This window comes from Polaromonas sp. (assembly GCF_043778355.1).
Taxonomy (GTDB): domain Bacteria; phylum Pseudomonadota; class Gammaproteobacteria; order Burkholderiales; family Burkholderiaceae_C; genus Polaromonas.
Genome location: NZ_JAYWHI010000097.1, coordinates 1 through 48,052 on the forward strand (window position 1 = coordinate 1; position 48,052 = coordinate 48,052).

Annotated in this window: 47 protein-coding genes; 32 read left to right on the forward strand and 15 right to left on the reverse strand. The window is 62.6% G+C overall.

The genetic code is table 11. The features are described from left to right. On the forward strand, positions 1 to 368 hold a 368-nt coding region (locus ACH2CW_RS13860; RefSeq protein WP_395059114.1), incomplete at its 5' end, for a hypothetical protein. Positions 369 to 467: 99 nt separating this feature from the next. On the opposite strand, the gene ACH2CW_RS13865 is transcribed toward ACH2CW_RS13860, so the two are convergent. Further along, positions 468 to 1,235 carry an exodeoxyribonuclease III gene (locus ACH2CW_RS13865; RefSeq protein WP_395059116.1) on the reverse strand — a complete coding sequence of 256 codons (768 nt, stop codon included), beginning with the start codon at positions 1,233 to 1,235 and terminating at the stop codon, positions 468 to 470. A gap of 9 nt (positions 1,236 to 1,244) precedes the next feature. Here ACH2CW_RS13865 and pyrE point away from each other — a divergent pair, with 9 nt between their 5' ends. Then, positions 1,245 to 2,024, forward strand: coding sequence for an orotate phosphoribosyltransferase (pyrE, locus tag ACH2CW_RS13870; RefSeq protein ID WP_395059118.1), 780 nt, complete (start codon positions 1,245 to 1,247; stop codon positions 2,022 to 2,024). A 12-nt stretch (positions 2,025 to 2,036) separates the two neighbouring features. After that, entirely contained in the window at positions 2,037 to 2,738 is a 702-nt protein-coding gene (locus tag ACH2CW_RS13875; protein ID WP_395059120.1) for a DUF4124 domain-containing protein, read from the forward strand. A gap of 79 nt (positions 2,739 to 2,817) precedes the next feature. On the opposite strand, the gene gatB is transcribed toward ACH2CW_RS13875, so the two are convergent. Genes gatB through gatC form a run of 3 tightly spaced genes read right to left on the reverse strand, consistent with a single transcriptional unit; the run spans position 2,818 to position 6,133 of the window. Further along, the gene (gatB, locus tag ACH2CW_RS13880; RefSeq protein ID WP_395059122.1) at positions 2,818 to 4,317 is read right to left on the reverse strand and encodes an Asp-tRNA(Asn)/Glu-tRNA(Gln) amidotransferase subunit GatB; all 1,500 of its coding nucleotides are present in this window, start codon (positions 4,315 to 4,317) and stop codon (positions 2,818 to 2,820) included. 10 nt (positions 4,318 to 4,327) lie between these two features. Continuing rightward, the gene (gene gatA / locus ACH2CW_RS13885) at positions 4,328 to 5,830 is read right to left on the reverse strand and encodes an Asp-tRNA(Asn)/Glu-tRNA(Gln) amidotransferase subunit GatA (RefSeq protein ID WP_395059124.1); all 1,503 of its coding nucleotides are present in this window, start codon (positions 5,828 to 5,830) and stop codon (positions 4,328 to 4,330) included. A gap of 3 nt (positions 5,831 to 5,833) precedes the next feature. Next, positions 5,834 to 6,133: an Asp-tRNA(Asn)/Glu-tRNA(Gln) amidotransferase subunit GatC gene (gatC, locus tag ACH2CW_RS13890; RefSeq protein WP_395059126.1), complete on the reverse strand. Its 300-nt coding sequence runs from the start codon at positions 6,131 to 6,133 to the stop codon at positions 5,834 to 5,836. 253 nt (positions 6,134 to 6,386) lie between these two features. Between gatC and ACH2CW_RS13895 the strand changes: the two genes are divergently transcribed. The 4 genes from ACH2CW_RS13895 (at position 6,387) to mrdA (ending at position 11,142) form a co-directional block, all read left to right on the forward strand. Then, on the forward strand, positions 6,387 to 7,430 hold the full coding sequence (locus ACH2CW_RS13895) for a rod shape-determining protein (protein ID WP_395059128.1): 1,044 nt from the start codon (positions 6,387 to 6,389) through the stop codon (positions 7,428 to 7,430). 52 nt (positions 7,431 to 7,482) lie between these two features. Then, positions 7,483 to 8,403, forward strand: a complete 921-nt coding sequence (mreC, locus tag ACH2CW_RS13900) for a rod shape-determining protein MreC (protein ID WP_395059130.1) — start codon at positions 7,483 to 7,485, stop codon at positions 8,401 to 8,403. Then, the gene (mreD, locus tag ACH2CW_RS13905; RefSeq protein ID WP_395059132.1) at positions 8,400 to 8,918 is read left to right on the forward strand and encodes a rod shape-determining protein MreD; all 519 of its coding nucleotides are present in this window, start codon (positions 8,400 to 8,402) and stop codon (positions 8,916 to 8,918) included. The genes mreC and mreD overlap by 4 nt, the downstream gene beginning before the upstream one ends. 157 nt (positions 8,919 to 9,075) lie before the next feature. Beyond that, complete coding sequence (mrdA, locus tag ACH2CW_RS13910) at positions 9,076 to 11,142, forward strand: penicillin-binding protein 2 (protein WP_395059134.1); 2,067 nt, start codon at positions 9,076 to 9,078, stop codon at positions 11,140 to 11,142. A 35-nt stretch (positions 11,143 to 11,177) separates the two neighbouring features. Here mrdA and ACH2CW_RS13915 read toward each other — a convergent pair whose 3' ends face one another. Both ACH2CW_RS13915 and ACH2CW_RS13920 read right to left on the reverse strand, forming a co-directional pair. Continuing rightward, a complete protein-coding gene (locus ACH2CW_RS13915; protein WP_395059136.1) occupies positions 11,178 to 11,936 on the reverse strand; it encodes a sulfite exporter TauE/SafE family protein in 759 nt (252 codons plus the stop codon). A gap of 336 nt (positions 11,937 to 12,272) precedes the next feature. Then, a complete protein-coding gene (locus tag ACH2CW_RS13920) occupies positions 12,273 to 14,549 on the reverse strand; it encodes a response regulator (protein WP_395059138.1) in 2,277 nt (758 codons plus the stop codon). A 130-nt stretch (positions 14,550 to 14,679) separates the two neighbouring features. Between ACH2CW_RS13920 and ACH2CW_RS13925 the strand changes: the two genes are divergently transcribed. Together ACH2CW_RS13925 and ACH2CW_RS13930 are read left to right on the forward strand one after the other, a co-directional pair. Next, on the forward strand, positions 14,680 to 15,198 hold the full coding sequence (locus tag ACH2CW_RS13925) for a TIGR02281 family clan AA aspartic protease (RefSeq protein ID WP_395059139.1): 519 nt from the start codon (positions 14,680 to 14,682) through the stop codon (positions 15,196 to 15,198). A 155-nt stretch (positions 15,199 to 15,353) separates the two neighbouring features. After that, on the forward strand, positions 15,354 to 16,145 hold the full coding sequence (locus tag ACH2CW_RS13930) for a hypothetical protein (protein ID WP_395059140.1): 792 nt from the start codon (positions 15,354 to 15,356) through the stop codon (positions 16,143 to 16,145). A gap of 118 nt (positions 16,146 to 16,263) precedes the next feature. Here ACH2CW_RS13930 and ACH2CW_RS13935 read toward each other — a convergent pair whose 3' ends face one another. Then, positions 16,264 to 18,012, reverse strand: coding sequence for a GMC family oxidoreductase (locus ACH2CW_RS13935; RefSeq protein ID WP_395059142.1), 1,749 nt, complete (start codon positions 18,010 to 18,012; stop codon positions 16,264 to 16,266). 151 nt (positions 18,013 to 18,163) lie between these two features. Beyond that, positions 18,164 to 19,696 carry a CoA-acylating methylmalonate-semialdehyde dehydrogenase gene (locus ACH2CW_RS13940; RefSeq protein WP_395059144.1) on the reverse strand — a complete coding sequence of 511 codons (1,533 nt, stop codon included), beginning with the start codon at positions 19,694 to 19,696 and terminating at the stop codon, positions 18,164 to 18,166. A gap of 371 nt (positions 19,697 to 20,067) precedes the next feature. On the opposite strand from ACH2CW_RS13940, the gene ACH2CW_RS13945 reads away from it, so the two are divergent. The 5 genes from ACH2CW_RS13945 (at position 20,068) to ACH2CW_RS13965 (ending at position 24,563) form a co-directional block, all read left to right on the forward strand. Further along, entirely contained in the window at positions 20,068 to 21,225 is a 1,158-nt protein-coding gene (locus ACH2CW_RS13945; protein ID WP_395059146.1) for an MlaE family ABC transporter permease, read from the forward strand. Between the two features lies 1 nt (position 21,226). Further along, positions 21,227 to 22,060 carry an ABC transporter ATP-binding protein gene (locus ACH2CW_RS13950; RefSeq protein ID WP_395059148.1) on the forward strand — a complete coding sequence of 278 codons (834 nt, stop codon included), beginning with the start codon at positions 21,227 to 21,229 and terminating at the stop codon, positions 22,058 to 22,060. Between the two features lie 177 nt (positions 22,061 to 22,237). Next, a complete protein-coding gene (locus tag ACH2CW_RS13955) occupies positions 22,238 to 23,191 on the forward strand; it encodes an MlaD family protein (protein ID WP_395059150.1) in 954 nt (317 codons plus the stop codon). Beyond that, positions 23,188 to 23,883 (forward strand): ABC-type transport auxiliary lipoprotein family protein, encoded by a 696-nt coding sequence (locus ACH2CW_RS13960; RefSeq protein ID WP_395059152.1) that lies wholly within the window; start codon positions 23,188 to 23,190, stop codon positions 23,881 to 23,883. Before ACH2CW_RS13955 ends, ACH2CW_RS13960 begins: the two co-directional genes overlap by 4 nt. Then, positions 23,862 to 24,563: a cyclic nucleotide-binding domain-containing protein gene (locus tag ACH2CW_RS13965; RefSeq protein WP_395059154.1), complete on the forward strand. Its 702-nt coding sequence runs from the start codon at positions 23,862 to 23,864 to the stop codon at positions 24,561 to 24,563. Before ACH2CW_RS13960 ends, ACH2CW_RS13965 begins: the two co-directional genes overlap by 22 nt. Positions 24,564 to 24,609: 46 nt before the next feature. Here the strand turns inward: ACH2CW_RS13965 and ACH2CW_RS13970 are convergent, their stop codons facing one another. Beyond that, positions 24,610 to 25,299, reverse strand: a complete 690-nt coding sequence (locus ACH2CW_RS13970) for a GntR family transcriptional regulator (protein WP_395059156.1) — start codon at positions 25,297 to 25,299, stop codon at positions 24,610 to 24,612. Between the two features lie 153 nt (positions 25,300 to 25,452). Then, complete coding sequence (locus ACH2CW_RS13975; RefSeq protein ID WP_395059158.1) at positions 25,453 to 26,178, reverse strand: aspartate/glutamate racemase family protein; 726 nt, start codon at positions 26,176 to 26,178, stop codon at positions 25,453 to 25,455. A 313-nt stretch (positions 26,179 to 26,491) separates the two neighbouring features. On the opposite strand from ACH2CW_RS13975, the gene hydA reads away from it, so the two are divergent. The 7 genes from hydA to ACH2CW_RS14010 all read left to right on the forward strand — a co-directional run bounded on the left by hydA (position 26,492) and on the right by ACH2CW_RS14010 (position 34,179). Then, entirely contained in the window at positions 26,492 to 27,925 is a 1,434-nt protein-coding gene (gene hydA / locus ACH2CW_RS13980) for a dihydropyrimidinase (protein ID WP_395059160.1), read from the forward strand. Continuing rightward, a complete protein-coding gene (locus tag ACH2CW_RS13985; RefSeq protein WP_395059162.1) occupies positions 27,922 to 28,668 on the forward strand; it encodes an aspartate/glutamate racemase family protein in 747 nt (248 codons plus the stop codon). Before hydA ends, ACH2CW_RS13985 begins: the two co-directional genes overlap by 4 nt. A gap of 85 nt (positions 28,669 to 28,753) precedes the next feature. Beyond that, complete coding sequence (locus ACH2CW_RS13990; protein WP_395059164.1) at positions 28,754 to 29,809, forward strand: TRAP transporter substrate-binding protein; 1,056 nt, start codon at positions 28,754 to 28,756, stop codon at positions 29,807 to 29,809. Continuing rightward, positions 29,806 to 30,456 carry a TRAP transporter small permease subunit gene (locus tag ACH2CW_RS13995; protein WP_395059166.1) on the forward strand — a complete coding sequence of 217 codons (651 nt, stop codon included), beginning with the start codon at positions 29,806 to 29,808 and terminating at the stop codon, positions 30,454 to 30,456. The genes ACH2CW_RS13990 and ACH2CW_RS13995 overlap by 4 nt, the downstream gene beginning before the upstream one ends. Then, positions 30,453 to 31,745, forward strand: a complete 1,293-nt coding sequence (locus ACH2CW_RS14000) for a TRAP transporter large permease (protein ID WP_395059168.1) — start codon at positions 30,453 to 30,455, stop codon at positions 31,743 to 31,745. The genes ACH2CW_RS13995 and ACH2CW_RS14000 overlap by 4 nt, the downstream gene beginning before the upstream one ends. Positions 31,746 to 31,755: 10 nt before the next feature. Further along, the gene (locus tag ACH2CW_RS14005) at positions 31,756 to 33,171 is read left to right on the forward strand and encodes an amidase (protein WP_395059170.1); all 1,416 of its coding nucleotides are present in this window, start codon (positions 31,756 to 31,758) and stop codon (positions 33,169 to 33,171) included. Between the two features lie 30 nt (positions 33,172 to 33,201). Next, complete coding sequence (locus ACH2CW_RS14010) at positions 33,202 to 34,179, forward strand: Bug family tripartite tricarboxylate transporter substrate binding protein (protein WP_395059172.1); 978 nt, start codon at positions 33,202 to 33,204, stop codon at positions 34,177 to 34,179. Positions 34,180 to 34,204: 25 nt separating this feature from the next. Here the strand turns inward: ACH2CW_RS14010 and ACH2CW_RS14015 are convergent, their stop codons facing one another. The 3 genes from ACH2CW_RS14015 to ACH2CW_RS14025 form a co-directional block, all read right to left on the reverse strand. After that, positions 34,205 to 34,981, reverse strand: a complete 777-nt coding sequence (locus tag ACH2CW_RS14015) for a fumarylacetoacetate hydrolase family protein (protein ID WP_395059174.1) — start codon at positions 34,979 to 34,981, stop codon at positions 34,205 to 34,207. 219 nt (positions 34,982 to 35,200) lie between these two features. Next, positions 35,201 to 35,836: a MarC family protein gene (locus ACH2CW_RS14020; protein WP_395059176.1), complete on the reverse strand. Its 636-nt coding sequence runs from the start codon at positions 35,834 to 35,836 to the stop codon at positions 35,201 to 35,203. 130 nt (positions 35,837 to 35,966) lie between these two features. Next, positions 35,967 to 36,713 carry an SDR family oxidoreductase gene (locus tag ACH2CW_RS14025; RefSeq protein ID WP_395059178.1) on the reverse strand — a complete coding sequence of 249 codons (747 nt, stop codon included), beginning with the start codon at positions 36,711 to 36,713 and terminating at the stop codon, positions 35,967 to 35,969. Positions 36,714 to 36,805: 92 nt separating this feature from the next. On the opposite strand from ACH2CW_RS14025, the gene ACH2CW_RS14030 reads away from it, so the two are divergent. Genes ACH2CW_RS14030 through ACH2CW_RS14045 form a run of 4 tightly spaced genes read left to right on the forward strand, consistent with a single transcriptional unit; the run spans position 36,806 to position 39,720 of the window. After that, positions 36,806 to 37,408, forward strand: a complete 603-nt coding sequence (locus tag ACH2CW_RS14030) for a 2-hydroxychromene-2-carboxylate isomerase (protein WP_395059180.1) — start codon at positions 36,806 to 36,808, stop codon at positions 37,406 to 37,408. 46 nt (positions 37,409 to 37,454) lie between these two features. Next, complete coding sequence (locus tag ACH2CW_RS14035) at positions 37,455 to 38,144, forward strand: dienelactone hydrolase family protein (protein ID WP_395059182.1); 690 nt, start codon at positions 37,455 to 37,457, stop codon at positions 38,142 to 38,144. 2 nt (positions 38,145 to 38,146) lie between these two features. Further along, entirely contained in the window at positions 38,147 to 39,073 is a 927-nt protein-coding gene (locus ACH2CW_RS14040) for an amidohydrolase (protein WP_395059184.1), read from the forward strand. Further along, positions 39,070 to 39,720 carry a glutathione S-transferase family protein gene (locus tag ACH2CW_RS14045; protein ID WP_395059186.1) on the forward strand — a complete coding sequence of 217 codons (651 nt, stop codon included), beginning with the start codon at positions 39,070 to 39,072 and terminating at the stop codon, positions 39,718 to 39,720. Before ACH2CW_RS14040 ends, ACH2CW_RS14045 begins: the two co-directional genes overlap by 4 nt. Here the strand turns inward: ACH2CW_RS14045 and ACH2CW_RS14050 are convergent. Beyond that, positions 39,717 to 40,871, reverse strand: a complete 1,155-nt coding sequence (locus tag ACH2CW_RS14050) for a magnesium transporter CorA family protein (protein WP_395059188.1) — start codon at positions 40,869 to 40,871, stop codon at positions 39,717 to 39,719. The genes ACH2CW_RS14045 and ACH2CW_RS14050 overlap by 4 nt on opposite strands. A 71-nt stretch (positions 40,872 to 40,942) precedes the next feature. Next, positions 40,943 to 41,950 carry a porphobilinogen synthase gene (gene hemB, locus ACH2CW_RS14055; protein ID WP_395059190.1) on the reverse strand — a complete coding sequence of 336 codons (1,008 nt, stop codon included), beginning with the start codon at positions 41,948 to 41,950 and terminating at the stop codon, positions 40,943 to 40,945. A gap of 343 nt (positions 41,951 to 42,293) precedes the next feature. On the opposite strand from hemB, the gene ACH2CW_RS14060 reads away from it, so the two are divergent. The 7 genes from ACH2CW_RS14060 to rpsL all read left to right on the forward strand — a co-directional run. Further along, positions 42,294 to 42,722: a CopD family protein gene (locus tag ACH2CW_RS14060; RefSeq protein ID WP_395059192.1), complete on the forward strand. Its 429-nt coding sequence runs from the start codon at positions 42,294 to 42,296 to the stop codon at positions 42,720 to 42,722. Positions 42,723 to 42,807: 85 nt separating this feature from the next. Continuing rightward, positions 42,808 to 43,989: a VanZ family protein gene (locus ACH2CW_RS14065; RefSeq protein WP_395059194.1), complete on the forward strand. Its 1,182-nt coding sequence runs from the start codon at positions 42,808 to 42,810 to the stop codon at positions 43,987 to 43,989. Continuing rightward, a complete protein-coding gene (locus ACH2CW_RS14070) occupies positions 43,986 to 44,357 on the forward strand; it encodes a (2Fe-2S) ferredoxin domain-containing protein (RefSeq protein WP_395059196.1) in 372 nt (123 codons plus the stop codon). Before ACH2CW_RS14065 ends, ACH2CW_RS14070 begins: the two co-directional genes overlap by 4 nt. Positions 44,358 to 44,462: 105 nt before the next feature. Continuing rightward, positions 44,463 to 45,083: an alpha/beta hydrolase gene (locus tag ACH2CW_RS14075; protein WP_395059198.1), complete on the forward strand. Its 621-nt coding sequence runs from the start codon at positions 44,463 to 44,465 to the stop codon at positions 45,081 to 45,083. A gap of 72 nt (positions 45,084 to 45,155) precedes the next feature. After that, positions 45,156 to 46,325 carry a D-alanyl-D-alanine carboxypeptidase family protein gene (locus tag ACH2CW_RS14080; RefSeq protein ID WP_395059204.1) on the forward strand — a complete coding sequence of 390 codons (1,170 nt, stop codon included), beginning with the start codon at positions 45,156 to 45,158 and terminating at the stop codon, positions 46,323 to 46,325. Positions 46,326 to 46,507: 182 nt separating this feature from the next. Beyond that, positions 46,508 to 47,527 (forward strand): Bug family tripartite tricarboxylate transporter substrate binding protein, encoded by a 1,020-nt coding sequence (locus ACH2CW_RS14085; RefSeq protein ID WP_395059200.1) that lies wholly within the window; start codon positions 46,508 to 46,510, stop codon positions 47,525 to 47,527. Positions 47,528 to 47,694: 167 nt separating this feature from the next. Beyond that, a partial coding sequence (gene rpsL, locus ACH2CW_RS14090) for a 30S ribosomal protein S12 (RefSeq protein WP_395059202.1) occupies positions 47,695 to 48,052 on the forward strand: 358 nt, incomplete at its 3' end.

Below are 48,052 nucleotides of genomic sequence, written 5' to 3' on the forward strand. Positions count from 1 at the left end.
GCATTCGAGAGTTATCGGCGATTACGACAGGCGTTGAGAAGGTGATTCACCTAACCGACCGTTTTGAGCGGAATGCGCCGGACTTGACCTGGATTGGGGACCTATCAACTGATGGGCCGTGGTACATCGTCTCAATCGACCGTTTCAAAAAACAGCATGGAGCTGAGCGAGAAGCCATCAAGCGGGCAGGCCACACAATCTTTATTCTTGACCCTCAATGGTCCAAACACGGCTTTTGGATGCAGTCAGAACGATTGGTACGGTGGTGGCCGCAGGTCGTTAATTACTCTTCACTTGTGAGCGGTGGTGCGTATCGCATTCCCTGGCAACATTCGCCATCGACAAAACTGCAGGCTGTAACTTTCTAGTGTCGCTCACTCATGATGGTGTTGAGTTCATGACTCAATGGCTAAAAATGAACTTATCAGCAATACAACCTACACTTTGTGGGTTTATTGTGCGATGAGCTAGTCCAGCCGCCAGCCGACGTTCTTCGCGTACGCCTGGCCGCGGTTGCTCCACCAGGTGTAGGCCGCGTCGGTGGCGGTGGGCTGCAGCTTGCGGTAGACATCGACCATGCCGCCGCCGCGCACTGCTTTCACCGCAGGCTGGCAGGTACCGTCGGTCAGATCTTCGAGTGCTTCCTCAGCCGCTTCAGCATCACGCAACAGGTCCGTCATCCAGGCGCGCTCTTCGGGCAGGAAGCCGCTGTTCTTTTTGTTGCCCTTGAAATTCTTAAGATCGATTTCCTGGTGTGCAATGTTGATGTCGCCACACAGCACGAAGTCGCGGGTTTCCTTCAGTTTGGCCAGGTAGGGGTAAAACTCGGCCAAAAAACGAAACTTGGCAGCCTGGCGTTCCTCGCCCGAAGATCCACTCGGGAAATAACAACTGATGATGGACAGTTTGGGCGCCTGCTTGCGGCCGGGCCTGTCAAAACGCAACTCGACGTAACGGCCTTCTGCGTCAAATTCTGTTGAGCCGTAACCGGTGATCACGTCGCTGGGTTCGTGGCGGCTGTACACCGCGACACCAGAGTAGCCCTTTTTCTCGGCAAAGTGAAAGTGCCCCTTGAGGCCGGCGATCTCCTCGAAGCGGCCGGCCACGTCGGCTGCCTGGGCCTTGAGTTCCTGCATGCAAATACAATCCGGCTGGGTCTGGGCCACCCATTCGGGCATGCCTTTGGTGGCGGCGGAACGGATGCCGTTGAGGTTCAGGCTGGTCAACTTAAACATGGGACTCCAATGAGCATAACAACGGGAACGGCAGGGCAGGCCGGCAGCAAGCACCCACAGGGCGCCCTTCCAAACGAGGAAGGCCGGGCGCTGGCGCAGGAGTTCGTGCAGTTTGCCATCGCGTCCGGCGTGCTCCGCTTTGGCGAGTTCAAAACCAAGGCCGGGCGCATGAGCCCCTATTTTTTCAATGCAGGCCTGTTTGACGATGGCGCCAAGCTGGGACGGCTGGCGCAATTTTATGCGCGCGGCCTGCTGCTGGAAGAGCAAACCAGCGGCCTGCAGTTCGACATGATTTTTGGCCCGGCCTACAAGGGTATCCCGCTGGTCGCGGCGGTGGCAGTGGAACTGGCGCGTCTCGGCCGCAACCTGCCGTTTGCCTACAACCGCAAGGAGGCCAAAGACCACGGCGAAGGTGGCACCCTGGTTGGCGCGCCGGTCAAGGGCCGGGTGTTGATCATTGACGACGTGATTTCAGCCGGCACCGCCACGCGCGAGTCGATCGCCATCATCCGCGCCGCAGGCGCCACGCCACATGCGGTGGCCATCGCGCTGGACCGGCAGGAAAAGGCCATTGAAAACGGCCAGGACGTGGCTTACAGCGCCGTACAGTTTGTCACCCGCGAGCTGGGTCTTCACGTTTTTGCGATTGCCCGCCTGACCGACTTGCTGCAGTATCTGGCTGAAGCGGGTAGCGCGCCGGCTGTTGATTCGGAACCAAATAGCGGCGACTCGCTTCAGACCCATTACCAGCGCGTGCTGGACTACCGGCAGCGTTACGGCGTTGATTGAGGAAACATGTACATGCCCTTGCAGTTGCACACCGTGACCCAGGCGGGTTTGGCCCTGCTGGCCGTCTGCCTGGGCGACATCGCCGTTGCGCAGACCAGCGCGCCGGGCCTGCAAGGCATTTACACCTGCGTTGACAGCTCGGGCCGCAAGATCACCTCGGACCGCCCCATTGCAGAATGCCTGGACCGGGTTCAGCGTGAAATCAATCCCTCAGGCACGGTCCGCCGGGTGCTGCCCCCCCAGTTGACCCCCCCCGAGCGAGCTGCGCTGGAAGAAAAGGAAAAGGTCGCGGCCGAAGTACGGGCCCGCGAGGCAGAAGACAAGCGCCGCGACCGCGCCCTGTTGCTGCGTTATCCCACGCGTGATCTGCATGACAAGGAGCGCGCCGAAGCGCTGAGCCAGGTGGTTGAGGTCATCAACGCATCGAACAAACGCTCGCAGGAGCTTGCCGAGCAGCGCAAGGCCATCAACGCCGATTTGGAGTTTTACAAAGACACCCCAGGTCGGGCGCCGGCCTCGTTGATACGTCGGCTGGAAGAAAACGACAGCAGCCTTGCCATGCAGAAACGCTTCATCGTCGAGCAAGACGCCGAAAAAAAGCGGGTGAACCAGCGTTTCGACGCCGAGTTGGCCAAACTCAAACAGCTGTGGGCAACGTCCGGTGCTGTTGTGCCGGGCAAGCCCGCGCCTGCGCCGGTAGCCGCCCAAAAATAGAATCAGTGATCAAAAATGGCTCCGGTCCATGTTGGACAGGCGCGAGCAGCTATTATTTTTGTAGCGTTTTGAATCTGCGTTAAGCCAGTTTCTTCTTCAACAGTTCATTGACCTGCGCCGGGTTGGCCTTGCCCTTGGTGGCTTTCATGGCCTGACCGACCAGCGCGTTCATGGCCTTGGCATTGCCGGCGCGAACTTCCTCGACGTTTTTGGTATTGGCCGCGAGCACCTCGTCGATGATCTTTTCAAGCTCGCCGGTGTCGCTCATTTGTTTGAGGCCTTTGGCCTCGATGAGGGCATCGATATCCTGGCCCTCGCCGGTCCACAAAGCATCAAACACCTGTTTGGCGGCGTTGTTCGACACGGTGCCGTCACTGATGCGGCCGATCAGGCTTGCCAGTTGCGTGCTGCTCACGGCCGACGCCTCGATGGCTTTTTCTTCCGTGTTCAGGCGACGTGACAACTCGCCCATCACCCAGTTGCTGGCGAGTTTGGCCTGCCGGCTGGCAGCCGCGACGGCCTCGAAGTAGGCGGCCACGGCCTTGCTCTGCGTGAGCTGGCCGGCGTCGTACTCGGGCAGGCCGTAGTCTTTTACAAATCGCGCCGCCATCACGCGCGGCAACTCGGTCATTTCGGCGCGGGTTTTTTCCACCCAGTCGCGAGAGATCACCAGCGGCGGCAAATCCGGATCGGGAAAATAGCGGTAATCCGCTGCGTCTTCCTTGGTGCGCATGGCACGTGTCTCGCCGGTGTCCGGGTCGAACAGCACGGTCGCTTGCTGGATGGTTTTGCCGTCCTCGATCTGTTCGATCTGCCAGCGCACCTCGTAGTCGATGGCCTGCTGCATGAAGCGGAAACTGTTGAGGTTCTTGATCTCGCGGCGCGTGCCCAGCGGCTCGCCAGGCTTGCGCACCGACACGTTGGCGTCACAGCGGAAACTGCCCTCCTGCATGTTGCCGTCGCAGATGCCGATCCAGGTCACGATCTTGTGCAACTCTTTCGCATAGGCCACCGCCTCGGCCGAGGAACGCATGTCGGGCTCGGTGACAATCTCCAGCAGCGGCGTGCCGGCGCGGTTCAGGTCGATGCCCGACTGACCGATGAAGTCTTCGTGCAGCGACTTGCCGGCATCTTCTTCAAGATGGGCGCGCACAAGACGCACTGATTTTTTCTCGCCCTCCAAGAAAAACCCGACCTGGCCGCCCTGCACGACCGGAATTTCAAACTGGCTGATCTGGTAACCCTTGGGCAGGTCGGGGTAGAAATAATTCTTGCGCGCAAACACGCTGGACTCGGCAATGTGCGCGTCTACCGCGAGGCCGAACTCGATCGCGCGTTGCACCGCGCCCTTGTTCATCACCGGCAAGGCGCCGGGCAGGGCGAAGTCGACGGCCGACGCGGCGGTGTTGGGCTCGGCGCCAAAACTTGTCGGGGCGCGGCTGAAAATCTTCGATTGCGTGGTCAGTTGCGTGTGGGTTTCGAAGCCGATGATGACTTCGTAGCCCTGCACCAGCGGCCCGGTGGGCCGGCCGGCCTGCATTTCGGCAAAGGGGTTCACGGTGGGTTGGGTGGCGCTCATGTCAAATCACTCAAAGGCCTGGGGGTTGGCGCAGGTGCCAGTCGGTCGCGAGCTGGAACTGGTGCGCCGCCCCCAGCAACTGCGCTTCCTTGAAATAGTTGCCGATCAGTTGCAGGCCGACCGGCATGTGGTGTGCGCCGAAACCGGCCGGCACACTCATGCCGGGCAGACCCGCAAGGCTGCTCGACAGCGTGTAAATGTCGGCCAGGTAGCTGGCCACCGGGTCGCTGGCGTTCTCGCCGATCTTCCAGGCGACGGTGGGCGAGACCGGGCCGGCAATGATGTCGCACTGCACGAAAGCCTTCTGGAAATCCTCGGCGATCAGGCGGCGGATTTTCTGCGCCTTCAGGTAGTAGGCGTCGTAATAACCGTGCGACAGCACGTAGGTGCCGATCATGATGCGGCGTGTGACCTCGTCGCCGAAACCTTCGCTGCGCGACTTCTTGTACATGTCGGTCAGGTCGCCGTAACTGGCGGCGCGGTGACCGTAACGCACACCGTCGAAGCGGCTCAAATTGCTGCTGGCCTCGGCCGGTGCGATCACGTAATACACCGGGATCGACAGCTCGGTCAGCGGCAAATCGACATCGACCAGGGTGGCACCCAGCTTTTCAAACTCGGCCAGCGCGACGCGCACGGCCTGCAGCACATCGGCCGAGCAGCCGGCACCGAAAAACTGGCGGGGCAGGCCTACCCTTAGGTTTTTCAAGCTTTTTAGGCCTGTAGTCCCTGTCCCACCTGCGCTGGCAGCTATCAAACCAGTAGCGTAATCAGTCACTGGCAGGTCCAGCGAGGTCGAGTCGCGGTCCAGGTCGGGGCCGGACATGTTTGACAGCAGCAGGGCGCAGTCGAGCGCAGAGCGCGCCATCGGGCCGGCTTGGTCCAGGCTGGAGGCAAAAGCCACCATGCCGTAACGCGAGCAGCGACCATAGGTCGGCTTGATGCCGGTAATGCCCGTCAGCGACGCCGGTTGGCGGATCGAACCGCCGGTGTCGGTACCGGTCGCGGCGGGCACCAGGCGCGCCGCCACGGCGGCTGCACTGCCGCCCGAGGAGCCGCCAGGAATCCGTGCGTGGTCCCAGGGGTTGCGCGCCGGTTGGTAGGCGCTGTTTTCATTGCCCGAACCCATGGCGAATTCGTCGCAATTGAGCTTGCCCAGCGTGACCATGCCGGCCGCTGCGAGTTTGCCGACAACCGTGGCGTCGAACGGGCTGCGGTAGTTCTCCAGCATTTTTGAGCCGGCGGTGGTCGGAAAGTCGCGGGTGACAAAGATGTCCTTGTGCGCCAGCGGCACGCCCAGCAGCGACGTGCGTTCGCCGGCGGCCAGGCGCACATCGGCGGCCCTGGCCTGCGCCAGTGAGACGGCGCTGTCGGTGGCGAGAAAAGCGCCCAGGCTGGCGTTTTGTTCAATGCGGGCCAGAAAGTGCTGCGTCAGCTCGACGCTGGACACTTCACGGGCGGCGAGTTTGGCCGCGAGTTCGGCCACGCCGAGGTTGTGCAAATCGGTACTCATCGCTTAGTCAATCACGCGGGGGACCAGAAACAAACCGCGCTCAACGGCGGGTGCGCTGACCTGACTGGCCTCGCGCTGGTTCGGCTCGCTCACGATGTCCTCGCGCAGTCGCAGTGCAACCTGGCCGAGCACGGCAGCAGGGTGCGCCAGCGGCTCCACGCCGTCGGTGTTGACGGCGTCCATCTGGGCCACCAGCGAAAAAAAGCCGTTGAGCTGGCCGAGCACGCGGTCGGTCTCGTCAGGTCGCAATTCAAGCCTCGCCAGGTTGGCGACGCGTTCTATGTCTTGGGATGTCAATGCCATGAGGGGTACCACTGCAGCTGAAACCGGGTGTAAAGGTGAAATAATCGGCCGTGTGCAGGCCAGTGACTCACAGGGGATGCGTTATTATCCCGCCTTTGGTGTGCAATCACGGTTGGATGCACGCTTTAGGCGTTATTTGTCAAGGTGTTAGACCGTTTCGTCCTTCCATTTGTCACACGCGCATTGATTAATCATAGAAGGCGACAGGGCAACGAAGTTTGCACCATGCCCACAACCAGAACCGGACCCCAACATGTTTGAAACTTTCCGTCGGTACTTTTCCACCGACCTGGCGATTGACCTGGGTACCGCCAACACCCTGATTTTTGTGCGGGACCGCGGCATTGTGCTGGACGAGCCTTCGGTCGTTGCCATCCGCCACGAAGGCGGCCCGCAGGGCAAAAAAACCATCCAGGCCGTCGGCCATGAAGCCAAGGCCATGCTGGGCAAGGTTCTCGGCAACATCGAGGCCATCCGCCCGATGAAAGACGGTGTGATTGCCGACTTCACCGTCACCGAGCAGATGCTCAAGCAGTTCATCAAGATGGTGCATCCGCGCAGCTTCTTCAAGCCCAGCCCGCGCATCATCATCTGTGTGCCCTGCGGCTCGACCCAGGTCGAGCGCCGCGCGATCCGCGAAAGCGCGCTCGGCGCCGGCGCCAGCGACGTTTACCTGATTGAAGAGCCGATGGCCGCAGCGATCGGTGCAGGTCTTCCTGTATCGGAAGCGTCCGGCTCGATGGTGGTTGATATTGGCGGCGGCACCACCGAGGTCGGTGTCATCTCGCTGGGCGGCATGGTTTACAAGGGCAGTGTGCGGGTTGGCGGCGACCGTTTCGACGAGGCCATCATCAGTTACATTCGCCGCAACTACGGCATGCTGATCGGTGAGCCAACGGCCGAAGCCATCAAGAAAAACATCGGTTCGGCCTTCCCCGGCTCCGAAGTCAAGGAGATGGAAGTCAAGGGCCGCAACCTGTCCGAAGGCGTGCCGCGCAGCTTCACGATTTCCAGCAACGAGATCCTCGAAGCCCTGACCGATCCGCTCAACAACATCGTCAGCGCCGTCAAAACTGCGCTGGAACACACGCCGCCTGAACTCGGCGCCGACATTGCCGACCGCGGCATGATGCTGACCGGCGGCGGTGCGCTGCTTCGCGACCTGGACCGCCTGCTGGCCGAAGAAACCGGTCTGCCGGTGCTGGTGGCCGAAGACCCCCTCACCTGTGTGGTGCGCGGCTGCGGCATTGCGCTGGAGCGCATGGATCGCCTGGGGTCCATCTTTACCTCGGAATAAAGCTGGAAGCATCCCCGATGCTGCCGCGTAGGCGCATGATTGACCGCAGACCATGCCCTTAGGAACCCTCGACAGAACCCCGCCGCCCTTTTTCAAACAGGGGCCGTCGGCCCTGTCCAAACTGATGTTTTTCAGTGCGCTGGCGCTGTTTCTGATGGTCGCCGACATGCGCTTTCGGGTCACCCAGCCGATTCGCGCAGCGCTGGCCACCGTGCTTTACCCGGTGCAATGGCTGGCATTGCAGCCTGTGCGCGCCGTACAAAACGGTGGCGGTTATTTCACCGCTTTGAGCCAGGCCAAAACCAGCGAGGAAGAAGCGCGCAGAAAACTCGCGTTGCAGTCGCTGCGGGCGGGGCAGGTTGAGCAACTGGCGCTTGAGAACACCCGCCTGCGCAAGTTGCTGGACCTGCGTGAGCAAAAAGCCATCTCCGGCCTGGCCGCTGAGGTGTTGTACGACGCGCCCGACCCCTACACCCGCAAGATCATCATCGACAAGGGGCTGGCCCATGGCGTTGCACTCGGCTCGCCGGTGGTGGACGAGTCCGGCGTGCTCGGCCAGATCACCCGCGTGCATCCGCTGGTCAGCGAAGTGACCCTGGTGATCGACCGCGAACTGGCCATTCCGGTGCTCAACACCCGCACCGGCGCGCGCAGCGTGGCTTACGGCGAGCCCTCGGCTTCGGGCGGCGGGCTGGAGTTGCGTTTCATGGGCAGCAACTCGGATGTGCAGCAGGGTGACTTGTTGACGACCAGCGGTGTGGACGGGGTGTATCCGCCGGGGCTGCCGGTGGCCAGGATCGATAAAATTGAACGCCGCGCCGAATCGGCTTTTGCCCGCATTTACTGCACGCCCCAAGCCCAGGTCGGCGCGGCCGTGCATGTCATGGTGATCGAACCGGTGTCGGGCCAGATTCCACAGCGGCCGGTGGACGCGGCCACGCCCGGCCCGGTCAAGAAAGGAGCCGGAAAATGATCATGCCCTCGGGCCAGCAACTGCTGTTGCCGGCCAACCCGGTTTTCATCTGGACCAGCCTGATCATTGCCCTGCTGCTGGACATGCTGCCGCTCGGACGTGTGCCCTGGATGCCCGATTTTCTGGCCTTGGTGCTGGTGTTCTGGAACGTGCACCAGCCGCAGCGCGTAGGCATCGGTCTGGCTTTCATGTTCGGGCTGGGCATGGACGTGCATCAGTCGGCCCTGCTGGGCCAACATGCGCTGGCCTACACCGCGCTGAGTTTTTTCGCCACCATGATTCACCGGCGCCTGCTCTGGTTCACGGTACCTTCGCAAGCCCTGCAGGTGTTGCCGATGTTTGCCGTGGCGCACGGCGTCGAGATCATTATCCGCATGAGCAGTGGCGGTATTTTTCCGGGCTGGACATTGCTGCTGGCCCCGCTGGCCGAGTCGCTGCTGTGGCCGGTGGTCAGCGTGATGTTGCTGGCACCACAGCGCCGCGCGCCCGATCCTGATCAGAACAGGCCACTGTAGATATGGCCGCCACGCTTGTCACTTCGTGTACTGCGCTGCACCTTGCAGGCCGCTGCGCCTGCGGGCCGGAAGAGCCGGACCCGCGGCCCCTGCTTGAACGGGATGGGAGTTCAACGCCGGTTCGGGCACTTATTGATCGGTGCGAGGTCCGACTGACATGACTGAACTCCGTGATGTTGAAGCCGACCTGTCGCGCTTTCGCGCGCGGGTGCTGGTGGTGGGGCTGGTCATCCTGCTGGCTTTCTCGCTGGTCGCCGCCCGCCTCGTTTACTTGCAGGTGGTGCGGCATGACGACCTCAATGCGCAGGCCGAGAGCAACCGCACGGCCGTGGTTCCCATCGTGCCCAACCGTGGCCTGATCCTGGACCGCAACGGTGTGGTGCTGGCGACCAATTATTCCGCCTACACGCTGGAGATCACGCCTTCCAAGGTCAGCAACCTCGACGACACCATCGAGGCGCTGGGACGTTTGGTGGAAATCACACCGCGTGACAAGCGGCGCTTTAAAAAACTGCGTGATGAATCCAAAAATTTCGAGTCCCTGCCGATTCGAACCCGATTGAGTGACGAGGAGGTGGCGCGTTTCGCGGCCCAGCGTTTCCGGTTTCCCGGCGTGGACATCAAGGCGCGTCTGTTTCGCAACTATCCCTATGGCGAGCTGGCCAGCCATGTGGTGGGCTACATCGGCCGCATCAACCAGGCGGAAAAAGACCGCATTGAGGAAAGCGACGAGGAAGGCAATTACCGCGGTACCGACTACATCGGAAAACTCGGTGTGGAGCAGAGCTTTGAGCAGCAACTGCATGGCAATACCGGCGTCGAGCAAGTGGAGACCTCGGCCGGGGGACGGGCCGTGCGCAAGCTGGCCAGCAGCCCGGCCACACCGGGCGACACCGTCATGCTGTCGATCGACATCAAACTGCAGAAGCTGGTGGAAGATCTGTTTGGCGAGCGGCGCGGCGCGCTGGTGGCGCTGGACCCCAACACCGGCGAAGTGCTGGCCTTTGTCAGCAAACCAACCTTTGATCCCAACCTGTTTGTCGACGGTATCGACAGCGAAAGCTGGCAGGCCCTCAACGAGTCCATCGACAAACCCCTGTTGAACCGGGCCTTGCGCGGCACTTACCCGCCGGGCTCAACCTACAAGCCGTTCATGGCCATGGCGGCACTGGAGTCCGGCAAGCGCCAGGCCGGCAGCATCACCAATGACACCGGTTCGTGGATGTTCGGCGGCCATCAGTTCCGCAGCCATGGCGCCGGGCTCGGTCCGGTGGACATGCACCAGAGCATCGTCAAGTCCAGCAATGTCTATTACTACGCGCTGGCCAACGATCTGGGTGTGGACGCGATGCATGATTTCATGAAACCCATGGGGTTCGGGCAGATCACGGGCATAGACATTCTTGGTGAAGTGAGTGGTGTATTGCCCAGTCAGGCCTGGAAGCGCGACTATTACAAAAAACCGGAGCAGAAAAAATGGTACGCCGGTGAAACCATTTCTCTGGGCATCGGGCAGGGTTACAACAGCTTCACCATGCTGCAACTGGCCCAGGCGACGGCCATCCTGGCCAACAATGGCGTCAAGCACAAGCCGCGGCTGGTGATCGCCACCCAGGATTCGGTCACACGCACCAACCAGCCAGTGGCGCCGAGCGTCGGTGAAAACCTCGGCTACAAGCTTGACAACATCGCTGTTGTTCGCAAGGCGCTGGTCAGTGTCACGCAGGACGGGACGTCCGCGCGGGTGTTTGCGGGCGCGGCTTATCTCAGCGGCGGAAAAACCGGCACGGCCCAGGCCAAGACGGTAGGCCAGAAGGACAAATACGACGCCCGCAAGCTGGAGGAACATCAACGCGACCACGCCCTGTACATGGCATTTGCGCCAGCGGACAAACCTAAAATTGCGCTGGCCGTGGTGGTGGAAAACGCCGGCTTTGGCGCGGCTCACGCGGCGCCCATTGCACGGCGCGTCTTCGACTACGTGTTGCTGGGCCAATACCCCAGCGAGGTTGATCTGGCCGCCGTCCAAAAAGGACTGGCCGGGGCCCCGATTGGCAAACCACGCACCCTCGCTGAAGTGGCGGACCTGCTCACTGCCAGCGCCGCCGGCGGCGGACGTGGCGCGGCACCGGCCACCGTCAACGCAGCCAAGGCGGCCGCAATAGCCGAGGCCCTGAACAAACTGGCGCCCACCGTGCCTGCACTTGACGTCTATCCTGACTAGGGCTGCGCCTGTGGGCAGGCCCTTGGGTTTTGGCGCTACTTCAGAAAAGCGTCATACCCGGTTTTCAGAATCAAGGTCGTGACCACCCCGATAAACACAACGCGAACAAAACCGGCACCGTGTTTGAGCGCCGTGCGGGTGCCCAGCACGCTGCCGACGACATTGGCCACCGCCATGGTCAGCGCGAAATGCCACCAGACATGGCCTTTCCATGCGAATAGCAGCAGGGCCGCCAGGTTGGTGGACGTGTTGAGCAGCTTGGCCGATGCCGAAGCATTCAAAAAGTCATAGCCCAGCCAGCGCACAAACAGGAAGACAAAAAAGCTGCCGGTGCCGGGACCGAAAAAACCGTCGTAAAACCCCAGCACCAGCCCGATGCAGCAGGCTGCGGCCGTTTCGGCATGGCCACTGAAACGCGGGGCATGGTTGCGGCCCAGCTCCTTTTTGACCAGGGTGTACAGCAGCACTGCCAGCAGCACAAAGGGCAGCACCTTGCGCAAGAACCCCGGCGAGATGACGGTCACCAGCCAGGCGCCGGCCAGCGAGCCGGCAAAACCTGCGGCTGCCGCCGGCAGCAGGGCCGACCAGCGCATGTCCACACGACGCGCGTATTGCGCTGTAGCCACCGCCGTGCCCCAGACCGAGGCGCCCTTGTTCACGCCAAACAGCGTGGCCGGGTGGGTGGTGGGGAAAACCGCGAACAGGGCGGGCACCAGAATCAGGCCGCCACCGCCGACGATGGCGTCCACAAAACCTGCCAGCAGCGAGGCCATCGTCACGATCAGCAATTCCATAACTGAATTGTCCCATCGAGCCTGCATCACATGCGCAGGCGTTCAGGGCATAGGCACTGATTCGGTACGCAGAGGCCAAAAAAAAGCGCCGGGAAAGCCCGACGCCTCGTAAAAAACATCCCGAAGGATGTCAATATTTTCTAGTCAATCTGTTTGTCTCCTCGGCCCCTTCGCGAGCACCGAGGCCCGTCTGCAGGTCAACCACTGTAGGTCGCGCACCCGCTTAGTGCATCGGGAGTTTCCCTCCCCCCTTTGGACAACGCTCGACCTGTGCGAGTGTGCCAGCCTGACTTGCCGCGTTATGTCAAAGGTTTGCGCTGATTTCTTGCCGGCTTGTCATCGGCCTTGCTTGCCGAGGGTAAAGTAAAAACAGGCACCTTCCTGCGGCGCGGATTTCGCCCAGATCTCTCCGCCGTGGCGTGTGACGATCCTGCGCGCTGTCGCCAGGCCGATGCCTGCACCCGGAAAATCTTCGGGCGCGTGCAGGCGCTGAAAGGCGCCAAACAGTTTGTCGGCATAGGCCATGTCAAAACCTGCACCCTTGTCTTTGACAAAATAAACCGTATAGCCACCGGCGCTGGATTCAGCGCCGACCGAGATGTCGGCATGGGCCTGCCGCGAGGTAAATTTCCAGGCGTTGCCCAGCAAAATTTTCAGCAGGTGGCGCACCAGTGTGGCGTCGGCCGATGCAGACAGGGGTGACTGCACCTGGGTGTGCACCTGGCGCTCGGGGGCCTGTTGCCGCAGTGTTTCAATCTCCTTTTCTGCCATGGCGGCCAGGTCCAGGGGCGCGCGCCGGATATGCGTGCGTGACAGTTGCGCCAACGCGAGCAGGCTGTCCGTTCGCTCGTTCATCTGGTTGACCCCGGCGCGAATGCGCTGGAGATAGTGTTTGCCACGCTCGCTGGCCCCCGCGCCCATCTCTCTTTCCAGCAGACTGGCCAGCCCGTTCACAGCGATGTAGGGTTGGCGCAAGTCATGCGCAAGCGACTGCGAGAAGGCTTGCAACTCCTGATTGGCGACAGTCAGCTCGAGGGTGCGCTGCTCCACCCGGCTTTCCAGTTCGGTATTGAGCTGCATGATTTGCTGCTCGGCGAGCTTGCGCTCGGTGATGTCGCGCAAGATCACACTGGTCTGGACGTCGCCATTGCTGCCGGCATGTTGCGAAGAGGAAACCTCGACCGGAAAACGTGTGCCGTTGCCCCGTATGCAATTGAGTTCACCGCGAAATTCACCGGTATGGCTTTGCTGCTGGAGCATCGCTTTCACCCGCGGATCAGCGGCATCCATCAGACCGGCGATGCCAGTAGCCTTGATCCGGGCGTCATCCATCCCGAACATGGCGCAGGCAGCGGGGTTGGCGGCAATCACCGTGCCGTCCGCCAGCGCCTGGATGAAGCCGTCCAGGCTGGTCTCGAACACCAGCCGAAAACGCTCTTCGCTGATGCGCAAGTTGTCTTCCGCCGCCAGCAAACTGCGGTAACGGCGCGCGCGGCTTTGCGCTGCCGAGACCAGCGCGGCCGGCTCCACCGGCTTGACGATGAAGTCGTCCCCGCCTTGCCGCAGCGCTTGCGCCTGTTTGTCCAGGCTGGTCTCTGCCGACAGGAAAACAATCGGAATACGCACAAAGGCCTGCTGCTGCCGAATCAGCGCGGCCAGCTCGATTCCGCTGCATTGCGGCATGTGGATATCGCAGGTGATCAGGTCGGGCTGGAAATCGATCAAGGGCGCCATCACCTGGCTGGGATCGGTGACGACGCAGGTTTCCATCCCGGACGCCTTCAGCACGCCGGCATAAAAAGCGGCGAGCAGATCGTCGTCGTCCACGATCAGTACACGGTAGGGCCGCACAGGTTCCCCGGAGGTCACTTGGTCCAGCAGGCCAACCAGTACGGGTACATCCAGAGGGTGCGGAAAATAGCCGGCGGCGTCGGCGCGCACCGCGTCGAGGCGGGCCTCGAAATCGTTGCCGCCCGCTATAAAAATCACGGGGACCGGGTCGGCGCCTTCGGGGACGGTCTGGGTGTACTGCTTCAGTTGGGGGTCGGCGTTAAAAACCGCGTTGGCCAAAATCGCAACAGGCCGCGTCTGCACCGGGAGCTGATCCGGCTGTTCAACGATGCGGCTGGGGTATCCGGCGTGCTGGAGCTGGGCACTCAGCCGGCTGGCCGCTTGCATGTCTGCTTCAACAATAAAGATCAGGCCCCCTGTCTGTGTGCGAAGTTGTGGCGCTGCCCAGCTGCGAACTCGGGGTACTGGCAAAGAAAGAGCTGCAGAAGTGCCGCTGACCTGTGTCATGGCGTCGTACAAGGCCTGTGCGCTGACCTGCAGCAACTGGCGTTCAGCCGCGCCCACGGGCCGGCCCAGGGCCGTGGCTGCAGACAGAAGCGTCTCGATGCTGGTGGCCGCCTCACTGATGGCCGGAAACCCGAAGGTGCCCCCCGAACCCGCCAGCTTGTGCGCTCCGGCCAGGGCTGAAAGTCCTGCTGCGTGATCGCCCGCATGCAGGTATTGCTGCAAGGCGGTGCCCACCTCGGCGACCTTTGCCGGCAGGCTTGCCAGATAAAGCTCGCGCTGCGTTTGCATGAAGAGGGCGAGGCGGGTTTGCGACATCGAATTCCTAGGCTTGAACAATTATGTGCCCCGCCGAAGACCCCGCCGTCATTTCGCCAGGCGTGGGCCCGTATCATGTTTGCTGGCCCGCGGCAGCGGAAACGGCGTCTACGCCCACCTGGATATTGGCATGAGCAACAACAGTGCGAAAGAAGTGGGTCGGGTCGGCGCCGGTCTGGCTTGGGGCCCGCTGGCCATCGTGCTGTTCTGGCTGGTGGTCATGGCGGTTTTGTATGCCTTGATGACGCAGGTACTGAAGCCGCCGCCTCTGGTGGTTTCAGCGACTGGAGAGCTGTTGATCCCCAGGGCACGCGATGGCCATTTTTATGCGCAGGGGCATATTCAGGGCAAGCCGGTGACTTTTCTTGTCGACACAGGCGCCTCGCTGGTGGTGGTCAGCGAGGCATTTGCCCGTGACGCCGGCCTGGCGGCTGGCGAGCCGACGACATTTCGGACGGCCAATGGCGAGCTGCGGGGCCGGATTGTTTCCGGCCTGACCGTCTCGGTCGGGCCCGCCAGTGTTTCCGGCACACGGGTCGGCGTGGGGCTGGTCGGCCCGGACGCCGGCGTGGCCTTGCTGGGACAGAGTTTTTTGTCCAAATTTGAACTGGTTTTTTCCGGGGAAACCATGATTTTGCGTCCCAAATAGTCTCAGGTGAGGGAGAAATGGCCGCAACGGACGACAGGCGGGCATCCACAGGGTAATAAGTTACAGCTACCCCGGTAATTCGTGACTGACAAACACGTCCAAGGCTCGTAACATTCGTTGACATTCAGGTTTTCTCTGCAAGCAGGAGGTCATCCATGTCACGAGCCGCTTTTGTTCTTTTTGCGTGGCTATTTTTCAATGGGCTTGCTCCTGCCCTGGCCGCCGATATCTCCGCCCACCAGCAGGGCGTGCTGATCAAGGGGCCGATCCAGAAAGGCGATTACGCCAAGATCGTCCAGTTTGTCCGGCACCCCGACAACTACGAGCGTTTTGCGCGATCTGTTTTTCTGGACTCTCCCGGCGGGGATTTCGATGAGACCGTCAAGATTGCCCGGCTGCTTGAGAAAAGCCACGCAGCAACCCATGTAGTTCCTGGTGCCCGTTGTTACAGCGCCTGTTTTATTTTGTGGATGAGCGGCGTCAGTCGCCATGTCCCCAGCAGTGCCAGCCTGGGGGTGCACCGGATCAATGTGAAAGTGAATGGTCAACCCATGGACCCGGCGTCTGAACGCTTTGCCAGCATCGCCCGCATCGTCGAAAATTACATGGCCGCGCTTGGCACGCCGCGTACTATTCTGGACAAGATGAACGCCACCGCGTCGGCCAATATGTTTGTGATCAACCAGCGCTGGCTGGCCGATCAGCAATTGCTGGTCGCACTGTCTTATCGCATGGGGTTCATGGACGCGGCCCAGATGCATTGCGGACCAGAACCTTATGCGGCCGCGGTCAAGGACAAAACCCCCATGACCGAGGAAGAGGCGAAAGGCTGGGGCGCGCAGATCAAGCGCTGGATGGGGTGCGCCGACGAGCTCAGGGCCCGCAATCAGAAGGCGGACGTTCTGACCATCGCGGCCCTGCTCGACGATTCAGACGCCAATCCCTGACAGGCCAGCACACGCAGTGAACGAACTTGGGGGGCTGAGTTTTTCCGCCGGGCCGCCCCAAGGAAAAATGCGCCCCCTCGGGGGGCAGAGAGTTACACGCAGTGAACGAACGTGGGGGCTATATCCCGTCCTGAATCCATTGGGCAGCCTTCTCCGCAATCATCAGCGTGGGTGAGTTGGTGTTACCACTGGTGATGAGTGGCATCACGCCGGCATCGACCACACGCAAGCCCGTGATGCCGCGCACCCGCAAGTGCGCGTCCACCACCGCCAGCGGGTCATCGGCCCTGCCCATTTTGGTGGTGCCCACCGGGTGGAAGATGGTCGTGGCAATGTCACCGGCCAGCCGCGCCAGGTCTTCATCACTTTGAAACTGCACGCCCGGACGAAACTCTTCAGGTTGGTAGCCGGCCAGTGCGCTCTGGCTCACGATGCGGCGCGTGACGCGCAGGGAGTCGGCCGCGACCTGCCGGTCTTCGGGCGTACTCAGGTAGTTGGGCGCAATCGCCGGCGCGTCTTCAAACCGGGCGCTTTTGACCTGTACCGTGCCCCGGCTGGTCGGATTCAGGTTGCAGACGCTGGCCGTGAAGGCGTTGAAGCTGTGCAGCGGCTCGCCAAAGGCATCCAGCGACAGCGGCTGCACGTGGTATTCGATGTTGGGGTAGGGCTGGTCGGGTGAGCTACGCGTGAAAGCGCCGAGTTGTGATGGCGCCATGCTCATCGGGCCGGTCTGCCGCAGTGCATATTCGAGTCCGATTTTGGCCTTGCCCCAGAGCGAGCTGCCCAGGGTGTTGAGCGTGAAGTTGTTGACCCTGCTGCCTGACGGCTTGTTGACCTTGTAGACCGAGCGGATCTGCAGATGGTCTTGCAGGTTGGCGCCCACGCCGGGCAGGTCGGCCACGACCGGGATGCCATGTTGCTGCAGCAGCGCCGCCGGGCCGATGCCAGACAATTGCAGGATGTGCGGCGAACCGATGGCGCCCGCGCTCAGGATCACTTCGCCCAGCTTGCCCTGCGCCTTGCCGGAGTCGCGCGTGGCATAAGCCAGGACGTTTTCCTGGCCGGTCCAGACCTGGACGCCGGTGCAGCGCTGGCTGCCGTCGTCCTGGCGTTCAATCACGAGTTTACTGACCTGTGCGCTGGTCCACATTTCAAAATTCGGGCGGCCAAAGCAGGCGGGCCGCAGAAAAGCCTTGGCGGTGTTCCAGCGCCAGCCATTTTTCTGGTTGACCTCAAAGTAACCCACGCCTTCGTTGTCGCCGGAGTTGAAGTCATCGGTCGCAGGAATGCCCGCTTGCTGTGCGGCTGCAGAAAAAGCGTCCAGCACGTCCCAGCGAAGCCGCTGTTTGTCGACCCGCCACTCCCCGCCCGAGCTGCGGTGGCGCAGTGTTTTCTGATAAGGCACGCCCGGATCCTGCATCAGCGCGGGTGCCGTGCCGCGTGCACCATGCATGGCGCTGGCGCCTTTGTAGTGGTCCTCGTGCAGCATGAAATGGGGCAGCGCATTGTCCCAGCGCCAGGCGTCGTCGCCCGTCAATTGCGCCCACTGGTCGTAGTCACGCGCCTGGCCACGCATGTAAATCATGCCGTTGATGCTGGAGCAGCCGCCCAGCGTCTTGCCACGCGGGTAACGCAGGCTGCGGCCATTGAGGCCGGCGTCGGGCTCGGTGTTGTAAAGCCAGTCGGTGCGCGGGTTGCCGATGCAGTACAGGTAACCGACCGGGATGTGGATCCAGTGGTAGTCGTCCTTGCGGCCAGCTTCGATCAGCAGCACACGTTTGGACGCATCGGCACTCAGGCGGTTGGCCAGCAGGCAACCGGCGGTTCCCCCTCCGACAATGATGTAGTCAAAGATGTTTTCGTTCATGCGTCTTGTCTCGTAGTTCTTCTTGTGATGCTTGCTGCTACCGCCGTTCAACTCACCGGTATTTGCCAGTGCCATCGCGGGTCCGGCTCCGCCGGCCCGCAGCGGGCGCCCCCTGAGGGGGAGGCGGCCCAAGGCCGCTTCGGGGGGGAACCTACTTCGCGGTGGGCATCACAAACTCCGCGCCCTTGCCAATACTCTCCGGCCAGCGCTGCATGATGGACTTTTGTTTGGTGTAGAAACGCACACCCTCTTCCCCATAGGCATGCATGTCGCCAAACAGGCTTTTCTTCCAGCCGCCAAAGCCGTGCCAGGCCATGGGAACCGGGATCGGCACGTTGATGCCCACCATCCCCACCTGGATGCGCCGGCTGAACTCACGCGCCACATGGCCGTCGCGCGTGAAGCAGCTCACCCCATTGCCGAACTCATGGGCGTTGATCAGATCCACTGCTTCCTTGAGGTCCTTGACCCGCACACAGCCCAGCACCGGCCCGAAGATCTCTTCCTTGTAGATCTTCATCTCCGGCGTCACATGGTCAAACAGCGTGCCGCCCATCCAGAAACCGCTCTCGCAACCGGCACCGGCATCCTTGCCGCTAAAGCTTCGGCCATCGACCAGCAACTCGGCGCCTTCCTTCACACCCGCATCGATGTAGCCGGTGATGCGGCTGTGCGCCGCCGCCGTCACGATAGGGCCCATCTCCGCATCAAGATGGACCCCGTCCTTGACGACCAGGGTTTTGGCTCTGGCCTGGAGCATGGGAACCAGCTTGTCAGCGACATCGCCGACCAGCACCGCCACCGAGATCGCCATGCAGCGCTCGCCGGCCGAGCCGTAACCGGCACCGATCAGCGCATCAACGGCCTGCTCCAGATCGGCGTCGGGCATCACCACCATGTGGTTCTTGGCCCCACCGAGCGCCTGCACCCGCTTACCGTGGTGCGCACCGGTTTCATAGATGTAGTTGGCAATCGGGGTGGAGCCCACAAACGACACCGCTTTGACGTCCGGGTGCACCAGCAGCGCATCCACCGCTTCCTTGTCACCCTGGACCACGTTGAAGACGCCGTCGGGCAGGCCGGCCTGTTTCAGGAGCTCGGCCATCAGCAAGCTGGGGCTGGGGTCGATCGGGCTGGGTTTCAAGATGAAGCAGTTACCGGCCGCAATGGCCACCGGGAACATCCACATCGGCACCATCACCGGGAAGTTAAACGGCGTGATGCCGGCCACCACACCCAGCGGCTGGCGCAGGGTCCAGTTGTCAATGCCGGTAGAGACCTGGTCGGTGAAGTCGCCTTTGAGCAGTTGCGGGATGCCGCAGGCAAATTCCACAATATCAATGCCGCGTGAGACTTCGCCCTGGGCGTCGGTGAAGACCTTGCCGTGTTCTGCGGTGATCAGGTGGGCCAGCTTGTCTTTGTTCTGGTTGAGCAGCTCAAGGAACTTGAACATCACGCGGGCGCGGCGTATCGGCGGGGTGTCGGCCCAGGCGGGGAAGGCAGCCTGGGCGGCAGCCACAGCCGCATCAACCTCGGCGGCGTTGGCCAGGGCCACCCGGCCAGTGATGGCGCCTGTGGCGGGGTTGAAGACGTCCTGGCTGCGGCCGGAGCTGCCAGCGGCTTCGTGTCCGTTGATGGCGTGGCCAATGGCCTGCGCAGTGGTGTTCACAGGGGGGCGACTCATATCGTTCATTTTCAGGCTCCAAGGGTGGGTGCCAAGATTATCGGTTGGCGACGCTGCGCACCAGAATAGTTTCCCGCAGTGGCGTCGAAACGCCTGGCAGGGTGTGGCACGACGAAGGCCACCAGTCGATTAAATGCCGGTTAGCTGCCGTGGGCCTGACAGGCCACAGGTGACTTTGCACCCGGATGCCGCCTGGACCCTGCCTGCAGGGGTCTGTAGGACAGCAAGAGGGCGTTTTGAAGCCAAATGCCGGTAGCCACGACACCTGTCGCTGCATTACGATGTTCCTGAGCAGCCCGAGGCTGCGCACCCGTGCGCCGGCTGCTGTCTGTTCTGTCCAATCACCTTCTGACGCTCCCACCATCAAAAACATGCCACTCCCGGAGGAAACCGCTGTCAGCGAATCTACTCCGCATATCGAGTCTCAGGACACCCCGGAAGGCGCCTGTTATTCGGTGCTGGGTGCGTGGACGGCGAGCGAGCTGACCGCGCGCCCAGTGTGGGATGCGCTGAGCAACCGCCTGCAATCCCTGGGTGCTGAGGCTTCGGGCAAGGACGTGCTGTGGGACTTGCGCCATATCGGGCAGCTCGATCATCTGGGCGCCCAGGTGCTCTGGAACCACTGGGACCGCCAGTGGCCAGAAAAAGTGGAGCTGGGTCCAGCGCAGCGCGCGGTGCTGGAGCGAGTCGCTGAGTTCAGCGTGGAGCGGCCCGCGATACCGCGCCAAGGCTTCAAGCAGACCTTTCTGAAGCTCGGCGAGGGACTGCTGGAAGTAGTCGATCACTTCACGGACCTGGTTGCGCTGGTGGGCCGCCTGGTGCTCAACCTCGGCAAGCTGGCCAGAAATCCGCGCGAAGGCCCATGGCGCGACCTGTCCGGCCATCTGTACCACATAGGCGCCACCGCCTTGCCGATCACTGCGCTGGTCGGTTTCCTGATCGGTGTGGTGCTGGCCTATCTGATCTCACAGCAGCTCAAGCAGTTTGGTGCGGACGCCTTCATCGTCAACATTCTGGGCATCTCGCTGATCCGCGAGCTCGGGCCGGTGCTGGCAGCCATCCTGATCGCCGGGCGCTCGGGCTCGGCCATCACCGCGCAGATTGGCGTGATGCGGGTGACGGAAGAACTCGACGCCATGCGCGTCATGGGCATTGCCCACAGCTACCGCCTGGTGATGCCGCGCGCGCTCGCGCTGGCGGTGGTGATGCCGCTGATCAGCGTCTGGACCACAGTGTCTGCATTGCTGGGCGGTATGCTGGCGGCCGATCTGGCGATGGGCATCACGCCTTCCTTTTTCATCAACGCCCTGCCGGCCGCCGTGGATGTCGCCAACCTGGCGCTGGCCACCGCCAAATCGGTGGTCTTCGGTGTGCTGATCGCGCTGATTGGCTGCCACTTCGGCTTGCGTGTCAAACCCAATACCGAGAGCCTGGGCCAGGGCACCACCGCGTCCGTCGTGACCTCCATCACTGTGGTGATTCTGGTCGACGCGCTTTTTGCCGTGCTGTTCAAGAGCATCGGGACCTGACATGGCGACGGACAACAGCAACAGTGCAGTCCCCCGCAGTGACCCGGATAAGGACGTGATCGTCGACATCGCCGGTCTGTCCACCGTCTTCACCAACGGCGACAAGCAGTCGGTGGTGCACAAGGACCTGGACCTGACGATTCAGCGGGGAGAATTCTTGTCGCTGGTTGGCGGCTCGGGCACCGGCAAGACGGTGCTGCTGCGCCAGATGTTGGGGCTGGAGCATCCCACCGCCGGTGAGATCACGGTGCTCGGCAAACCGGCGGCCGAACTCGGCAAACGCGGCGCGGCGCAACGTGTCGGCATGTTGTTCCAGCAAGGCGCGCTGTTTTCGGCCTTCACCGTGCTGGAGAACATCGCCTTCCCGCTGCGCGAGCTCAAGACTTTGCCGAGCGCGCTGATCCACGAGGCGGCCATGGTGAAACTGCAGATGGTTGGGCTGGCGCCGGAGCATGCAGACAAGATGCCCAGCGACCTGTCGGGCGGCATGGTCAAGCGGGTGTCGCTGGCGCGTGCCCTGATCATGGACCCGCCGCTGCTGCTGCTTGACGAGCCGACGGCCGGGCTGGACCCGGACAGCTCGGACAGTTTTTGCGCGCTGCTGCGCTCGCTGCACAAGGGCATGGGGCTGACGGTGGTGATGGTCACACACGACCTCGACACCTTGTTCGAACTCAGCACCCGCATTGCCGTGCTGGCCGACCAGAAAGTCATCGTCAGCGGGCCGCCGCGCGATGTGATTGCCTTCCCGCATCCTTTTATCCGCAACTTTTTTCTGGGGGAACGCGGGCAGCGCGCCATGGAGTTGCTGCGCGAATACCCCTTCACCGTCTGATGCATGGCTGCAAATTCATTTTTTGGGCGAACTGCGGCGTTGCGCGGTGCTCGCAATCCTCACGTACCTGGGTACCTTCCGGTTGCGGCGCTCCGGGCGCCTTGCATTTCATCCCAAAAATCTGAATTTTCAGCCATGCATCGCTACAGCTATTAAGAGAAGAGAGAGGTTTTCAACATGGAAAACAAAGCCCACGCCCTGGCTGCCGGCGCATTTGTGCTGGTGGTTGCCGCCTTGCTGGCCGTGCTGGCGGTCTGGCTGACCCGCGACAACGGCGAGCGCAACCTGTATGAGTTGTCCACGCGCGAGACCATTTCCGGCCTGCAGCCGCAGGCGCAGGTGCGGTTTCGCGGCGTGCCAGTTGGCAAGGTCGAGTTCATTGGTTTCGACCACAAGACGGCGGGCAATGTGCTGATTCGCATCTCGGTCGAGATCGGCACACCCCTGACGCAGTCCACTTTTGCCACCATCAGCTCACAGGGGGTGACGGGCCTGGGTTTCATCCAGCTTGAGGACGATGGCCCCTCCGCCGTGGCGCTGGTGCCTAACGATGACGATCCGCCGCGTATTCCGCTCAAACCGGGCCTCCTGGAGAAACTGATCAGCAAAGGCGAGGTCATCATGGACCAGGTCGAGGCCGCCAGCACCAAACTCAACAAGCTGCTCGGCGACGGCAACCAGCAAGCGCTGATGGGCGCAGTGAATAATTTCAGCCAGGCTGCCGACAGCATCAACAAGGTCGTGCTCAAGCTCGACCCGGTGGTGGCCAGCTTGCCCAAACTGAGCCAGGAAACCAGCGCAACCCTGAAGTCCCTGAAAACCGCCGCCGACGACGTTTCCAAGACCGCCACCAGCGTCACCGCCACCGCCGAACGGCTGAACGCCAAGGGCGGCCCCATCGACAAGGTGGCCGAAGGCGGCGCCGCGCTGGCGGCTACGGTAGAGACCTTCAGCGCCGCGACCTTGCCACGACTGGGCGAGGTGGCTGAGGAAACCGCCCGCGCCATGCGCCAGCTGCGGCGCACCGTCAATGCCGTGGACGACAACCCGCAGTCGCTGATTTTTGGCAATGGCCCGCCCACACCCGGACCGGGTGAAAAAGGCTTCACCGCTCCTGGAGGACAACCATGAACCCTTTATCTGCTATCAATACCGTAGCTGCTCGCAGCCGTCCAGCATGGGCTGCAGGCCGGTTTGGCTTGATATTTTCGTTGACCCTGCTGCTGGGCGCGTGTTCGGCCCTGCCCGACAAGCCGGTGCGCGCTGCCCTTTACGACTTTGGCCCCGGCGCGTTGACGCCGCAGCCAAGCACACGGCAAGCGCCTTTGGCACCGATTGCGCTGGCTGACATCTCCACTGCGGGCGGTGCCCTGGACAACCAGGCCGTGTTGTACCGGCTGGCTTATGACGACGCCCAGCAATTGAGGCCTTACTCGCAGGCGCGCTGGAGCATGCCGCCGGCGCAACTGCTGCGCCAGCGCCTGCGCGACGTGCTCGGCCGCAACCGCGCTGTGCTCAATGCCGGCGAAGGCCCGGCGCTCAACCGCGGCGTCAACCAGGGCGTGTTGCCACGCGTGTTGCAGCTTGACCTCGAAGAGTTCAGCCACTTCTTTGCGTCGCCTGGCAGCAGCGTCGGTCTGGTTCGTCTGCGCGCCACGCTGGTGGAAACCACGCCCAGCGGCGAAAAGCTGCTGGCCCAGCGCAACGTCACGGTGCAACGCCCAGCGCCCAGTTCCGACGCGCCCGGTGGTGTGCGCGCACTCACAGCGGCCTCTGACGCCGCGATTGACGAGATTGCGACATGGCTGCAACAGGTCCCTTGAACCCGCGCGAGGAGCGCGACGAGCGCAGCGCAGGGCCTCTCCAGGCAAGCCTGACCCCCCAGGGGGGCGTCCTTCGACAAGCTCAGGACGAACGGAGCGCGGGCGTCACCTCCCTTGAACGCAAGCTTCAGCAGGCCGGTCTGGAACTGCTCGGCAACTGCCAGAAGATGTCCGGGCGCGGACCGGGCCTGCTCGCGCATTCCGCGATGCTCGAAGATTTCACGCCGCAGGAGCTCGACACCCTGGGCGAGGCCATGTTGCTGGTCCGCGCGCAACCGGGCCAGGTGCTGATCAGCGAAGGTGACGAGGGCGACTGGATGCTGCTGCTGCTCAGCGGCACGGTCGACGTGACCAAGGCCGCGCCGCCCAGCGAGGAGGAGCCCGCATCGCAGGAAAGTTTCTCGCGCCTGGGTGTGGCCACCGAAGGCGCAGCGCTGGGCGAGATGTCCATGTTCGACCGCGACGTGCGTTACGCGACCTGCACCGCCATCGACACCGTGGAAGCCGCCGTGCTCAGCCGCGCAGCGATTGGGCAGCTGATTCGCCAGCACCCTGGCGTGGGCGCCAAGCTGGTCGTCAAAATCACCCAGCTGCTGGCGCAGCGCCTGCGCAATACCAGCCGGCGGCTGGTCAAGATGTTGCAGAAGCCTTCGAACTCAGAGGCGGGGCAGCAGAACTAAAGCCCGGCTGCAAAGCGGTCGCATCGTTCAATGCCTGCCGGAAAAATCAGGATCCAAAGACCGCTTCCAGGTCCACCTCTTCGGTGGAGCTGTCGAGCTTGAGACTGCTTTCGATATGGTCCAGGTGCTCGCGCATCAGTCGCTCGGCGCGCGCGGTGTCGCGTTTGGCAATCGCATCGATGATTTCAGAGTGCTCGTCGGCGCGACAACTGGAGGCGGTGGGTGCGTCGTACAGGATGATGATCAGGCAGGTCAGTGTGGACAATTCGCGCATGCTGCGCGCCAGTGCCGCGTTGCCGGCCAGAACCCCCACCAGTTGGTGAAACTCGCCGGACAGACGCACGACCGCGCGCTTGTCGTCGCGGCGCCGCGCGTCGAGTTCGAGCTCCTGGTGCTGGCGCAGGCGGGCTATCTTTTCAGAGGTCAAGGTGTGGATCAGACGGCGCAGCAGCGCAGGCTCAATCAGCCGGCGCGCCTCGAAAACGTCAATGGCCTGCTCTGGCGAGGGTTTGGCGACAAATGCCCCGCGCTGCGGGTAGAGGTCGACGATCTGCTCATGCGCCAGGCGGGCCAGCACCTCGCGCACGCGCGCCCGACTCACACCGAAGATGTTGGCCAGGCGGTCTTCACCGAGCTTGGTGCCGGGGTGTAGCCTGTGTTCGACGATCGCGCCGTAGATTCTTTCGTAGATATCGTCGTTGGCCGTTTCGCGTTCCAGGCGGACCTCAGGGGGCATTTTTCGCGCGTTGGGGGGCATGTCTGACGATGTGAGGTGGGGCAATGGGGCAGTAGAGGCCGGCATGACTGTCAGGGCGTCAAGCAGTCTTGCGGGCGGCCTGTCACAGCCGCAAACCATTCTATCAAGCGGTTCCGGGTCAAGACGCATGCCTTAACGCCAGTCATAGAGTTGGCCCCAGCCGCGCACGGCACTGGGGTCGACGCCAGCCACACGCAGCATGCCCCAGACCGTGGTGCTCACGGTATCGAGCAAGGGGATGCCCAGGCTGGCTTCAATCTCTCGGGCCAGGCGCGCAGCGTGCAAATTTGTACAAAAGGTGGTGATGGCCTGCGGCTGGTCCGTGGCAACGTCGGTCATCAATTTGCGCAGCGCCTCCGGCTCGACCAGCGCGAAGTCGTGGTTCACGCTGATGCCCAGGTGACGCTCGGCAACGATCTCGATGCCCAGCGCCAAATAGTTGTCGATGATGCGTCGCTGCACGTCCGCCGTGTACGGCGTCACCAGGGCCAGCCGAGAGATGCCGCGCAGCGCCATCAGTTCGTTGAGCGCCAGCACGGCCGTGGTGGCCCGGATGCCGGTGCGCGCACGGATTCGCTCGCACAGGCGGTGATCTGCATCGAAGCCCAGCCAGCCGGAGGAGGTTCCGCTCCAGCCAATCACGTCGACCTTCGCATCGGCCAGCAGTTCGGCCGCCGCCAGGATCTTGCTGTCGTCAAATTGCCCGAGCGCCTGGCCTTGCAGGGAAATCTCGGTCACCTTGAAGCGCGAGAAGTGCGCACTCACGCCGGGAATGCTGGCGGCGATGGCGCTGGTCAGCGGCTCCAGTGCGGTATTGGAAGAGGGTGTCAACACACCCAAGCGGACGGGCTGGATCATGGCGGGTTCCTGGAGAAGGGTGACACCAAGAATAAGGCATTTGAAGGAGTCGAAGGCTTTTCAATTCAGTGCCTAGAACATATTGTCGACATTAGTGTAAACGATAATGTCGCCAATTTGTTTTTGATCCATATTACGCCACATACCCCGACAGTTGAGCTAATTCGTCGGGCCCGGAATTTGCTCAGCATTTGCTTGTCCAAGTCATGAAAACTTCCACGCACCAAAACAAACCCATGCACATATTGTCGACAACAATGTATGCACTAAAGCCAACATTTATTCACCAGCGCGGTGCGCGGGAGGCTGTTTGATGGCCCGCGCGTCGTTTGATCTCGTCATCAGAAATGCGCGGGTGGCAACCGCCAGCGACATTTTCGACGCAGACATTGGCGTGATGGGTGGGCGGATCGCCCAACTCGGGACCCAATTGGGGTGCGGTGAGCGGGAAATCGATGCGGCTGGCCGCGTGGTGACACCCGGAGGTGTGGATGCGCATTGCCATCTTGATCAGCCGATGCCGCCGCCGGTGCGCATGGCGGATGACTTCGATACAGGCACGCGTGCGGCGGCTTGCGGCGGCACCACCACCGTGATTCCATTTGCGGCTCAGGAGAAGGGCCAGTCGCTGCGCGCCGCTGTGGCCGACTATCACCAACGGGCCGATGGTCGCGCGCACATTGACTACGCCTTCCATCTGATCGTCAGCGACCCGACACCGCAGGTGCTCAATGTCGAGTTGCCGGCGTTGATTGCCGAGGGCTACACCTCGTTCAAGATCTACATGACGTATGACGATCTGAAGCTCGATGACGGCCAGATCCTCGACGTCCTTGACGTGGCGCGTCAGCACGGGGCCATGGCTATGGTGCATGCGGAAAATGCCGATTGCATCGAATGGCTGACCAAGCGGCTGGAAGCCGTCGGCCGAACCGCGCCGCGTTTTCACGCCCATGCCCGGCCGATGCTGGTCGAGCGGGAGGCAACGCATCGCGCCATCGCCCTGTCGCAATTGGTGGACGTGCCCATCCTGATCGTGCATGTCTCCGGGCGCGAGGCGATCGAGCAGATCCGCTGGGCGCGCAGCCAGGGCTTGCAGGTATTTGCTGAAACCTGCCCGCAGTATCTGTTCCTGACCGCTGAGGATCTCGGCATCGACGACAGCTACCGGGGTGCGCGTTGCGTTTGCAGCCCGCCGCCGCGCGACAAGGCCAACCAGGAGGTGATCTGGAATGGCCTCAATGATGGGCTGTTCACGCTGTTCTCGTCGGATCACGCGCCGTTTAACTACGACGGCACCGAGGGCAAGAAGCCCGGTGGTGAAGAAGCTGAATTTCGTCACATTCCGAACGGTATCGCCGGCATCGAGACACGCATGGCGCTGCTGTATTCCGAAGGGGTGCTGGCTGGACGCATCACGCTGGAGAAGTTTGTCGAACTGACCTCGACCAACCCGGCCAAGGCGTATGGTCTGCATCCGCGCAAGGGCACCATCGCCATCGGCTCCGACGCCGACCTGGTGATCTGGGATGAGCGCGAGTTTGTGCTGCACAACACGCAGTTGCACCATGCTGTTGATCACACGCCTTACGAAGGAATGAGCTTGAAGGCCTGGCCTGGTCTCACGCTGTCTCGGGGTGAGGTGGTCTGGGATGGGCGCGAGTTCCATGGCCGCGCGGGCCGTGGCCACTTTCTGGCGTGTGGTGCGCCCTCGCTGCTGCCACGCCGTTCCGCGAGGCCCGCATGAAGCTGCTGCTCATCAACCCCAATATCTCGGACAGCGTGTCTGAGCTGATCCGTAGCGAAGCGCAACGCAGTGCGTCGCAGGGCACCGAGATCGAGGTGTTGACGGCGCCGTTTGGCGTGGCCTACATTGAAACGCGCTTTGAGGCGCTGATCGGCGCCTACGCGGCGGCCCAACTCGCGGCCGAACACCACGCGCGTTTCGATGCGGTGGTGGTGGCGGCTTTTGGCGATCCGGGGCTCACCGGTTTGCGAGAGGCTTTGCCGGTACCGGTGACGGGGCTCACAGAAGCGGCGTTGGCCAGTGCCTGTTTGCTGGGTCATCGCATCTCCGTCATCGCCATCTCGCAGCGCATCCAGGCCTGGTACCGCGAGGTTGTCGAATCGTATGGTCTGGGTACGCGACTGGCCAGCATCCGAGCGCTGGACCATCCTCTGGCCAGCATCGGTGATGTGCAGGAGGATCACGCGCAGGCACTGAAGGCGCTGGCTGAACGCGCGGTCGATGAAGACGGCGCCGACGTCATCGTGCTGGCCGGTGCGCCGCTGGCCGGGTTGGCGCGGTCGCTCAGGGGCCAGCTACCGGTGCCGGTGGTTGACGGTGTCTCCAGTGCGGTGCGTCATGCCGAAACCCTGGTCGCCTTGCAACCGGGCACCGCGCAACGCGGAAGTTTCTCACCGCCCCCGGTGAAGCTGAACCGCGGTTTGCCGCCTGCCATCGCGCGACTGCTTGACCGTTCAGCCTGAGCCGTGACCCGATCTGCCACGTCCACGAATAAATTTCCGCCGCCCATCCCATCCACCCTCAGCTTTCAACCGACTGGAGTTCGTCATGTCCTACCGTCCCCGCTTCAAGAGTTTCGCCGTCGTGGCAGCACTCACCGTGACACTTGCTTTGCCCGCTCACGCGCAAGACAGACTTAAATTCAAGATCATTGGTCAGCCCCTGGCCACCGGTCTGATTCAGAAGAACAAGGAGCAACCGTTTTTTGAAAACTTTGCTGCAAGAACCGGTCTGCCGATCGATGCCGACTACAAACCAATTGACACGCTGGGCATCAAGGACACCGAGCAACTGCGCGTGATGAAGGCCGGCCTGTTCGACATCGTGTCGCTGCGGGTTTCGCAGAACTCGCGTGACGAGCCCACCATCCTTGGTCTGGACCTGGTTGGCGCCAGCCCGGACTACGCGACCGGCCGCAAAGTGGCCGCCGCCTACTTTCAGACGGCCGACGAACGGCTGCAAAAGCAGTTCAATGTCAAATTGCTGGGGGTGTGGCCCTTCGGACCGCAAATCCTGTTTTGCAAGAAACCCATCAGCAAGCTGGCCGACATCAAGGGCATGAAGGTCCGTGTCTACGACCAGAATCTGGCCAAGTTCATCGAGCTGGTCGGCGCCACACCGGTCCCCGTTTCGTTTGCCGACACCCACCAGTCGCTGTCGCTGGGCGTGGTTGACTGCGCGATCACCGGCCCAAGCTCAGCCAATTCCGCCGGCTGGCCTGAGGTGACCACGCATCAGCTGCCGCTGGGCTTTCAGTTGGCACTCAACGGGTATGCGATCTCCCTGAAAGCCTGGAACCAGCTCAGCCCCGATCAGCAGGTCAAACTCAAAAGCGCCTTTGATGGCCTGACCAATGAAATCTGGCAATATTCCGAAGAGTTGTTTCAGGATGCGCTCAATTGCAATGCGGGAAAGGATCCCTGCACCACTGGCAAGAAGTTCAAGCTCGTCAACGTGCCAGTGTCGCCGGCCGATGGTGAACTGGTGCGCAGCGCGGTCACCAAGGTTTCCCTGCCGACCTGGGCCGAAATCTGTGACAAATCCAATCCGGGCTGCTCGCAAAAGTGGCGTGCCCAGGTCGCACCGGTGCTGGGGCTGAAATGAGCCAAAGTACCCTCATCAACCGGGGCGGGCCTGCCGCGGCCCCGAGTCGCAAGGGCGCCGACATGAAAGACCATATCGAGAGTGTGTTGGCCACGGTGTTCGGCGGTATCTTCCTGCTGCTGGCCGGTGTGGTTGCGGTTGAGACCATCTCGCGCAAGGTGTTCAATGTGTCACTGCAGGGCGCTGACGAGCTTGGTGGCTACGCGCTGGCCGTCGGCTCGACCATCGCTTTCAGTCTGGCGCTGATGGGGCGCAATCACATCCGTGTCGATGTGTTTCACGAAAAGTTTCCGCGTGCCATGCAGGCTTTCCTGAACTGGTTTTCCATCGTCACGCTGGCTTCTTTCGGGGCCTTTGTCGCGTGGATAGCAACCAAAGTCATCACCGACACCCTGGCCTACGGCAGCACCGCGCAGACGCCCTGGGCCACGCCGTTGATCTGGCCGCAGGCGGTCTGGTACGCGGGGCTGGCGATTTTTGCGCTGGTGGCGACAGGTTTCGCTCTGCGCGCCAGCTGGTTGCTGCTGACCGGGCGTGTCGACCTGCTCAATCATGACTTCCATCCCAAAAGCGCCAAGGAAGAGCTCAAGGAAGAACTCGACGATCTGGCCCAGCGTCAGGCGAGTGAACAGGGAGCACAGCCATGAGCCTCGGACTGTTTGGACTGGCCTTCGTCGCCATGCTGGGCATGATGCTGGCCGGTATCCCGATCGCTGTGTCGATGGCCGCGGTGGGCATCATAGGCGGCATCGCCGCTTATGGCACGCCCTTCATGGATTCGATCGCGCCGGTGGTCTGGGGCGTGCACAACGAGAACCTGCTGACCTCGATCCCGCTGTTCATCCTGCTCGGCGAGCTGTTGCTGCGCTCAGGCATTGCCGACCGCATGTACATCGCCCTGTCGGCATGGCTCGGACGCCTGCCGGGCGGGCTGTTGCACACCAACATCGGTAGTTGCGCGCTATTCGCAGCGACATCGGGCTCGTCCGTGGCCACAGCGGCCACAGTGGGCACGGTGGCGCTGCCCTCGCTGCAAAAGCGAGGTTATCCGATGCGCGCCTCACTCGGCTCGCTGGCCGCCGGCGGCACCCTGGGCATCCTGATCCCGCCCAGCGTGAACATGATCGTCTACGGCTCGCTGACCAACAACTCGATTGGCAAGCTGTTCATTGCAGGCATCATTCCGGGGCTGATGCTGACCGGCTGCTTCATGCTCTACATCGCCGTGTCGTCGCTGATGAGCGGCAACGCCATGCGCGAACCCAAGGTGCCGATGGCCGACAAGCTGCGATCGCTCGTGCACCTGGTGCCGCCGCTGGTCGTGTTCGGCATCGTGATGGGCAGCCTGTACTTCGGCATCGCCACCACCACGGAAAGCGCCGCCCTGGGCGTGATCGCGGCGCTGGGCTTCGTGCTGCACTCGGGCAAGATGAGTCGCGAACTGATGCGCACCTGCTTCATTTCCACCGCCCGCGTCAGCGGCATGATCCTGCTGATCATCACGGCGGCCTTCATCCTCAACCTGACCATCAGCCTGACCGGCGTGGCCGAGGCCATGACCAAGTGGGTGGCCGGGCTCGGGCTGTCGGCCACCGGGCTGATCCTGGCACTGATCGTGTTCTACCTGATTCTCGGCATGTTCATGGATGTGTTGTCGATGCAGGTGGCGACGATTCCGATCACCTACCCGATTGCGGTGGCGCTGGGTGTGGACCCGATCTGGTTCGGCATCTTTATCGTGCTGATGTGTGAGCTGGGTTTGATCACGCCGCCGGTGGGCATGAACCTGTTTGTGGTGCATGGCATCCGGCCCGACAAGGGCGGCATCGAGGACGCGATCTGGGGGGCGTTGCCTTACGCGATCATCATGATCCTCTTCACCTTGCTGATCCTGGCGATACCGCAAATTGTGACCTGGCTTCCGGCCCGCATGTGAGGCAGTCACCATGACCGACGCTTCCGGGCTCTGGCGCCTTTCTGCTGTTGAGTTGCAGCGCCGCTTTCGCGGGCGCTCGTTGACGCCGCTGGAGGTGGCCCAGGCCTGCCTGGCTCGACTGGAGGCTGTCAATCCGCAGCTCAATGCGGTCATTGCGCGGCGCGATACGCTCTTCCTGGAGGAGGCCAGGGCCTCCACGGTGCGCCACGCGCGGGGCCAGCCCTTGTCCGCGCTCGACGGCATACCGTTGACGGTCAAGGACAGCCTGTTCACCGCCGACCTGCCCACGACCTGGGGAACGGCGGCCTTGCGGCACGCCCAGAGCCCGCATGACGAACTGGCGGTGGCGCGCGCCCGCGCGGCCGGCGCACTCATCATCGGCAAGACCAATGTGCCCGAGTTCGCCCTGGAGGGTTACACGGCCAACCCGCTGTTTGGTGTCACCCGCAATCCCTGGGACTTGCGGCTCACGCCGGGCGGCTCCAGCGGTGGTGCCGTGGCAGCAGTGGCCAGCGGCATTGCGCCGCTGGCGATCGGCCAGGACGGCGGAGGGTCGATCCGGCGGCCGGCCGCGCATGCCGGCGTGGTGGGTCTCAAGCCCACACTCAGTGCGGTGCCGCGCGAATATGTGTTGCCCAGTCTGTTGCTGGACTTTGAAGTGATCGGCCCGCTGGCCCGCAGCGTGGCTGATGCCCGTCTGCTGTTTGAGGCCATGCGTGGCCCGTCGTCTGTTGACCGGTCTTCCCTGGCGGCGGCCTACGCTGCGGCGCAGCCGCTGCCGAAGGGCCCGCTGCGTATTCTCTATGTGGAGCGGCTGGGCAACGCACCGCTGGACCCGCAAGTGGCTGCCAGCGTGGGGCGCGCTGTGGGGCAGTTTGCAGCGCTCGGGCACCGGGTTGACGCTGGCCCATTGCCGCTGGATCTGGATTTTTTCAGTGAGGCCTGGCCACAGGTCGGCCAGATCGGGCTGGCCCGGATGTTTGAAGCGAACCCCACGTGGGAAGCGCAGGCATCGCAGAAATACCGCGACATGGCCGAGAGCGGACGGCGCCTGCCAGCGGCCAGACTCTGGCAGATCCTGGCGCACGTCGCGCAATTGCGGCGTGAGGTTGCGGCCGTGTTCACCGAGTTGGATGTCATTGTGATGCCTGCCGTTGCCGCCTTGCCGTGGGCGGCGGAACAGGCCTACCCCACCCACATCGATGGCCAGGAGGTCGGCCCGCGTGGCCACGCCATCTACACCGGCTGGGTCAACGCCGCCGGTTTGCCCGGCCTGGCGCTGCCTTGCCAGCCTTCGGTGGAAGGATTGCCGATTGGCATGCAACTCATTGGCGCCTACGGGGCGGACGAGCTGCTGCTGGACCTCGGCGCCGCTTACGAAGCGCTTGCCCCCTGGGGCGGGCGTTGGCCCGCGTTAACCCACTAATTCAACACCTTTCAATTCTGGAGACTCATCATGCAAAGACGTCATTTCATCCAGGCTGCGAGCCTGACCCCCGCCGTCCTCGGCGTACCCAGCCTGTTCGCGCAAAGCTGGCCCAGCGGCCCGATCCGCATTGTGGTCGGCTTCCCGCCAGGCGGTGGAGCCGACGCGCTCGCCCGTGTGGTGGCGCAAAAACTCGGGGTGGTGTGGAACCAGCCCGTGGTCGTCGAGAACAAGGCTGGGGCCTCGGGCACCCTGGCTGCCGAGTATGTGGCGCAGCAGCCCAGCGACGGCAGCACGTTGCTGCTGACCACCATCAACAGCCATGCCTTGGCCCCGGCCGTGTTTCCCAAGTTGCGGTACCACGCGGAGCGCGACTTTGTGCCGGTGGCGCTGCTGGGCCTGACGCCCAACCTGCTGATCGCCTCGCCATCGCAGGGTGCCAAGACGGTGAAGGACATCGTGGCCCTGTGCAAGGCGCAGCCGGGCAGGGTTACTTTCGGCTCCGCCGGTCCGGGCACGGCCCAGCATTTCGCGCTGGAGCTGTTCAAGCTGCGCGCCAGGATCGACGCCCTGCATGTGCCTTACAAAGGCAGTGGGCCTTTGCTGACCGACCTGATTGGCGGCCAGATCCAGTACAGCTTTGAAACCATGGCCGCAGCCACGCCGCATGTGAACAGCGGCCGCGTCATCGCCATCGCGCAAACACGCGGCAAACGTGTCAAGGCTTACCCGAATGTGCCGACCATGCAGGAGCAGGGTTTCGACAAGTTTGAGACCATGAACTGGTACGGCATCTCCGGGCCGGGCAAGTTGCCAGCGACTATCGCCCGCAAGATGAACCAGGACATCAATGCCGTGCTGGCGATGGCCGACGTGCAGGAGAAGTTCGATACCTTCGGCGTCGAAGACGGTGGCGGCTCCACCGAGAAATTTGCCCAGCTGGTGCAGACCGAGCTGACCAAGTGGGCCAAGGTGGCCAAGGAAGCCAAGGTCACCGTTAACGGCTGACCGGGACTCTGGCGCGGCGTGTGGGTCAGGCCGTGAAGGCCACGCGCGCTTCGCCAATACCGTCGAAGCTGGCAATCACCGTGTCGCCCGACTGCGCGTGCAGGATGCCGCACCAGGTGCCGGTCGTCACCACGCTGCCGGCGCGCAGCACCTGGCCGCCACGCGTGGCATGGCGCAGCCAGGCGGGCAACACATACGCCGGGTCACCCATCGAGTGGGCGCCGCGAAAGACCTGGGTCGGCGCGTCGCCAATCTGCACCCGACACACCTGGGCCGACCAGTCATGTGCTGCATCAAACGCCACCCAGTCGCCCAGCACCAGGGCACCATGCGATTGCAGGTCGGCGAGTTTGAGCGGTGCCGGCGCTTCCAGGCCCTGCACCCAGCGCGAGTCAACGATCTCAATGGACACGGCCATCGCATCAACCAGACGGCCGGCGCTGTCACGGTCCAGCGAGGCTGCGCCTTGCGCATCCACATCCACACCCAGACGCAGCGCAATCTCGGCCTCGATGCCGCGCATTGCAAACGGCCAGGTGCTGACCGCAGGGCTGCGCCAGATGCCGTCTGGCGGCAGCGGGGCATGTGTCTGGAGGGCGTCGCGCGAGGGTCCTCCAGTCTTCCAGTGGCGAGGCGTTTCCTGCTTGAACCACTGCAGACGTTCAGCCACGCCTTGCTGCACTTCATAGGCCAGCCCGAAGCTGGTTACACCCTGCGCGGCTTGTGCGCTATCGGCGGGGCGCTGATGGACGCGCGCCTGGACAAGCGCCTCGACGGCAGACTGGAGGGGGGTGGGGTTCATGCAGAGAGGTCTTTCCTGAAAGCGATGGCTATGGCGCGATTTTCCAGGCCGGGCTGCGCGTGGACAAGCCCTCTTTGCGTCGCGACTTTTGTGACCTCAGCAAGCACAATCGTTTCGCTGTCCGGTGCCAGCGCGGTGCCAGCAACCGGCTCATCTACATGCTACAAAATTAATAGCTGTTTGCGCTTGCTGGCTATGGGTTGAGCGCCAATTTGACTACTAACCCCGGCCGAGGATCGGAAACAGCTTGAGCAGCCCGCCGGTCATCACCTCGATCGCCAGCGCCGCCAGAATCAGGCCCATCAGGCGCGTCATCACATTGATGCCGGTTTTGCCGAGTACGCGCGCAATCGGGTCGGCCAGCGCAAAACACACCGCCGTCGCCAGGCCGATCACCACGCCGTAGCCGACCAGCGTGGCCAGTTGCAGAAAGTTCTGCGCCTTTTCGGCGTAAATCACCACGGTGGACATGGTGGCCGGGCCGGTCAGCAGCGGAATGGTCAGCGGTACCACGGCGATGCTGGCGCCCATCGCGGCTTTTTCGGCGCCGTCTTCCATCTCGTGGGTGTGCGGTTTGGCTTCGGCGGGTTGTGCGTTGAGCATGTTCATCGAGCTGATCAGCAGCAACATGCCGCCGCCGACCTGGAAGCTGGCCAGCGAGATGCTGAAAAATTCAAGAATCTGCAGACCCAGCAGCGCGCTGGTGGCGATCACCAGGAAGGCACTGAACGCGGCGGTGACGATGGTGCGGCGCCGCTGCTCGGGCGAAAAGTCGCGCGTGTAATGGATGAAAAAGGGCACGATGGCCAGCGGGTTGACGATGGCCAGCAAAGTCACCAGAGGTTTGAAGTCCATTATTGTTTGCCTTCCCTTTGTCTGTCATTGCGGACTTGATCCGCAATCCATGCCACCAACGACCAGCGGTGGTTGACGAAGCATGGATCCCGGATCGGGTCCGGGATGACAAACCGGGCCATGGCATCCATCAGCGGCCTCCTGCGATGTCGAGCAGGGCACCTGTCGTGTAGCCCGACTCGGCTCCCATCAACCAGACAATGCTTTGCGCCACCTCTTCGGCCGTGCCGGCGCGCAACATCGGTACCTGCGGTGCCAGGTCGCGCGCGCGGTCCGGCAGGCCGCCCGAGGCGTGAATGTCGGTGTCGATGATGCCGGGCCTTACCGCGTTGACACGTATGCCTTCGCCCGCCACTTCTTTGGCCAGACCGATGGTGAAGACATCCACTGCGCCCTTGGCCGCCGCATAGTCCACATACTGGCTGGGCGCGCCAAGACGGGCAGCCACACTGGAGACGTTGACAATCGCGCCGCCTCCGCCGCCGTAACGTGTGCTCATTCGTTTGACCGCTTCGCGCGCGCAAACCATGCTGCCGATGACATTGATGTCGAACATGCGCTTGAGCCGGGCCACACTCATGCCGTCCACGCGTTCGGTGCGGTCCACCACACCGGCGTTGTTGACCAGCGCCGTCAGCCGTCCGAGTTTGGCATCGACCTTTTCAAACATGGCCAGCACCTGGGCCTCGTCGGCCACATCGGCCTGCACCGTGATGGCGTTGCCGCCGCCCTGGCGGATCTGGCGCACCACCTCGTCGGCGGCCAGCGAATTGGCCGTGTAGTTGACGGCCACCGCGTACCCCTGGCGGGCGGCCAGCAGGGCGGTGGCGGCGCCTATGCCGCGCGAGGCGCCCGTGATCAAAACAACGTGGGACAAAGCCGGCCTCCAGCAAAAAAGGGCAAACCCGGTTACAACCGGGGACCAAATCAATGTACATCAATCGGCAGCAGCGCCAACAGGAGACATCCGTGAGCATCAGCATCGACTACTATTTCACGCCGCAAAGCCCGTGGACTTATCTGGGCCACCAGCGCTTTGTGCAGATCGCCGCTGCGGCCGGAGCGACGGTGCGGGTGCTGCCGGTAGACTTCGGCAAGATTTTCCCGCTGTCTGGTGGCCTGCCGCTGGGCCAGCGTGCGCCGCAGCGCCAGGCTTACCGGCTGGTCGAGTTGCAGCGTTTCAGCGAGCACCTGCAGGTGCCGCTGAACCGCCAACCCAAATTTTTCCCCGTGGGCGGCGACCCGGCTGCGCGGCTGATCACGGTGGTGGACCAGCAGGATGGCAGCGCTGCGGCCATGGCGCTGGCGGGCGCCATATTCCGCGCGGTCTGGACCGAAGAGCGCAACATTGCCGATGACCAGGTGCTGGCCGGGATTCTCAAGGAATGCGGCCGCGACGCGCAGCGGCTGGCGCAGTCGCAGTGGCTGGATATCCAGCAGTTGTATGAAGCCCATACCCAACAAGCCATCGGCGCCGGTGTGTTCGGCGCCCCCAGCTATGTGGTCAATGGCGAGATTTTCTGGGGCCAGGACCGCCTGGACCTGCTTGAGAAAAAACTCGCTGCAAAGTAAATTGAATCGTTCACCACCATCCATCCCGCATCAGGAGACTTTCACCATGCCCAACTTCATCGACCTCACATCCGCCGACGGTTTTGTGTTTCCGGCCTATGTGGTGGAGCCGGCCGGTAAACCCAAAGGCGCTGTTGTGGTGCTGCAGGAGATTTTTGGCGTCAACGCGCACATCCGCTCGGTGGCCGACGGCTACGCCGCCGCTGGTTATCTGGCTGTTGCGCCAGCCACCTTTCACCGCGTCAAGCCGGGCGTCGAGATGGGTTACACCGAGCCCGACATGAACGCTGGCTTCGCGCTCAAGACCGCCGTTGAGGAACTGCCGTCGCCCGGCGTGTTGCAGGATATTCAGGTCGCCATCAACCATGCGGCGAAGACCTCCGGCGGCAAGGTCGGCATCGTGGGTTTCTGCTGGGGCGGCCTGCTGACCTGGCGCGCGGCCTGCACTTTGTCCGGCCTGGCGGCGGCCGTGCCTTATTACGGTGGTGGCATGACAGCGGGCGATGAGCCGTCGCGCCAGCCGGCCTGCCCGGTGATGGCCCACTTCGGCAACCAGGACCACTGGATCCCGCTGGACACCGTCGAGGCCTTCAAAAAGGCACAGCCGGGCGTGGAGGTCCATGTCTACGAAGCCAACCACGGCTTCAACTGCGACCAGCGCGGCTCGTTCAACGAAGCTGCAGCCAAACTGGCCAGGCAGCGCACGCTGGATTTCTTCGCCAAACACCTGGGTTGAGCATGGCGCGCAGTCCAGTCCTTGAGTCTTTTTGGCATCTGGCCCATAGCTGGCGGGCGCAAGCAGCTATATTTTTAATAGCAACTGCACCGTTGGCCGCACAGGCTGCTGACTACGCCGGCCCCTTGTTTGACGCGCATCTGCACTACAACGAGGAAGCCTGGGACGGCCAGACCGGACCGCATGGCCCTGCCGACGTGTTGGCGCGTATGCAGCGAAACGGCGTCAAGGCCATCATCGCCAACTCCCGGCCCAACGACGGTACCAAAGCTCTGGCCTCACTGGCGCAGACCCGCCAGGCCGGCGTGACGGTGGTGCCTTTTATCCGCCTGTACCGCAACCGCGCCGACTACGACAACTGGTTCCGCGACGAGACGATTTACGAGATGGTGCAAACCGAGTTTGCGCGCGGCGTGACTGGCGCGCAGGCCGGGCCGTACAAAGGCATCGGCGAGTTCCATCTGTATGACAGCGCCAATGCGAACGGACCAGTGGCGAAAAAACTGATGCAATTTGCCGAGAAGAACAAGCTCGCCATCCTGGCGCATGTGGACGACGTGGCGATTGACCTGTTGATGGCGCATGCACCGGGCACGCGGCTGATCTGGGCGCACACCGGCATTGGCGGTGCGCCTGCTGCGCGGGTGGACGCGCTGTTTGCGAAATACCCCTTGCTGATGGGCGAGCTGTCTTACCGGCCCGGCCTGACCTGCGACAGTGGCAAGCTGTGTGGCGAGTGGCGCGCACTGCTCCTCAAGTACTCAACGCGTTTCATGATCGGCTCGGACACCTGGGTCAACCAGCGCTGGCAGTATTACGACGAGTTGATGAAGGGCTACCGCGTGTGGCTGGGCGACCTGCCGGCCGATGTGGCGCGCAAAGTCGGCTGGGACAACGGTGCCAGTTTGTTCGGCGTCAAGGAGCCATGATCCATCTGCACTACTACCCGAGCACCGCCGCCATGGTGCCGCACATCCTGCTCGAAGAAATCGGCGTACCTTACCAGCGCGTGCTGGTGGACCGCACACAAAACGCCCACAAGGCGCCGGACTATCTGAGGCTCAACCCGAATGGGCTGATTCCGGTGTTGGTGGACGCGGATCTGGTGCTGTATGAGACCGCCGCGATCTGCCTGCATTTGTGCGACACCCATCCCGAAGCGGGTTTGGCGCCGGCCCTGGGCACAGCCAGGCGCGCACACTTCTACAAGTGGCTGATGTGGTTGACCAATACGCTGCAGGCCACGCTGATCACTTATTTTTACCCCGAGCGTTCGGTGGCTCCGGGCAATAGCGCCGGCGCCGCCGAGGTCAAGGCGCAGGCCGAAACCAGAATCAGCGGCTTGCTGAACCAGCTCGATGCTGAACTGGCTCGCCACGGTGGGCCTTGGTTTGGAGGCGATGACTACAGCATGCTCGATGCGTATGTGTTCACGCTGTGCCGCTGGACGCGCAACTTCGCATCACCCGCCGCCCGAACCCGGCCGCAGCTCGGCCCGTATCTGCAGCGCATGCTGGCGCGGCCTGCAGTGCAGCGTGTGCTGGTGGCCGAGGGCCTGACGCCGCCCTTTGTCTAGCGCGCGGTTCTGGCGAGGTACTGCTTGCGCCAGAACACCGTCCCCACGGCGATGATCAGCACAATCATGAAGCCGAAGATCCACCAGAAGCCGTAACGCGTGTGGATCAGCGGCAAAAACTCGAAGTTCATGCCGAAAAATCCGGTGATCAGGTTCAGCGGCAGAAAAATGGCGGTCAGCGCCGTCAACGTCCGCATGATGCTGTTGGTGCGATTGCTTTGCGCGCTGAAGTGGATCTGCACCACGGTTTCAGCGGATTGTTCCAGTCGGCGTGCGTGGTGCACCACGCGCTGGATGTGTTCAATCACGTCGCGCGCGCGTGCCACCATCTGGTCACGGCGTGACTGCGCGAGCTGGGCATCGGCGGCAAACGACGACATCGGCTGCTCGCGCAGCGAGTCCAGCCATTCCTGCATCGCGTCGTGCTGTTCGTCGCACAGGTCTTCGAGCACATGCAATTGGCTGCGCGCGCCCATCAGCGAGCCCCAGTTGATGAACCGCGAGTTGGGTTTGAGCAATTCGCCCTGCCAGTGCTCGAGCTGCGTCGTGAGCTCCTTGCGCACATCGAGGTAGCTGTCGACCATCGCGTTGACCATGCGCAGCACCAGGTCGGCCGGGCTGGACGGAATGCGGCTGCGCGCCGACACCGCGTCCACGCTGAATTTGGCGTCTGTCAGCGAGCGTTCGATGAAACTTTTGGCGGTGTAACAGCCGCGCGGGTGCACGCTGATCAGGAGTCGGTCGAACACCACAAAACCCACCGCGCGCGAGCTGATGCGGTTGAAGGCGGCCAGGCCGCCGCGCGGTTTGATGCGCGGCTGCCCGCCTTGGCCGTGATAGGCCTCGACGGCGGCCTCGTGCTCGGCTTCGGCGCGAGTCTCTACCTGGGTCGCCAGCCGCCGGAAGATGATCAGGTCGTAAATCGAGGTGAAGTCGTAGTGCGAGGGATGGGCGGCATTGCCCAGGTCCTGGCAGTGCAGGTCCAGCAGCGCCGAGCCGCCTATTTTTTGCGCAGCTTGCTGCATGAGCGACTGGTGGGATTCGAACTCGTCGCGGTCAAAAAATATCCAGACGAAGCCATCGGCAGGCGGCTGCGCAGGCAAGGCGTCCGAGAAACGCAGGCTGTCGGCGGTGAATTCAACAATTTGCACGGTGTCTGTCCGGTTGATCGTCAAATAATGACCAAATTGGCCTGCAGCCCATATCTGTCCTGGGCAAAGCGCTATTTATTCTGTAGCAAACGGGCGGCAGCCACGGCAAAGTAGGTCAGCACGCCATCGGCGCCGGCGCGCTTGAAAGCCAGCAGGCTTTCCATCATCACCGCATCGTGGTCGAGCCAGCCGTTTTGCGCGGCGGCCTTGAGCATCGCGTATTCGCCGCTGACCTGGTAGGCAAAAGTCGGCACCCCAAACTCGTCCTTGACGCGGCGCACCACGTCCAGGTAAGGCATGCCGGGCTTGACCATCACCATGTCGGCGCCTTCGGTAATGTCCATGGCGACTTCCCGCAGTGCCTCGTCGCTGTTGCCCGGGTCCATCTGATAAACCTTTTTGTCGGCCTTGCCGAGGTTGCCGGCAGAGCCCACCGCATCGCGAAAGGGCCCGTAAAACGCGCTCGCGTATTTGGCGCTGTAGGCCATGATGCGGGTGTGGATCATCTTGCGCGATTCGAGCGCGTTGCGGATCGCGCCTATGCGGCCGTCCATCATGTCGCTGGGCGCGACGATGTCCACGCCGGCTTCGGCCTGGGCCAGCGCCTGTCCCACCAGCAGTTCAATCGTCTCGTCGTTGAGGATGTAGCCGGTCTCTTTGTCGGGCAGGCCATCCTGGCCATGGCTGGTGAAGGGGTCCAGCGCCACATCGGTCATCACGCCGAGTTCGGGAAAGCGTTTTTTCAGTTCACGCACCACACGCGGCACCAGGCCGTCGGGGTTCAGCGCTTCCTTGCCGTCGTACGTCTTGAGCGACGCGTCGATCACCGGGAACAGCGCGATCACCGGAATGCCGAGCCGCACACATTCCTCAGCCACCGGCAACAGCATGTCCAGGCTCAGGCGTTCGACGCCCGGCATTGAAGTTACCGCTTCGCGGCGCTTCGAGCCGTCGGTGACAAACACCGGGTAAATCAGGTCGTGCGCACTGAGCGCGTTTTCACGCACCAGGTTGCGCGTGAAGCTGTCGCGGCGCAGGCGGCGTGGCCGGCCGGAAGGGTAGGGGGCGAAGGCGGTCATTGGCAAATTCTGCCATGCCCGCTGCTTTGCAAGGGCACAGGTTGCCATGGCGGCAGGCAAAAAAATGCCCGGATGACACAAGGTCAACCGGGCGGGGAAGCCTTTTTGCTGTGACACGTAAAGGCACCCGCTCAGGGAGGAAAAGCGGGATGCTGCCACCAAAAGGTAACAACACCTACTAATTCTAGTTAGCGCAGGCCGATGTGACAAGCGGCTTCTCGGACAGCCAAGCCGGGGAGTTCGCAGGTCCATGATTTTTCTGGCGCTGACCAGCCCGGTAACGCCCTGACCGCGCATGGGCCTTCGCCGGCGTTGCGCTTGGCCTGCGGGCTACACTTCGCCCATGCTCTGGGTCAAATCACTTCACATTGTTTTTGTCGCCAGCTGGTTTGCGGGCCTGTTTTACCTGCCGCGCATTTTTGTGAACCTGGCGATGGTGCCGCCGGAGAGTGTGGCCGAACGCGAGCGTCTGATTCTGATGGCGCGCAAGCTGCTGCGTTTCACCACCCTGCTGGCCGTGCCCGCGCTGGTTTTCGGGCTGTGGCTGTGGCTTGGTTACGGCATAGGCCGTGGCCCCGGCAGTGGCTGGATGCATGCCAAGCTGGCCGTGGTCGTGCTGGCCATCGGTTACCACCACGCGTGTGGCCGCATCCTTGCGAAGTTCATCGCGCAGCGCAACACGCGCAGCCACGTGTGGTGGCGCTGGTTCAACGAGGTGCCGGTGCTGCTTCTGTTCGCCGCCGTGGTGCTGGTCGTCGTCAAGCCCTTTTAAACACCGAAGGCCGCGCAGCGTGAGCCCTCCGAATTCACCAGACGCCATACCAGCGGACGCGGGCGAACCGGCTTCGCCGGGCGCGATGCGTCGTCCCCTGGAAGGGGAAAAGGAATTACACGCAGCGAAGCGGAGTGAAGACGATAGGGGTGAGCCAACTGCAAGCTGGCCTCTTGCGCTGGCGACCGTCTGCCTGATTGTTTATGCCAGCCTCTACCCGTTTGCCGAATGGCGCAATCAGGGCATTTCACCGCTGAATTTTCTGACTGCACCCTTGCCGCGTTACTGGACTGGTTTTGATGTCGGCGTCAATATCGCGGGTTACGCGCCGCTGGGTTTCCTGCTGGCCCTGGCGGCGTTGCGAAGCGGCCGCATTCGCTGGGCCGTCACCGTGGCGGTGCTGGGCGCGGGCCTGTTGTCGCTGACCATGGAAACCCTGCAGAGCTACCTGCCTTCGCGTGTGCCTTCGAACGTGGACTTTGCGCTGAACACCGCTGGAGCTTTGCTGGGCGCGTGCAGCGCCTGGCTGCTGGAAAAAGCCGGCGCCATCGCCCGCTGGAGCCGCGTCCGCGCGCGCTGGTTTGTGCGCGACGCGCGCGGCGCGCTGGTGCTGCTGGCGTTGTGGCCGGTGGCGCTGCTGTTTCCCGCTTCGGTGCCGCTGGGGCTGGGCCAGGTGATCGAGCGGCTGGAACACTGGCTGGCCGACATGCTGGCCGACACGCCATTCCTCGAATGGCTACCGGTGCGCGACATTGAACTGCAGCCGCTGGTGCCGGGCGCCGAGGTGATTTGCGTGGCACTGGGCGCGTTGATTCCCTGCCTGCTTGCTTATGGCGTGGTGCGCACCTGGCCGCAGCGGGCGTTTTTCCTGATCGCAGCCCTGGCAACCGGCATTGTGCTGACGGCCCTGTCGGCGGCGCTCAGCTATGGCCCCGACCATGCCTGGGCCTGGCTGGACTTCCCGGTTCAGGTGGGTTTGGTCATGGGCGGCGTACTGGCCTTGTCGCTGTTGCCGGTGCCGCGCCGGGCCAGCGCCGCGCTGCTGCTGGTCGCGCTGTGTGTGCATTTGTCGATGCTGAACCAGGCGCCGGCTGGCCCTTATTTTGCCGAGACCTTGCAGATCTGGGAGCAGGGACGGTTTGTGCGCTTCAACGGCCTGGCCCAGTGGTTGGGCTGGCTCTGGCCGTTTGCGGCGCTGGTCTATGTGTTGGTGCGTTTGTCCGTGCGCAAGGCGGCAGAAGCGGCCGAAAGTAAAATCGGGGCATGACTCTACCCAGCGCGACAGGCGCGGCTCCGGCCGCATCCCCGGACTCTTATTACGAACGGCATATTTTCTTTTGCCTCAACCAGCGTGAAAACGGCGAAGACAGCTGCGCCAACCACCGGGCGCAGCAGGGCTTTGACCGCTGCAAGTCGCAGGTCAAGGCGGCTGGCCTGGCCGGACCGGGCAAGGTGCGTGTCAACAAGGCCGGCTGCCTGGACCGCTGCGCTGCCGGGCCGGTGGCGGTGGTGTACCCCGAAGCGGTGTGGTACACCTATGTCGATGTGCACGACATCGACGAGATTGTCGAGTCGCACCTCAAAAACGGGCAAGTGGTCGAGCGCCTGCTGACGCCCGCGCACCTTGGGCGTTGATTTTCCGATACGACAAAAATGAATGATTTGTGCTCTCAGCCCATGGCGGCCGGGCGCGAACAGCTATAAATTCGATAGCATTCAAAATCGCAATGAGGTTGCCTCTTGAACGCCCACACCCAAAAAAGCACATTCCCCGGTCCGGCCGGTGCCATTGAAATGGCCCTTGATGCGCCCGCCGGCGCCTCGCGCGGCGTCGCTGTGATCGCGCATCCGCACCCGCTGTTCGGCGGCACGCTGGACAACAAGGTGGTGCAGACGCTGGCGCGCGCCTTCACCCAGAGCGGCTGGACGGCGGTGCGCTTCAACTTTCGCGGCGTTGGCGGCAGCGAAGGGGTGTACGACGAAGGCCGCGGCGAGGTCGACGATATGCTGGCGGTGGTGCAGCAGGCCGCGCCTGTGGGCGCGCTGGCGCTGGCCGGTTTTTCCTTCGGCGGTTTTGTGACCTCGCAGGTGTTTGCGCGCCTGCAACCGGCGCGTGCCATTGACAAGCTGGTGCTGGTGGCGCCAGCGGCGAGCCGCTTTGCGGTCGCGCCTGTGGCCGAGGCGGCGCATGAGCAGACCTTGGTGATTCATGGCGAGCAGGACGACACCGTGCCACTGCAGGCGGTGATGGACTGGGCCCGGCCGCAGCTACTGCCTGTTACGGTTGTTCCGGGAGGCGGGCATTTCTTTCATGGACAATTGCCGCTGCTGAAAAGTCTGGTCGCGCGCCACTTGCGCTGAGCGCTTTTCGTCCTTCCTTCTTCTATTTCCAGGTTTTATTCCCCCATGCGTTTTGCTACAGTTTTTCGCGGCATGGCCGCTTCCCTGGCGTTCGTTGGCTCCGCAGGTTTTATGCCGACAGTGCAAGCCCAGATGCCGCAGCCGCCGGAAGTGGCTGCCCGCTCTTATCTGTTGCTCGACGTCACGGCGAACCAGATCCTCGCCGCGAAGGACATAGACTCACCCGTGGAGCCGGCGTCGCTGACCAAGCTCATGACCGAGTACTTGGTGTTTGATGCGCTGAAATCCAAAAAAATCGATCTCAAACAGACCTTTGGCGTCAGCGAGCGCGCCTGGAAAATGCCCGGCTCCCGCATGTTCATTGACCCCAAGATGCAGGTGCCGGTGGAAGACCTGATCAAGGGCATGATTGTTCAGTCTGGCAATGACGCCACCATGGCGCTGGCTGAAGGCGTGGGCGGCAGCGCCGAGAACTTCGTCAAACTCATGAATCAGCAGGCCAAGGCGCTGGGCATGAACTCGACCAGCTACAAAAACCCGGAGGGCCTGACCGAGTCGGGCCACACCACGACGGCGCGTGACCTGAGCATTTTGTCGACCCGGTTGATGCAGGACTTTCCCGACTACATGGGTTTTTCGGCCATCAAGAAATACCGCTACCCCGGCACACCCGCCGCCAACGACACCAACCGCAACACCTTGCTGTTCCGTGACCCTTCGGTGGACGGCCTGAAAACCGGCCACACCAACGCGGCGGGCTACTGCATGATCGCCACCGCCAAACGCGACTTCCCGAACCTCGGCACTGCCGGCGCCCCCGGTGGCCGGCGCTTGCTGGCCATCGTTCTCGGCGCCGCCAGTGACAGCGACCGGGCCAACGAATCGCAAAAGCTGCTCAACTGGGGCTACACCGCGTTTGAAGCCGTCAAACTGTTCGACGCCGGCCAGCCGGTCGCCTCGCCCAGTGTCTGGAAGGGCAAGTCGAACACCGTCAAACTGGGCCGCCCGCAGGCCATCGTGCTGGCCATTCCTGCCGGCAGCTCTGCCAAGGTTCAGACCCAGGTCGCCCGGCCCGACCCGCTGGTCGCGCCGTTTGTCAAAGGCCAGGCGCTTGGTACGCTGAAAGTCAGCACTGGCACTGGCCAGCCAGTGGCGGACATCCCGCTGGTGGCGCTGGAGGCGGTCGAGGAAGCCGGTATTCTGGGCCGCGCCTGGGATTCGATCCGTTTGTGGATCAAGTAGCCGTTTGAGGCGCGCACGACAATCCACGGATTGGCGTTAAAAAACTGCTGGCCAGACCCATCGGATCGACGAGCGCTCAGTGCCCCAAGACGCGTCAGGGACCAGTCTAGGCGTCTTTCCTGAGACGAATCCACGCCGCAGTGCCTATGATGGATGGCTTCATCACCATCAGAAAACAACCCATGAACAGCCGCAAACTCCCCGGTCAATCCTTGCAACGCCGTCAGCTCATTGCGGCGGGTGGCTTGGCCGCTGGCGCGCTGATGCTGCCAGCGGTCATGCGCCACGCCGTGGCGCAGCCAGCGCGCTGGCCGACCAAGCCGATTCGGATCATCGTGGCCTTCGCAGCCGGTGGGCTGACGGATTCCTACGCGCGGCTCTATGCGGAGCAACTGACGGCAAAGTTCGGTGTCCCTGCGATTGTGGAAAACAAGCCGGGCGCGGGTGCCATCATTGCGATTGATGCGGTGGCCAAGTCACCAGCGGACGGCTACACCTTGCTGATGACCACCTCGGGCACCGTCTGGCAAAACCGCGTGCTGTACAGCAAGCTGCCCTATAACCTGGACACCGACATTGTGCCGGTGGCTTTTTTCCCGTCCGGCCCGCTGGTGGTCGGTGTGCCGGAAAAAATTGGTGTCAACACCATGCGCGAGCTGATTGCGTACGCCAAGAAAAACCCGGTCAACATGGGCAGTTATGCCGCCGGCTCCTACCCGCAGATGGTGGCTGACCAGACGAACCGCAACGAAGGCACCAAAATCGTCACCATCAATTACCGTGGTGAGTCGCCGATGTGGGTGGACGTGGCGGGCGGGCAGTTGCAGGTGGCGATTGGCAGTTACCAGTCGTTTGCCACAGTGCAACCGCGCGGCGTCAAAGCCATCGGGGTGACGGGCTCCTACCGCTCGCCCAAGCTGCCAGGCGTGCCAACGCTGACCGAGCAAGGCATTGAGGGCCGCCTGGTGACGCTTGAAGGCGGCTTGCCGTTGATGGCGCCTGCTGGCACGCCTGAAGCGGTGCTGAAGGCCCTCTCGCAAGTCGCCGTAGAAGGCGCCAACACGCCGAAGGCTGCGCAGCTGCGCGAAACCTTCGCGATTCCGAACAAGCCAAAAAATCTGAAAGAAACCCGTGAGGACTGGCTGCGGGATGTGCCGGTGTGGATCAAACTGGCAGTGGATCTGGGGATCAAACTGGACTGATTTGCCGACAAAAGCCCGAACTGCTACACTCATGGGCTTTTCCGCAAATTTTGGAAGAGCTGACCGTTTTTACGACAAAAGCCGGTCAGTCACGTGGTGAGCCACGATCTCACAGTGTTTGCCGCGTGTTTTTCAGTCAGTTATCAGACGTTTAGGGACGTTTTTCAATGCCAACCATCAATCAATTAGTTCGCCAAGGACGCGAGGTCGAAAAGATCAAGTCCAAAAGCCCCGCGATGGAGAATTCTCCACAGCGCCGTGGTGTCTGCACCCGTGTGTACACCACCACCCCGAAGAAGCCAAACTCGGCTCTGCGTAAAGTCGCCAAAGTGCGCCTGACCAACGGGTTTGAAATCATTTCCTACATCGGCGGCGAAGGCCACAACCTGCAGGAACACAGCGTCGTGCTGGTTCGCGGCGGTCGTGTCAAGGACTTGCCCGGTGTGCGTTACCACATCGTTCGTGGCTCGCTCGACCTGCAAGGCGTGAAAGACCGCAAGCAGTCGCGCTCCAAGTACGGTGCGA

Bases quoted from the DNA above. Each gene is read 5' to 3' on its own strand.
- ACH2CW_RS14070 (WP_395059196.1), top strand. From the start codon at position 43,986: ATGACTCTACCCAGCGCGACAGGCGCGGCTCCGGCCGCATCCCCGGAC.
- ACH2CW_RS13895 (WP_395059128.1), top strand. From the start codon at position 6,387: ATGTTTGAAACTTTCCGTCGGTACTTTTCCACCGACCTGGCGATTGAC.
- ACH2CW_RS13920 (WP_395059138.1), bottom strand. From the start codon at position 14,549: ATGTCGCAAACCCGCCTCGCCCTCTTCATGCAAACGCAGCGCGAGCTT.
- ACH2CW_RS14085 (WP_395059200.1), top strand. From the start codon at position 46,508: ATGAACAGCCGCAAACTCCCCGGTCAATCCTTGCAACGCCGTCAGCTC.
- ACH2CW_RS14080 (WP_395059204.1), top strand. From the start codon at position 45,156: ATGGCCGCTTCCCTGGCGTTCGTTGGCTCCGCAGGTTTTATGCCGACA.
- gatB (WP_395059122.1), bottom strand. From the start codon at position 4,317: ATGAGCGCCACCCAACCCACCGTGAACCCCTTTGCCGAAATGCAGGCC.
- ACH2CW_RS13915 (WP_395059136.1), bottom strand. From the start codon at position 11,936: ATGGAATTGCTGATCGTGACGATGGCCTCGCTGCTGGCAGGTTTTGTG.
- ACH2CW_RS14040 (WP_395059184.1), top strand. From the start codon at position 38,147: ATGGCGCGCAGTCCAGTCCTTGAGTCTTTTTGGCATCTGGCCCATAGC.
- ACH2CW_RS13990 (WP_395059164.1), top strand. From the start codon at position 28,754: ATGTCCTACCGTCCCCGCTTCAAGAGTTTCGCCGTCGTGGCAGCACTC.
- ACH2CW_RS14015 (WP_395059174.1), bottom strand. From the start codon at position 34,981: ATGAACCCCACCCCCCTCCAGTCTGCCGTCGAGGCGCTTGTCCAGGCG.
- mrdA (WP_395059134.1), top strand. From the start codon at position 9,076: ATGACTGAACTCCGTGATGTTGAAGCCGACCTGTCGCGCTTTCGCGCG.
- ACH2CW_RS13985 (WP_395059162.1), top strand. From the start codon at position 27,922: ATGAAGCTGCTGCTCATCAACCCCAATATCTCGGACAGCGTGTCTGAG.
- ACH2CW_RS13975 (WP_395059158.1), bottom strand. From the start codon at position 26,178: ATGATCCAGCCCGTCCGCTTGGGTGTGTTGACACCCTCTTCCAATACC.
- ACH2CW_RS13930 (WP_395059140.1), top strand. From the start codon at position 15,354: ATGTCACGAGCCGCTTTTGTTCTTTTTGCGTGGCTATTTTTCAATGGG.
- ACH2CW_RS13925 (WP_395059139.1), top strand. From the start codon at position 14,680: ATGAGCAACAACAGTGCGAAAGAAGTGGGTCGGGTCGGCGCCGGTCTG.
- ACH2CW_RS14060 (WP_395059192.1), top strand. From the start codon at position 42,294: ATGCTCTGGGTCAAATCACTTCACATTGTTTTTGTCGCCAGCTGGTTT.
- ACH2CW_RS13935 (WP_395059142.1), bottom strand. From the start codon at position 18,012: ATGAACGAAAACATCTTTGACTACATCATTGTCGGAGGGGGAACCGCC.
- hemB (WP_395059190.1), bottom strand. From the start codon at position 41,950: ATGACCGCCTTCGCCCCCTACCCTTCCGGCCGGCCACGCCGCCTGCGC.
- ACH2CW_RS13955 (WP_395059150.1), top strand. From the start codon at position 22,238: ATGGAAAACAAAGCCCACGCCCTGGCTGCCGGCGCATTTGTGCTGGTG.
- ACH2CW_RS13865 (WP_395059116.1), bottom strand. From the start codon at position 1,235: ATGTTTAAGTTGACCAGCCTGAACCTCAACGGCATCCGTTCCGCCGCC.
- gatC (WP_395059126.1), bottom strand. From the start codon at position 6,133: ATGGCATTGACATCCCAAGACATAGAACGCGTCGCCAACCTGGCGAGG.
- ACH2CW_RS14035 (WP_395059182.1), top strand. From the start codon at position 37,455: ATGCCCAACTTCATCGACCTCACATCCGCCGACGGTTTTGTGTTTCCG.
- ACH2CW_RS14065 (WP_395059194.1), top strand. From the start codon at position 42,808: ATGCGTCGTCCCCTGGAAGGGGAAAAGGAATTACACGCAGCGAAGCGG.
- ACH2CW_RS14000 (WP_395059168.1), top strand. From the start codon at position 30,453: ATGAGCCTCGGACTGTTTGGACTGGCCTTCGTCGCCATGCTGGGCATG.
- ACH2CW_RS13995 (WP_395059166.1), top strand. From the start codon at position 29,806: ATGAGCCAAAGTACCCTCATCAACCGGGGCGGGCCTGCCGCGGCCCCG.
- ACH2CW_RS13950 (WP_395059148.1), top strand. From the start codon at position 21,227: ATGGCGACGGACAACAGCAACAGTGCAGTCCCCCGCAGTGACCCGGAT.
- mreC (WP_395059130.1), top strand. From the start codon at position 7,483: ATGCCCTTAGGAACCCTCGACAGAACCCCGCCGCCCTTTTTCAAACAG.
- ACH2CW_RS13965 (WP_395059154.1), top strand. From the start codon at position 23,862: ATGGCTGCAACAGGTCCCTTGAACCCGCGCGAGGAGCGCGACGAGCGC.
- mreD (WP_395059132.1), top strand. From the start codon at position 8,400: ATGATCATGCCCTCGGGCCAGCAACTGCTGTTGCCGGCCAACCCGGTT.
- ACH2CW_RS14045 (WP_395059186.1), top strand. From the start codon at position 39,070: ATGATCCATCTGCACTACTACCCGAGCACCGCCGCCATGGTGCCGCAC.
- ACH2CW_RS13945 (WP_395059146.1), top strand. From the start codon at position 20,068: ATGCCACTCCCGGAGGAAACCGCTGTCAGCGAATCTACTCCGCATATC.
- pyrE (WP_395059118.1), top strand. From the start codon at position 1,245: ATGAGCATAACAACGGGAACGGCAGGGCAGGCCGGCAGCAAGCACCCA.
- gatA (WP_395059124.1), bottom strand. From the start codon at position 5,830: ATGAGTACCGATTTGCACAACCTCGGCGTGGCCGAACTCGCGGCCAAA.
- ACH2CW_RS13875 (WP_395059120.1), top strand. From the start codon at position 2,037: ATGCCCTTGCAGTTGCACACCGTGACCCAGGCGGGTTTGGCCCTGCTG.
- ACH2CW_RS13940 (WP_395059144.1), bottom strand. From the start codon at position 19,696: ATGAGTCGCCCCCCTGTGAACACCACTGCGCAGGCCATTGGCCACGCC.
- ACH2CW_RS14005 (WP_395059170.1), top strand. From the start codon at position 31,756: ATGACCGACGCTTCCGGGCTCTGGCGCCTTTCTGCTGTTGAGTTGCAG.
- ACH2CW_RS14020 (WP_395059176.1), bottom strand. From the start codon at position 35,836: ATGGACTTCAAACCTCTGGTGACTTTGCTGGCCATCGTCAACCCGCTG.
- ACH2CW_RS13970 (WP_395059156.1), bottom strand. From the start codon at position 25,299: ATGCCCCCTGAGGTCCGCCTGGAACGCGAAACGGCCAACGACGATATC.
- ACH2CW_RS13960 (WP_395059152.1), top strand. From the start codon at position 23,188: ATGAACCCTTTATCTGCTATCAATACCGTAGCTGCTCGCAGCCGTCCA.
- hydA (WP_395059160.1), top strand. From the start codon at position 26,492: ATGGCCCGCGCGTCGTTTGATCTCGTCATCAGAAATGCGCGGGTGGCA.
- ACH2CW_RS14010 (WP_395059172.1), top strand. From the start codon at position 33,202: ATGCAAAGACGTCATTTCATCCAGGCTGCGAGCCTGACCCCCGCCGTC.